Source organism: Pseudomonas sp. SDO5215_S409 (assembly GCF_054071325.1).
On the sequence record NZ_JBSVWN010000035.1, the window covers coordinates 1 to 56133 of the forward strand.

General features: G+C 63.0%; 52 protein-coding genes (1 of these 52 only partly in view). 31 read left to right on the forward strand and 21 right to left on the reverse strand.

What is annotated here, in order from left to right; translation table 11 throughout:
- Positions 1-114 precede the first annotated feature (114 nt).
- Together ACW9H9_RS17920 and ACW9H9_RS17925 are read right to left on the reverse strand one after the other, a co-directional pair.
- Positions 115-1590, reverse strand: coding sequence for an inorganic phosphate transporter (locus ACW9H9_RS17920; protein ID WP_457344577.1), 1476 nt, complete (start codon positions 1588-1590; stop codon positions 115-117).
- Between the two features lie 345 nt (positions 1591-1935).
- The gene (locus tag ACW9H9_RS17925; RefSeq protein WP_457344576.1) at positions 1936-2136 is read right to left on the reverse strand and encodes a hypothetical protein; all 201 of its coding nucleotides are present in this window, start codon (positions 2134-2136) and stop codon (positions 1936-1938) included.
- Between the two features lie 595 nt (positions 2137-2731).
- On the opposite strand from ACW9H9_RS17925, the gene pcaR reads away from it, so the two are divergent.
- The 11 genes from pcaR to pcaC all read left to right on the forward strand — a co-directional run bounded on the left by pcaR (position 2732) and on the right by pcaC (position 13407).
- The gene (gene pcaR, locus ACW9H9_RS17930; RefSeq protein WP_457344575.1) at positions 2732-3574 is read left to right on the forward strand and encodes a pca regulon transcriptional regulator PcaR; all 843 of its coding nucleotides are present in this window, start codon (positions 2732-2734) and stop codon (positions 3572-3574) included.
- A gap of 147 nt (positions 3575-3721) precedes the next feature.
- Positions 3722-5065 carry an aromatic acid/H+ symport family MFS transporter gene (locus tag ACW9H9_RS17935; protein WP_457344574.1) on the forward strand — a complete coding sequence of 448 codons (1344 nt, stop codon included), beginning with the start codon at positions 3722-3724 and terminating at the stop codon, positions 5063-5065.
- 204 nt (positions 5066-5269) lie between these two features.
- Complete coding sequence (locus tag ACW9H9_RS17940; protein WP_457344573.1) at positions 5270-6127, forward strand: CoA transferase subunit A; 858 nt, start codon at positions 5270-5272, stop codon at positions 6125-6127.
- Positions 6127-6906 (forward strand): CoA-transferase subunit beta, encoded by a 780-nt coding sequence (locus ACW9H9_RS17945; RefSeq protein WP_457344572.1) that lies wholly within the window; start codon positions 6127-6129, stop codon positions 6904-6906. Before ACW9H9_RS17940 ends, ACW9H9_RS17945 begins: the two co-directional genes overlap by 1 nt.
- Positions 6903-8105, forward strand: coding sequence for a 3-oxoadipyl-CoA thiolase (gene pcaF, locus ACW9H9_RS17950; protein WP_457344578.1), 1203 nt, complete (start codon positions 6903-6905; stop codon positions 8103-8105). The genes ACW9H9_RS17945 and pcaF overlap by 4 nt, the downstream gene beginning before the upstream one ends.
- A 21-nt stretch (positions 8106-8126) precedes the next feature.
- Positions 8127-8831: a protocatechuate 3,4-dioxygenase subunit beta gene (pcaH, locus tag ACW9H9_RS17955; protein WP_457344571.1), complete on the forward strand. Its 705-nt coding sequence runs from the start codon at positions 8127-8129 to the stop codon at positions 8829-8831.
- Position 8832: 1 nt separating this feature from the next.
- A complete protein-coding gene (gene pcaG, locus ACW9H9_RS17960; RefSeq protein WP_457344570.1) occupies positions 8833-9399 on the forward strand; it encodes a protocatechuate 3,4-dioxygenase subunit alpha in 567 nt (188 codons plus the stop codon).
- A gap of 115 nt (positions 9400-9514) precedes the next feature.
- Positions 9515-10813: an MFS family transporter gene (locus ACW9H9_RS17965; RefSeq protein WP_457344569.1), complete on the forward strand. Its 1299-nt coding sequence runs from the start codon at positions 9515-9517 to the stop codon at positions 10811-10813.
- 33 nt (positions 10814-10846) lie between these two features.
- Positions 10847-12199, forward strand: coding sequence for a 3-carboxy-cis,cis-muconate cycloisomerase (locus tag ACW9H9_RS17970; RefSeq protein ID WP_457344568.1), 1353 nt, complete (start codon positions 10847-10849; stop codon positions 12197-12199).
- A gap of 10 nt (positions 12200-12209) precedes the next feature.
- Positions 12210-13001 (forward strand): 3-oxoadipate enol-lactonase, encoded by a 792-nt coding sequence (pcaD, locus tag ACW9H9_RS17975; protein ID WP_457344567.1) that lies wholly within the window; start codon positions 12210-12212, stop codon positions 12999-13001.
- A gap of 10 nt (positions 13002-13011) precedes the next feature.
- Positions 13012-13407: a 4-carboxymuconolactone decarboxylase gene (gene pcaC / locus ACW9H9_RS17980; protein WP_457344566.1), complete on the forward strand. Its 396-nt coding sequence runs from the start codon at positions 13012-13014 to the stop codon at positions 13405-13407.
- A 61-nt stretch (positions 13408-13468) separates the two neighbouring features.
- Here the strand turns inward: pcaC and ACW9H9_RS17985 are convergent, their stop codons facing one another.
- The 5 genes from ACW9H9_RS17985 to emhA all read right to left on the reverse strand — a co-directional run bounded on the left by ACW9H9_RS17985 (position 13469) and on the right by emhA (position 22694).
- Positions 13469-14719 (reverse strand): OprD family porin, encoded by a 1251-nt coding sequence (locus tag ACW9H9_RS17985; RefSeq protein ID WP_457344565.1) that lies wholly within the window; start codon positions 14717-14719, stop codon positions 13469-13471.
- Positions 14720-15067: 348 nt separating this feature from the next.
- Positions 15068-16765, reverse strand: coding sequence for a molecular chaperone HscC (locus ACW9H9_RS17990; protein ID WP_457344564.1), 1698 nt, complete (start codon positions 16763-16765; stop codon positions 15068-15070).
- A gap of 146 nt (positions 16766-16911) precedes the next feature.
- On the reverse strand, positions 16912-18369 hold the full coding sequence (gene adeC / locus ACW9H9_RS17995) for an AdeC/AdeK/OprM family multidrug efflux complex outer membrane factor (protein WP_457344563.1): 1458 nt from the start codon (positions 18367-18369) through the stop codon (positions 16912-16914).
- A complete protein-coding gene (locus ACW9H9_RS18000; protein ID WP_457344562.1) occupies positions 18369-21533 on the reverse strand; it encodes an efflux RND transporter permease subunit in 3165 nt (1054 codons plus the stop codon). Before ACW9H9_RS18000 ends, adeC begins: the two co-directional genes overlap by 1 nt.
- Before the next feature lie 3 nt (positions 21534-21536).
- Positions 21537-22694 carry an efflux RND transporter periplasmic adaptor subunit EmhA gene (emhA, locus tag ACW9H9_RS18005; RefSeq protein ID WP_457344561.1) on the reverse strand — a complete coding sequence of 386 codons (1158 nt, stop codon included), beginning with the start codon at positions 22692-22694 and terminating at the stop codon, positions 21537-21539.
- Between the two features lie 265 nt (positions 22695-22959).
- Between emhA and ACW9H9_RS18010 the strand changes: the two genes are divergently transcribed.
- Both ACW9H9_RS18010 and ACW9H9_RS18015 read left to right on the forward strand, forming a co-directional pair.
- On the forward strand, positions 22960-23592 hold the full coding sequence (locus ACW9H9_RS18010) for a TetR family transcriptional regulator (RefSeq protein ID WP_457344560.1): 633 nt from the start codon (positions 22960-22962) through the stop codon (positions 23590-23592).
- Positions 23593-24404: 812 nt separating this feature from the next.
- Positions 24405-24587 (forward strand): hypothetical protein, encoded by a 183-nt coding sequence (locus ACW9H9_RS18015; RefSeq protein WP_457344559.1) that lies wholly within the window; start codon positions 24405-24407, stop codon positions 24585-24587.
- A gap of 74 nt (positions 24588-24661) precedes the next feature.
- On the opposite strand, the gene ACW9H9_RS18020 is transcribed toward ACW9H9_RS18015, so the two are convergent.
- From ACW9H9_RS18020 to ACW9H9_RS18030, 3 genes are read right to left on the reverse strand one after another with little or no spacing between them, the layout of a single operon-like run.
- Positions 24662-25717 (reverse strand): alkene reductase, encoded by a 1056-nt coding sequence (locus ACW9H9_RS18020; protein ID WP_457344558.1) that lies wholly within the window; start codon positions 25715-25717, stop codon positions 24662-24664.
- A 25-nt stretch (positions 25718-25742) separates the two neighbouring features.
- Positions 25743-26909 (reverse strand): MFS transporter, encoded by a 1167-nt coding sequence (locus tag ACW9H9_RS18025; RefSeq protein ID WP_457344557.1) that lies wholly within the window; start codon positions 26907-26909, stop codon positions 25743-25745.
- A gap of 14 nt (positions 26910-26923) precedes the next feature.
- Positions 26924-27238, reverse strand: coding sequence for an ArsR/SmtB family transcription factor (locus tag ACW9H9_RS18030; protein WP_457344556.1), 315 nt, complete (start codon positions 27236-27238; stop codon positions 26924-26926).
- Positions 27239-27394: 156 nt separating this feature from the next.
- Between ACW9H9_RS18030 and ACW9H9_RS18035 the strand changes: the two genes are divergently transcribed.
- Positions 27395-27979: an acyl carrier protein phosphodiesterase gene (locus ACW9H9_RS18035; protein ID WP_457344555.1), complete on the forward strand. Its 585-nt coding sequence runs from the start codon at positions 27395-27397 to the stop codon at positions 27977-27979.
- A 23-nt stretch (positions 27980-28002) separates the two neighbouring features.
- On the opposite strand, the gene ACW9H9_RS18040 is transcribed toward ACW9H9_RS18035, so the two are convergent.
- The gene (locus tag ACW9H9_RS18040; protein WP_457344554.1) at positions 28003-28794 is read right to left on the reverse strand and encodes a lysophospholipid acyltransferase family protein; all 792 of its coding nucleotides are present in this window, start codon (positions 28792-28794) and stop codon (positions 28003-28005) included.
- Positions 28794-29549 (reverse strand): L-ornithine N(alpha)-acyltransferase, encoded by a 756-nt coding sequence (olsB, locus tag ACW9H9_RS18045; protein WP_457344553.1) that lies wholly within the window; start codon positions 29547-29549, stop codon positions 28794-28796. Before olsB ends, ACW9H9_RS18040 begins: the two co-directional genes overlap by 1 nt.
- A 208-nt stretch (positions 29550-29757) precedes the next feature.
- Here olsB and ACW9H9_RS18050 point away from each other — a divergent pair, with 208 nt between their 5' ends.
- From ACW9H9_RS18050 to ACW9H9_RS18065, 4 genes are all read left to right on the forward strand, one after another.
- Positions 29758-30849 carry a serine hydrolase domain-containing protein gene (locus ACW9H9_RS18050; RefSeq protein WP_457344552.1) on the forward strand — a complete coding sequence of 364 codons (1092 nt, stop codon included), beginning with the start codon at positions 29758-29760 and terminating at the stop codon, positions 30847-30849.
- Positions 30846-31160, forward strand: a complete 315-nt coding sequence (locus tag ACW9H9_RS18055) for an amidase (protein WP_457344551.1) — start codon at positions 30846-30848, stop codon at positions 31158-31160. Before ACW9H9_RS18050 ends, ACW9H9_RS18055 begins: the two co-directional genes overlap by 4 nt.
- A 78-nt stretch (positions 31161-31238) precedes the next feature.
- A complete protein-coding gene (locus tag ACW9H9_RS18060) occupies positions 31239-31829 on the forward strand; it encodes a YceI family protein (RefSeq protein ID WP_457344550.1) in 591 nt (196 codons plus the stop codon).
- 1 nt (position 31830) lies between these two features.
- Positions 31831-32988: a phospholipase D-like domain-containing protein gene (locus tag ACW9H9_RS18065; protein ID WP_457344549.1), complete on the forward strand. Its 1158-nt coding sequence runs from the start codon at positions 31831-31833 to the stop codon at positions 32986-32988.
- A 51-nt stretch (positions 32989-33039) separates the two neighbouring features.
- On the opposite strand, the gene bglX is transcribed toward ACW9H9_RS18065, so the two are convergent.
- The gene (gene bglX, locus ACW9H9_RS18070) at positions 33040-35331 is read right to left on the reverse strand and encodes a beta-glucosidase BglX (protein WP_457344548.1); all 2292 of its coding nucleotides are present in this window, start codon (positions 35329-35331) and stop codon (positions 33040-33042) included.
- A 243-nt stretch (positions 35332-35574) separates the two neighbouring features.
- Between bglX and ACW9H9_RS18075 the strand changes: the two genes are divergently transcribed.
- The 5 genes from ACW9H9_RS18075 to ACW9H9_RS18095 all read left to right on the forward strand — a co-directional run bounded on the left by ACW9H9_RS18075 (position 35575) and on the right by ACW9H9_RS18095 (position 39633).
- Entirely contained in the window at positions 35575-36183 is a 609-nt protein-coding gene (locus ACW9H9_RS18075; RefSeq protein ID WP_457344547.1) for a LemA family protein, read from the forward strand.
- Positions 36183-36911, forward strand: coding sequence for a TPM domain-containing protein (locus ACW9H9_RS18080; RefSeq protein ID WP_457344546.1), 729 nt, complete (start codon positions 36183-36185; stop codon positions 36909-36911). Before ACW9H9_RS18075 ends, ACW9H9_RS18080 begins: the two co-directional genes overlap by 1 nt.
- 13 nt (positions 36912-36924) lie before the next feature.
- Positions 36925-37665 carry a TPM domain-containing protein gene (locus ACW9H9_RS18085; RefSeq protein ID WP_457344545.1) on the forward strand — a complete coding sequence of 247 codons (741 nt, stop codon included), beginning with the start codon at positions 36925-36927 and terminating at the stop codon, positions 37663-37665.
- Between the two features lie 28 nt (positions 37666-37693).
- On the forward strand, positions 37694-38311 hold the full coding sequence (locus ACW9H9_RS18090; protein ID WP_457344544.1) for a TPM domain-containing protein: 618 nt from the start codon (positions 37694-37696) through the stop codon (positions 38309-38311).
- A gap of 104 nt (positions 38312-38415) precedes the next feature.
- Positions 38416-39633, forward strand: a complete 1218-nt coding sequence (locus ACW9H9_RS18095; protein WP_457344543.1) for a class I SAM-dependent methyltransferase — start codon at positions 38416-38418, stop codon at positions 39631-39633.
- 43 nt (positions 39634-39676) lie between these two features.
- Here the strand turns inward: ACW9H9_RS18095 and ACW9H9_RS18100 are convergent, their stop codons facing one another.
- The 6 genes from ACW9H9_RS18100 to ACW9H9_RS18125 all read right to left on the reverse strand — a co-directional run bounded on the left by ACW9H9_RS18100 (position 39677) and on the right by ACW9H9_RS18125 (position 46713).
- The gene (locus tag ACW9H9_RS18100; protein WP_457344542.1) at positions 39677-40579 is read right to left on the reverse strand and encodes a DMT family transporter; all 903 of its coding nucleotides are present in this window, start codon (positions 40577-40579) and stop codon (positions 39677-39679) included.
- A gap of 118 nt (positions 40580-40697) precedes the next feature.
- Positions 40698-43259, reverse strand: coding sequence for a TonB-dependent hemoglobin/transferrin/lactoferrin family receptor (locus tag ACW9H9_RS18105; RefSeq protein WP_457344541.1), 2562 nt, complete (start codon positions 43257-43259; stop codon positions 40698-40700).
- Between the two features lie 130 nt (positions 43260-43389).
- A complete protein-coding gene (locus tag ACW9H9_RS18110; protein ID WP_457344540.1) occupies positions 43390-44340 on the reverse strand; it encodes a FecR family protein in 951 nt (316 codons plus the stop codon).
- Positions 44337-44876 (reverse strand): RNA polymerase sigma factor, encoded by a 540-nt coding sequence (locus ACW9H9_RS18115; RefSeq protein WP_457344539.1) that lies wholly within the window; start codon positions 44874-44876, stop codon positions 44337-44339. The genes ACW9H9_RS18110 and ACW9H9_RS18115 overlap by 4 nt, the downstream gene beginning before the upstream one ends.
- 142 nt (positions 44877-45018) lie before the next feature.
- A complete protein-coding gene (locus ACW9H9_RS18120) occupies positions 45019-45900 on the reverse strand; it encodes a dihydrodipicolinate synthase family protein (RefSeq protein WP_457344538.1) in 882 nt (293 codons plus the stop codon).
- A gap of 30 nt (positions 45901-45930) precedes the next feature.
- Positions 45931-46713 (reverse strand): aldolase, encoded by a 783-nt coding sequence (locus ACW9H9_RS18125; protein WP_457344537.1) that lies wholly within the window; start codon positions 46711-46713, stop codon positions 45931-45933.
- Positions 46714-46816: 103 nt separating this feature from the next.
- Between ACW9H9_RS18125 and ACW9H9_RS18130 the strand changes: the two genes are divergently transcribed.
- A complete protein-coding gene (locus tag ACW9H9_RS18130) occupies positions 46817-47344 on the forward strand; it encodes a helix-turn-helix domain-containing protein (RefSeq protein WP_457344536.1) in 528 nt (175 codons plus the stop codon).
- A 35-nt stretch (positions 47345-47379) separates the two neighbouring features.
- Here the strand turns inward: ACW9H9_RS18130 and ACW9H9_RS18135 are convergent, their stop codons facing one another.
- Positions 47380-48390, reverse strand: a complete 1011-nt coding sequence (locus ACW9H9_RS18135; protein WP_457344535.1) for a DUF4917 family protein — start codon at positions 48388-48390, stop codon at positions 47380-47382.
- A 123-nt stretch (positions 48391-48513) separates the two neighbouring features.
- On the opposite strand from ACW9H9_RS18135, the gene yiaY reads away from it, so the two are divergent.
- From yiaY to ACW9H9_RS18165, 6 genes are all read left to right on the forward strand, one after another.
- The gene (gene yiaY, locus ACW9H9_RS18140) at positions 48514-49662 is read left to right on the forward strand and encodes an L-threonine dehydrogenase (protein WP_457344534.1); all 1149 of its coding nucleotides are present in this window, start codon (positions 48514-48516) and stop codon (positions 49660-49662) included.
- Positions 49663-49792: 130 nt separating this feature from the next.
- Positions 49793-50467 (forward strand): NAD(P)H-binding protein, encoded by a 675-nt coding sequence (locus tag ACW9H9_RS18145; protein WP_457344533.1) that lies wholly within the window; start codon positions 49793-49795, stop codon positions 50465-50467.
- Positions 50468-51385, forward strand: coding sequence for a LysR family transcriptional regulator (locus ACW9H9_RS18150; protein ID WP_457344532.1), 918 nt, complete (start codon positions 50468-50470; stop codon positions 51383-51385).
- A 130-nt stretch (positions 51386-51515) separates the two neighbouring features.
- Complete coding sequence (locus ACW9H9_RS18155; protein WP_457344531.1) at positions 51516-52709, forward strand: CaiB/BaiF CoA transferase family protein; 1194 nt, start codon at positions 51516-51518, stop codon at positions 52707-52709.
- Positions 52706-53644 (forward strand): hydroxymethylglutaryl-CoA lyase, encoded by a 939-nt coding sequence (locus ACW9H9_RS18160; RefSeq protein ID WP_457344530.1) that lies wholly within the window; start codon positions 52706-52708, stop codon positions 53642-53644. The genes ACW9H9_RS18155 and ACW9H9_RS18160 overlap by 4 nt, the downstream gene beginning before the upstream one ends.
- Positions 53645-53704: 60 nt before the next feature.
- The gene (locus tag ACW9H9_RS18165) at positions 53705-55033 is read left to right on the forward strand and encodes an MFS transporter (protein WP_457344529.1); all 1329 of its coding nucleotides are present in this window, start codon (positions 53705-53707) and stop codon (positions 55031-55033) included.
- A gap of 7 nt (positions 55034-55040) precedes the next feature.
- Here ACW9H9_RS18165 and ACW9H9_RS18170 read toward each other — a convergent pair whose 3' ends face one another.
- The gene (locus ACW9H9_RS18170) at positions 55041-55526 is read right to left on the reverse strand and encodes a DMT family transporter (protein WP_457344528.1); all 486 of its coding nucleotides are present in this window, start codon (positions 55524-55526) and stop codon (positions 55041-55043) included.
- Between the two features lie 77 nt (positions 55527-55603).
- On the opposite strand from ACW9H9_RS18170, the gene ACW9H9_RS18175 reads away from it, so the two are divergent.
- A protein-coding gene (locus tag ACW9H9_RS18175; RefSeq protein WP_457344527.1) for a LysR family transcriptional regulator crosses the window boundary here: on the forward strand, positions 55604-56133 show its 5' portion. Its footprint extends 385 nt past the window's final position; only the first 530 of its 915 coding nucleotides appear in the window; it begins with the start codon at positions 55604-55606; its stop codon lies off the right edge, out of view.

The window sequence follows — 56133 nt, forward strand, 5'->3', positions numbered from 1 at the left end:
TCAAATCGGCGTTCTTGTTTCTGTCTTTCCCGGGATTCCGTGAAGAACCTTTTTTTTGGCCATAAAAAAGGTGCGACCCTTGCGGATCACACCTTCTTTACGCCAACCGGCTAATCAGCTGCCGATGGCCTTGGAGGCCAACCAGAACAGCCCGGCCGACAAGCCCACCGTTGCTGGCAAGGTCAGTACCCACGCCATCAGGATGGTCTTGACGGTGCCGCCTTGCAGGCCGCTCTTGTTGGCGACCATGGTCCCGGCCACACCCGAAGACAGTACGTGGGTGGTCGACACCGGCAGGCTGAAGATGTTGGCCAGGCCAATCATGCTTGCGGTGGTGATCTGCGCCGACATGCCTTGGGCATAGGTCATGCCCTGCTTGCCGATTTTCTCGCCAATGGTCAGGACCACGCGCTTCCAGCCCACCATGGTGCCCAGGCCCAGCGCCAGGGCGACGGCCAGGATCACCCAGAACGGGGCGTATTCGGTGGTGGCGGTCAGGTCTTTACGCAGTTTGTCCAGGTCGGATTTCTCGCGTGCGTCCAGGCCCGGCAGCTTGCCGACTTTTTTCGCGGTGTCATCCAGGCACAGCAAGTAGCGGCGCACTTCGATGCGGTGTTCTGCGGTCAGCGAGTGGTAGTCCGAAACGCCTTTTAGCGTGCCGAGCAGGGCGTTGATGGTCGGCTCGGTCTGCTGCGGGTTGCACTGGAACTTGCCCGGCAGGTCGTCCTTCACGCTTTTACCCAGGGCCAGGAACTCACCGAGGGTTTCGTGGTTGCGCTGGTAGAACTGGTTCAGGTGCAGGGTCGCGTCGCGCGTGCGTTCGATCTGGTAGGTGGTGCTGCCCAGGTCGAGTACGAACTGCGCCGGCACGATGCCGATCAGCACCAGCATGATCAGGCCAATGCCTTTCTGGCCGTCGTTGGAGCCGTGCACGAAGCTGACGGCCATGGCCGAAATCACCAGCACCAGGCGGTTCCAGAAGGGCGGGTGCTTTTTGTCGTCGAGCTTGCGGCGCTGGTCCGGTGTCTTGTGCATCTTGGACAGCGGGCGCCACCATTTCAGGCCGATCAGCACCAGGGCCGCGACCACAAAACCGGCAATCGGCGAGAACACCAGCGAGGCGCCGATATCCACGGCCTTCTGCCAGTTCACCCCGTCCGCCAGGGGGATGTCGTTGATCAAGGCGTTGGCCAGGCCGACACCCAGGATCGAGCCGATCAAGGTGTGGGAACTGGACGCCGGGATCCCGAAGTACCAGGTGCCCAGGTTCCAGGTGATCGCCGCTGCCAACAAGGAGAAGACCATGGCCAGACCGTGGCCGGTGTTCACGTTGATCAGCAATTCCACCGGCAGCAGGTGCACGATGGCATACGCGACCCCCACCCCGCCGAGCAACACGCCGAGGAAGTTGAACACCCCGGAGAAGAACACGGCCAGGTGCGGCGGCATGGCCTTGGTATAGATGACTGTCGCAACCGCGTTCGCGGTGTCATGAAAGCCGTTGATGAACTCGAAGGCGAGAACAAAGGCCAGGGCGAGCAGCAGGCTCACGAGAACCCAAGCATCCAGTCCGCTGAATAAATCGATCATGAAGGTTTTATGACCAGGTCGTAAGGGGGCGCGATTATGCCAGAAAACCTCGGTAATCGATGCACCCGCTGCTCATCGGTAACATTCTTCAATGAAAAAAATGGCAGGACAGGGGCGGGCGTCCGGTTTTTCCAGGGGGTTGCAGGTTGTTGATTTATAAGGTGAACGCTGGAGTTGAGGCGGGTGGGCAGCCGTGCGAATGGCTTGAAATAGCCGTATGAAATTTCGACAAGGCAGCCGAAATGACGGAAAAAAGTTTTGCGATCGCCCGCGTTAAAGGACGCCTCTCTACCAGAAGGGTACTGGCAGAGAGATGGCAATCCTGGACGGCTGGAGCCTGAACGCTTATGGCGATTCGGGCCGCAGGTCCTGTTCGATCTTGTGGATTTCTTCGGCAAAAGCCCGGTCGAGCAGACTGGCTCGTTTACGCCATGGTTTGCGTTCGGGTTCGGGCTGGGCGGCGTAGGTGGTAATTTCTCCGCCGTAAACATCCTTGTAACGTTGCTCCTGACGCTCAAGTTCTGCGCGCAGTTCGTCTTTCGTCACATTGTTACCTAATCGAGTTGAGTTAAGTTCCGGTCAACGCAATGCCCTGAGGTGATCAACCACTTCATTAATAGCAGGCGGCCACGGTCCCGGAGAAGAGCAGCTGTCGTAGCAACAGTTTGTTTTAAGCCGCCAGGGCGCGTCGGCTATTTGCGACAGTGCAGAGGCATGCGCCGTCTGCAGGATGCCCAGACTTGGATCCGTTGTTGAAGCGGTTCCGAGTTGGCATAGGGTGCATTATAGCGGCGCATTTGAATAACACTATCGACATCAAGTTAAAAAACGTCAACTTTATGTGAGCGTTTTGTTACGTACGTGTGTGAGTGATTGGTTGAACTTTTGACGTCATAAATCATGCAGTGTTTTACAGGCAACCAATAAACCGTAACTTCTTTCGTACATTAGCCCGTGCAAAAAATCCCGCGATCACGCGCAAGGGCAGGGGCGGGCGCTAGGTGGGCGACAAATTGCGATAATCGCATGACCGTCCGATAATCGCCCAATCTTGACCGGCTCGCCTTGTGCCTCCCGTACCCGGCGGCTGTAATAGCGGTCAGCCCTCCTGCCGCGGCACACAACAAGAAAAGGACGTGAGATGAACGATCAACTGCGCAACTCCTTCGCCTGCGTGGCGCCACCAATCGTTGCGTCTGCGGCCAAGCGGATTCAGGCGTTTACCGGTGATCCGGATTTCATGACCTCCCTGGCCCGTGGCCTGGCCGTGGTGCAGGCCTTTCAGGAGCGCAAGCGCCACCTGACCATCGCGCAGATCAGCCATCGCACCGAAATCCCCCGCGCCGCTGTGCGCCGTTGCCTGCATACCCTGATCAAACTCGGCTACGCCACCACCGACGGGCGTACCTACTCGTTATTGCCCAAGGTCCTGACCCTGGGCCACGCGTACTTGTCGTCCACCCCGCTGGCGGTGTCGGCCCAGCCTTACCTGGACCGCATCAGCGAGCAACTGCACGAAGCCTGCAACATGGCGACGCTTGAGGGGGACGACATCCTCTACATCGCCCGCTCGGCCACCACCCAGCGGCTGATCTCGGTGGACCTGTCCGTCGGCGGCCGCCTGCCGGCCTACTGCACCTCCATGGGCCGGATCCTGCTGGCGGCCCTCGACGATGCATCGCTAAAGGACTACCTCGACCACGCCGACCTGCAAACCAAGACCAGCCGCACCATCACCGAGCCACAGGCCTTGCTTCAGTGCTTGCAGGAGGTGCGCAGCCAGGGCTGGTGCATTGTCGATCAGGAGCTGGAACAGGGCCTGCGTTCGGTCGCCGTGCCGGTGTATGACGCGTCCGGCCAGGTGCTGGCCGCGCTGAACGTCAGCACCCACGCGGCGCGGGTCAGCCGCAGCGAGCTGGAGCAACGCTTTTTGCCGAACATGCTCGCCGCCAGCCGTGAGTTGAGCGCGCAGCTGTTTGCGTAAGCTGTTCGGTGACCGCACAGATCCCGGCGTGACGAATTGACGGTATTTCCCAAGGCTTATTAATGTGCGCCAGCGCAATCAGCGCCGCCCCAAATAATAATGACGGCCCCAGGTCGTCCGCCCGCCCCCGGTGTGGAAATAAAAATAATGAATCAGCCTTCGTCTGTTGGTACTTCGCTGGACGTGCAGTCCTTCATCAATGCCCAGCCGCTGTCGCGTTACCAGTGGCGCGTGGTCATCCTGTGTTTCCTGATCGTTTTTCTCGACGGCCTCGACACCGCCGCCATGGGCTTTATCGCCCCGGCCTTGTCCCAGGACTGGGGCATTGACCGCGCCAGCCTGGGGCCGGTGATGAGCGCCGCGTTGATCGGCATGGTCTTCGGCGCCCTAGGTTCAGGCCCGCTGGCCGACCGCTTTGGCCGCAAAGTGGTGTTGGTGGGCGCGGTGCTGCTGTTTGGCGCTTTCAGCCTGGCCTCAGCCTACAGCAGCAACGTCGACCAACTGCTGGTGCTGCGCTTTCTGACGGGCCTGGGCCTGGGCGCCGGTATGCCGAACGCGACCACGCTGTTGTCGGAATACACCCCTGAGCGCCACAAGTCGTTGCTGGTGACCAGCATGTTCTGCGGCTTCAACCTGGGCATGGCCGGTGGTGGGTTTATCTCCGCCAAACTCATCCCCACCTTTGGCTGGCACAGCCTGTTGCTGATCGGTGGTGTGCTGCCGTTGGTGCTCGCGGGAGTGCTGTTGGTGTGGTTGCCGGAGTCGGCGCGTTACCTGGTGGTGCGCAACCGTGGCACCGACAAGGTGCGCAAGACCCTGGCCCCCATCGACCCGGCCATTGTCGGCCAAGCCACCAGCTTCAGCGTGCCGGAACAAAAAACCGTCAAGGCGCGCAACGTGTTTGCGGTGATCTTCTCCGGCACCTACAGCGCGGGCACCTTGCTGTTGTGGCTGACCTACTTCATGGGCCTGGTGATCGTCTACCTGTTGACCAGTTGGCTGCCCACCCTCATGCGTGACAGCGGCGCGAGCCTGGAGCAGGCCGCGTTCATCGGCGCGCTGTTCCAGTTTGGCGGCGTGCTGAGTGCCGTGGGCGTGGGCTGGGCGATGGACCGGTTCAATCCGCACAAGGTCATCGGAACCTTCTACTTGCTGGCCGGGGTATTTGCCTACGCCGTAGGGCAGAGCCTGGGCAATATCACGATTCTGGCCACGCTGGTGCTGATTGCCGGGATGTGTGTCAACGGCGCGCAATCGGCCATGCCCTCGCTGGCCGCACGGTTTTACCCGACCCAGGGGCGGGCGACCGGCGTGTCGTGGATGCTCGGCATCGGCCGCTTTGGGGCGATCCTCGGTGCGTGGATGGGGGCGACCCTGTTGGGGCTGGGCTGGAACTTCGAGCAAGTGCTCACCGCCCTGGTGATCCCGGCCGCACTGGCCACGGCCGGCGTGATCATCAAAGGCATGGTCAGCCACGCCGACGCCACCTGAAACCGGCTGCACCCCCTCGCGGGGGCTGGCCGCAGCCCCCGACTTCGACCCTGTTCAAGCCAAAAGTTAGCAAGACAACAATCCGTTCGATAATCGAACGCTGAGTCGATTATCGGATTGTTTGGCTTATTTCCCGGGCTTACTCTTCAAACCACTTCGGCGCACTGGCGCGCCTTTTTCGATCGATACCGGGAGCCCAACCCCATGGCTGAAATTCTCACCCTGTCCGACGCGGTGAAGCAGTTCGTCAACGACGGCGACACCGTCGCGCTCGAAGGCTTCACTCACCTGATTCCTACGGCGGCAGGTCATGAAATCATTCGTCAGGGCAAGAAAGACCTGACCCTGGTGCGCATGACACCCGACCTGATCTACGACCAGTTGATCGGTGCCGGCTGTGCGCGCAAGTTGATTTTCTCGTGGGGGGGTAACCCGGGTGTGGGCTCCCTGCACCGCCTGCGTGACGCGGTGGAAAAACGCTGGCCGCAACCGCTGGAAATCGAAGAACACAGCCACGCCGACCTGGCCAATGCCTACGTCGCTGGCGCGTCGGGCCTACCGTTTGCGGCGCTGCGGGCCTACGCAGGTTCCGACCTGCCCAAGGTCAACCCGCTGATCAAGACCGTCACCTGCCCATTCACCGGCGAAGTGCTGGCGGCCGTGCCGTCGGTGCGCCCGGACGTCACCGTGATCCACGCGCAAAAGGCCGACCGCAAGGGCAATGTGCTGCTGTGGGGCATTTTGGGCGTGCAGAAAGAGGCGGCCCTGGCGGCGAAGCGTTGCATCGTGACCGTGGAAGAAATCGTCGATGACCTCAACGCGCCCATGAACGCATGTGTCTTGCCGACCTGGGCGCTGACCGCCGTGTGCCATGTGCCTGGCGGCGCGCATCCGTCCTACGCTCATGGCTACACCGAGCGTGATAACCGCTTCTACCAGGCGTGGGATCCGATCGCTCGCGACCGTGAGACGTTTACTGCCTGGATCAACGAATACATCCACGGCACTGCCAATTTCAGCGAATTCCAGGCCAAGCTGGCCACCGCGCAGGAGGCCCAGTAATGGCTTACTCGACCAACGAAATGATGACCGTCGCCGCTGCACGCCGCCTGAAAAACGGTTCTGTATGCTTTGTCGGCATCGGCCTGCCCTCCAAGGCCGCCAACCTTGCACGCCTGACCTCGTCGCCCGACGTGGTGCTGATCTACGAGTCCGGCCCCATTGGTGCCAAGCCGTCGGTGCTGCCGCTGTCGATTGGTGACGGCGAACTGGCGGAAACCGCCGACACCGTAGTGCCCACCGGCGAGATTTTCCGCTACTGGCTGCAAGGCGGGCGCATTGACGTGGGCTTTCTCGGCGCGGCACAGGTCGACCGTTTCGGCAACATCAACACCACCGTGGTCGGTGACTATCACCAGCCCAAAGTGCGCCTGCCGGGTGCCGGTGGTGCGCCGGAAATCGCCGGTTCCGCCAAGAGTGTGCTGATCATCCTCAAGCAGTCGGCCCGCTCGTTTGTCGAAAAACTCGACTTCATCACGTCGGTGGGCCACGGCGAAGGCGGCGACTCGCGCAAGCGTCTCGGCCTGCCGGGCGCTGGGCCGGTAGGCATCATTACCGACCTGTGCACCATGGAGCCGGAAGCCGGCAGCAACGAATTCGTGGTGACCGCCCTGCACCCCGGCGTTACCCGCGAGCAGGTGGTGGCCGCCACCGGCTGGGCGATCCGCTTCGCTGACCAGGTGGCCATCACGGCTGAACCGACCGACACCGAACTCACCGCCCTGCGCGACCTCGAAGCCCGCACCGCTGCCGCCCACGGCCAAGCCCCCGGAGAAGCCTGATGCGCGACGTCTTTATCTGTGACGCTATCCGCACCCCCATCGGCCGTTTTGGCGGGGGCCTGTCCAGCGTGCGTGCCGATGATTTGGCCGCCTTGCCGATCAAGGCGCTGATCGAGCGCAACCCGTCGGTGGACTGGCACGCGGTCGACGAAGTGTTTCTGGGCTGCGCCAACCAGGCCGGCGAAGACAACCGCAACGTGGCCCGTATGGCCCTGCTGCTGGCGGGCCTGCCAGAGAGCATTCCCGGCGTGACCTTGAACCGCCTGTGCGCCTCGGGCATGGACGCCATTGGCACCGCGTTTCGCGCCATTGCCAGCGGCGAGATGGAGCTGGCGATTGCCGGGGGAGTGGAGTCGATGTCCCGCGCGCCGTTCGTGATGGGCAAGGCGGACGCCGCGTTCTCGCGCAACATGACGCTGGAAGACACCACCATCGGCTGGCGTTTTATCAACCCGCTGATGAAGGCCCAATACGGCGTGGATGCGATGCCGCAGACCGCTGACAACGTGGCCGATGAGTACCAGGTTTCCCGCGCCGACCAGGACGCTTTCGCACTGCGCAGTCAGCAACGGACGGCGGCGGCGCAAGCAGCCGGGTTCTTTGCCGAAGAGATCGTGCCGGTGCGCGTCGCCCATAAAAAAGGCGAAACCGTGGTGGCGCAGGATGAACACCCACGGGACACCACCTTGGAGGCCCTGGCCAAGCTCAAGCCGGTCAACGGCCCCGACAAGACCGTGACCGCGGGTAATGCGTCGGGCGTGAACGACGGTGCGGCGGCGTTGATTCTGGCCAGCGCCGAGGCGGTAAAAAAGCACGGCCTGACCGCCCGCGCCCGTGTGTTGGGCATGGCCAGCGCCGGGGTGGCGCCACGGGTGATGGGCATCGGCCCGGTGCCTGCCGTGCGCAAACTGGTGGAGCGCCTGGGCCTGGCCGTCACTGATTTTGATGTGATTGAACTCAACGAAGCCTTTGCCAGCCAAGGCCTGGCGGTACTGCGCGAACTGGGCCTGGCCGACGACGCGCCGCAGGTCAACCCCAACGGCGGCGCCATCGCCCTTGGCCACCCGTTGGGCATGAGCGGCGCACGCCTGGTGCTGACGGCGCTGCACCAGCTGGAAAAAACCGGCGGCAGCAAAGGCCTGGCCACCATGTGTGTCGGGGTGGGCCAAGGCCTGGCCCTGGCTATCGAACGCGTCTGACCCGAACAAGAGGATTGCTCCATGAGTGACAAGCCCGGTTACCGGCGCCCGCACGCGGGAACCCAACCTGATTACCTGCACCCGGCGTACCAGTCGACGAACCTGCGTTCGCCGTCCCAACCGTTGGTGTTTTTGCCGCACTCCCTGTCGGAAATCACCGGCCCGACTATCGGCGCCGAGCACGTGAGCGAGAAGGACCGCGACCTGACCGCCCAGCATGACGGCGAGCCGCAAGGTGAACGCATCATCATTCATGGCCGTGTACTGGATGAAAACGGCCTGCCGGTGCCGGGCATTCTCGTGGAGATCTGGCAGGCCAACGCGGCCGGTCGCTATAACCATCAACGCGACCTGCACGACGCGCCGCTGGACCCGAACTTCACCGGCACTGGCCGCACGGTTACCGACGCAGACGGCTGGTATCAGTTCCAGACCATCAAGCCCGGCGCCTACCCGTGGGGCAACCACCACAACGCGTGGCGCCCGGCGCACATCCACTTCTCGCTGTTCGGCCCCAGTGTGCTCACGCGCCTGGTGACCCAGATGTATTTCCCTGGCGACCCGCTGCTCGAATACGACCCGATCTACAACTGCGTGCCGGACACCTCGGCCAAGGAGCGCCTGATCGCCCGTTTCGATCTGGAAAAAACCGTTCCCCACTACGCCCTCGGCTACCGCTGGGACATTGTCCTGCGCGGCCGTGATGCCACGCCGATGGAGAAATGAGATGAGCCTTTATGCGACGACCTCCCACACGGTCGGCCCCTACTACCACATCGGCCTGACCTGGCTGAACCGCGAAGACCTTACGGTTGCGCAGACCCTGGGCGAGCGCGTGGCCATCAGCGGCCAGGTGGTGGACGGCAACGGTGAGGTGGTCAACGACGCCATGCTGGAAGTCTGGCAGGCCAACGCGGCCGGCAAATACGACCACCCCGAAGACGAGCAGCACAAACCGCTCGACCCGCACTTCCAGGGCTTTGGCCGGGTGCCGGTAGATGGCGAAGGGCGGTTTCGTTTCACCACCATCAAGCCTGGCAGCGTGCCAGGCCTCAACGGCACCACCCAGGCGCCCCACCTGGTGGTGCTGGTGTTTGCCCGAGGGTTGGTAAAACACTTGCTCACGCGGATTTACTTCGACGGCGAGGCGCTGAACGGCGCTGACCCGCTGTTGGCGTGCGTACCCCAGGAGCGTCGCGACACCTTGATTGCCAAGGCGGATGCGGCAGGTGTGTATCAATGGAATGTAATTTTGCAGGGCACTGACAAGGAGACAGTGTTCTTCGATTACTGATTGACTGCTCGCTCCCCTGTAGAGCGGGGGAGCGATCATCCAAAAGTCTGCTTGCGGAACAGGTATGTTGCAAAGTATGTCTAGGCTATAACCGTTCCCACTGAGTAAAAAAACCATGACAACAACAACTACAAATCACTACACCGGAGAAGAACGCCGCAAACGGATTTTTGCGATTGTCGGTGCTTCCTCCGGCAACCTGGTCGAATGGTTCGACTTCTACGTCTATGCCTTTTGCGCCATTTACTTTGCCCCTGCGTTTTTCCCGTCGGACGACCCTACGGTGCAACTGCTCAACACCGCCGGTGTATTCGCCGCGGGCTTTTTGATGCGTCCTATCGGCGGCTGGCTGTTTGGCCGGGTGGCCGACAAGCACGGGCGCAAGAACTCGATGATGATCTCGGTACTGATGATGTGCGCAGGCTCGCTGGTCATCGCCTTTTTGCCGACGTACAAAGACATCGGCGCCTGGGCCCCGGCCCTGCTCCTGGTGGCCCGGTTGTTCCAGGGCCTCTCGGTGGGTGGCGAATACGGCACTACCGCCACCTACATGAGTGAGGTGGCACTCAAGGGCCAGCGCGGCTTCTTCGCCTCGTTCCAGTACGTGACCCTGATCGGCGGGCAACTGCTCGCGGTGTTGGTGGTGGTGATCCTGCAACAGCTGCTCAGCGAAGAAGAGCTGCGCGCCTGGGGCTGGCGCATCCCGTTCGTGATCGGCGCCATCGCGGCGGTGATCTCGCTGCTGCTGCGCCGTACCCTCAAAGAAACCACCAGCAAGGAAACCCGTGCCGACAAAGACGCGGGCAGCATGGCGGCGTTGTTTCGCAACCATAAAGCGGCGTTCATCACCGTGCTGGGCTACACCGCGGGCGGCTCGCTGATTTTCTACACCTTCACCACGTACATGCAGAAGTACCTGGTGAACACCGCTGGCATGCACGCCAAGACCGCCAGCTTCATCATGACCGGCGCGCTGTTTGTGTACATGTGCATGCAGCCGCTGTTCGGCATGATCTCCGACAAAATCGGCCGTCGTAACTCCATGCTCTGGTTCGGCGCGCTCGGCACCCTGTGTGTCGTACCGATCCTGCTGACCCTCAAAACCGTCACCAGCCCGTTCCTGGCGTTTGTGCTGATCTCGCTGGCCCTGGCCATTGTCAGCTTTTACACCTCCATCAGCGGCCTGGTGAAAGCCGAAATGTTCCCGCCCCACGTGCGCGCCCTCGGGGTCGGCCTGGCCTATGCAGTGGCCAACGCGATCTTTGGCGGTTCGGCGGAATACGTGGCTTTGGGTCTTAAGTCCATGGGCATGGAAAACACCTTTTACTGGTACGTCACCGCCATGATGGCGATCGCGTTCCTGTTCAGCTTGCGCTTGCCTAAACAGGCTGAGTACTTGCACCACGATCTATAAACGGTCGGCGGCTGCCGGCCTTTGGGATGAGTTATGAGCAACCAGTTGTTCGACGCTTACTTCACGGCAGGCAGCATGGCCGAGGTGTTCTGCGACCAGGGCCGCTTGCAGGGCATGCTGGATTTCGAGGCGGCGCTGGCCCGGGCCCAAGCCCGGGTGGGGTTGATCCCGCAGGCGGCGGTGGCGCCGATTGCCCAGGGGTGCCTGGCGTCGCTGTATGACGTCAATGCCTTGAGCGAGGCGATTGCCACGGCGGGCAATTCGGCGATTCCGCTGGTCAAGGCCCTGGGCAAATGGGTCGCCGCGCAAGAGGCGAGTGCCGAGCGTTACGTGCACTTGGGCGCCACCAGTCAGGACGTGATGGACACCGGCCTGGTGCTGCAACTGCGCAGCGCTACCGTGCTGATCGAACACGACCTGGCCCGCCTGGGCGATATTCTGGCGGCCCAGGCCCAGCGCTACATGGCCGTGCCGTTGGCCGGGCGCACCTGGTTGCAGCATGCGACGCCGGTCACGCTGGGTATGAAAATCGCGGGCTGGCTGGGCGCCGTCACCCGCAGTCGCCAACGCCTGGCCGAACTCAAGCCGCGCCTGTTGGTGCTGCAATTTGGCGGGGCCTCCGGCACCTTGGCCGCCCTGGGCGAACAGGCCATGCCGGTGGCCCAGGCGCTGGCGGCCGAGCTGCAACTGACGCTGCCGGAACAGCCCTGGCACACGCAACGGGACCGTCTGGTGGAGTTCGCGTCCGTGCTTGGCCTCATCGCCGGCAGCCTGGGCAAACTCGGCCGGGACATCAGCCTGTTGATGCAGACCGAAGCGGCGGAGGTGTTCGAGCCATCGGCGCCGGGCAAGGGCGGCTCCTCGACCATGCCGCACAAACGCAACCCGGTGGGGGCGGCCGTCTTGATCAGCACGGCCACCCGCGTGCCGGGCCTGGTGGGGACGATGTTCAGCGCCATGCCGCAAGAGCACGAGCGCAGCCTGGGCTTGTGGCATGCCGAATGGGAAACCCTGCCCGAGATTTGCCGCCTGGTGTCGGGTGCCTTGCACCAGGCGCTGCTGGTGAGCGAAGGGCTGGAAGTGGACCCCCAGCGCATGGCCCGCAACCTGGACCTGACCCAGGGCCTGGTGCTGGCCGAAGCCGTCAGCATCGTGCTGGCCCAGCGGCTGGGCCGCGACACCGCGCACCACTTGCTGGAGCAGTGTTGCAAACGTGCGGTGGCCGAGCAGCGTCACCTGCGGGCGGTATTGGCCGATGTGCCCCAAGTGACCGCCGAGCTGTCGGCGGCCGAACTGGACCACCTGCTGGACCCGGCGCATTACCTGGGCCAGGCCCACACTTGGGTCACCCGCGCGGTGGCCGATCATTTTGCGTTGACTGCCTGAGGAGGCTGCCGTGGCATTCGTACAACTCGCCGAGGGCGAACTGCATTACCGACTCGATGGCCCGCAGGAGGCGCCCGTATTGGTGCTGTCCAACTCGCTGGGCACCGACCTGCACATGTGGGACCCGCAGATCGCGGCCTTCACCCAGCACTTTCGCGTGCTGCGTTTTGACACCCGGGGCCATGGCCGCTCGCTGGTTACCCCGGGCCCCTACAGCATCGAGCAACTGGGCCGCGATGTGCTGGGGCTGCTCGATGCGCTGGGCATTCAACGCGCGCACTTTTGCGGGTTGTCCATGGGCGGCCTGATCGGCCAATGGCTGGGCATCCATGCGGGCGAGCGCCTGCATCGCCTGGTGGTGTGCAACACCGCGGCCAAGATCGGCACCCCCGAGGTCTGGAACCCGCGCATCGAGATGGTTCTGCGCGACGGCCCTGCGGCGATGGCGGCCTTGCGTGAGGCTTCGATTGCCCGCTGGTTCACCCCGGACTTTGCCGACGCGCACCCGGATCAAGCCAAGCGGATCACCGACATGCTCGCCGCCACAGACCCTCAGGGCTACGCGGCCAACTGCGAGGCAGTGCGCGACGCCGACCTGCGCGAGCAACTGGCCTCGATCAAGGTGCCGACCCTGGCCATTGCCGGCACGCAAGATGCGGTCACGCCGCCGTCGGGCAGCCATTTTATCCAACACCATGTGCCGGGCGCCGAATACGCCGAGTTCTATGCTGCGCACCTGTCCAACGTGCAAGCCGGGGCTGCGTTCAGCGACCGGGTCGTCAACTTTCTGCTGGGCCGCTGAGGAGTTTTACGTGGACGAGAAACAACGTTATGCCGAAGGCTTGCAGGTACGCCGCGAGGTATTGGGCGACGCGCATGTCGACCGCAGCCTGAATGCCCTGACCGAATTCAACAGCGAGTTCCAGGAAATGATCACCCGCCACGCCTGGGGTGACATCTGGACCCGCCCGGGCCTGCCACGCCACACCCGCAGCCTGATCACCATCGCCATGCTCATCGGCATGAACCGCAGCGAAGAACTCAAGCTGCACTTGCGCGCCGCGGCGAGCAACGGCGTGACCCGTGCCGAAATCAAAGAAGTGCTGATGCAAAGCGCGATCTACTGCGGCATTCCGGCGGCCAATGCCACCTTCCACCTGGCAGAGTCCGTGTGGGATGAACTGGGCGTCGAGTCCCGGGAAGCCTGAAGGCAGGCGACAGCGTGTGTGTCAGCCGCCGCACAACGCGGCTGATACGCACGTTTTGCGGTTACAGCAGGTTCAGCGGATAGCTGACGATCAAACGGTTTTCATCGAATTCGTTGTTGCCGAAGGTGCGCCGCAGGCTGGAATTGCGCCAGCGCAGGCTGAGGCTCTTGAAGGCGCCGCTCTGCACGGTGTAGCCCAGTTCACTTTCCCGTCCCCATTCCTTGCCGTCGGTGATCGCGCCGGTGTGCACGTTGCTGCCGCTGATGTAGCGGTTCATTAACGTAAGCCCCGGCAGGCCCAGCACGACGAAGTTGTAGTCGTGGCGCAACTGCCAGGATTGCTCCCGGGCATTCTCGTAGCTGGCGTTGTAGCTGTCGTTGGCCAGGGTGCCGCCACTGGCGCCGTTGACCCGCATCCAGGCGCTGTCGCCGGTGAGTTTTTGCAGGCCCACGTACAACGTGTGGCCACCGTAACGGGCCGAAAACAGCCCGGACCAGGTCTTGTTGCTGAGTTGCCCCGCACGGGCGCTGCCGTCGTCCTTGCCGTAGAAGAACCCGAGGTTGGCGCCCAGGGTCCAGTCGCCCAGCGGCTGGCTGTGGGTGAGGTTCAGGTACTGCTGGCGGTAGATGTCCTTGAGCTGGGCGTTCCACACGCCGACCTGGGTGTGCTTGTCGTTGAAGCTGTATTCACCGCCCTGGAAGTTGAAGCGGTCGGAGGTGAAGGCCGGTTTCCCGAACATCGACAGGTCAGTCATGCTGCTGTCGTCCCGAGGGCTGTTGGCGCGGAACTGGCCAGCGTAGAGCGTCAAGCCGTCGATCTCTTTAGAGGTGAGCTGGCCGCCGCGCAATGTCTGCGGCAGGGAGCGGCCGTCGTCCGAGCGCAGGATGGGCAGCGTTGGCATCCATTCGCCCACTTTCAGTTCGGTCCGCGAAATACGGGCCTTGAACGCCACCCCCAGGCGGCCGAAGCTGTCGGCGGGCCGCCCGTCATGGTCCAGCGGCAGCAACTGCGTACCGCCGGTGCCGCGTCCGCCGTCGAGCTTGAGCGAATACTTGCCCAGCACATCGATGCCCAACCCGACGGTGCCCTGGGTGAAACCGGACTTGGCGTCAAGAATGAAACTCTGGGTCCATTCCTGCGCGCCGCCCTGAGCCTTGGTGAGGTTAGTGAAATTGCGGTTCAGGAAAAAATTGCGCAGGTTGAGGTTGGCGCTGGCGTCTCCCAGAAACCCATGTTCTTCGGCCATGGCGGGCAGGGCCAGGCTGGCGACGGCGGTGGCCAACAATAGTTGGCGGGCGTGGGGCGTGCTCATTGTGTCGGTCTCTCTAATTGTTAGGGATGCAGCAGGACGCTGCCGCCACCTTGGGTGGCGGGCATAAAACGGGTAGGGCGAATCAAACGGCCGGGGTCAGCCGCAGGGGAGGGGGCGTGCAGTCATGGTGATGGACCTGTTGTTATTGGTTTTTGCAGGTGCGGGCCATGGTGCGGGGGAGCGGCGCGTGGTTTCAATCGGGCGGGGAGGGTTTCGGGCGGTGATCGAACGCAAGTTGGACGGGCCCGGCCCTGCGCCGGGGTTGGCGAGGGAGGGCCCGGGTGGCGCGGGCAAACGTTTGGTTGAGGGCCGGGTTTGCCCGCGTCCAACACAGCCTGTCGCGGCGTCTTAGCCCCAGTGACCGCCGTCGAGCTGCTCCAGTAGCCGGCTGATTTCACTGCGCGCCTCACGGATGCGGCGCTCGTCCTGAGTGTCGAGCACCTGCTGGAACTGGGCGGCCCAATGGCCCAGTTGTTCACGTACCTCGCCGAGGTTTTCCTGGTAAAGGCGTTCCAGCCGGGCGACCAGTACCGTGTTGTTCTGTTGGTCGCGAGGGTGCACCTTGAGTTGCGCGAGGGCTTGCAGGCGCTCCTGGATTTCGGTGGGGCTGAGTACGCCGGGGTTGTTTTCGATCACCAGTGAGTGCTGTTCGCCGGTCAGCGGGATACTCACCTGGGCTTCGAGCAGGCCGTTGTTGTCGTAGGTGAAGCGCACGTCCAGCGAGACTTCACCGGCCTTGCGCTTGGGCACGGGAATGTCCAGTTGGCCCAGCTGGATGTTGTCTTTCACCAGGCGACTTTCACCCTGGAAGATTTTCAACAGCACATGGTGCTGGTCGTCGTGCAGCGTGAACACGTTTTTCACCCGGCTCACCGGCACGCTGCTGTTGCGTTCGATCAGCGGCAGGTAGTGCCCGCCCTCGATGTGCTGGCCGTAGTGGTGCGCGGTTTCGATGCCCAGGGTGTAAGGGCAGACGTCCGTCAGCACTATTTCTTCCAGCGCCGCCGAGCGCGCCTTGAGGGCGGCCTGGATGGCGGCACCGTGGGCCACCACCTGGTCCGGGTCGAGGCTGATGGACGGAAACCGCCCGAACAAACCGGCGGCCAGTTTGCGCACCAGCGGCATGCGGGTGGTGCCGCCCACCAACAGGATTTCGTCCAGGTCGCTCACGCGGATGCGCGCATCCCGCAGCGCCCGCTCGATGGGTGTGCGCAGACGCTCCAGCAGCGGCGCGTAGAGCCTGGCCAAGTTGGGCTGGGTGACGGTCTGCGACCATTGTTGGCCATCCACGCGCAAGGTGAACTCGGCCGCCTCGTCCTGGCCCAGGGCTTTGCGCACCCGCTCGGCCTCGCGGCGCAGGGGTTGCAGCACGCTGGCGGTGGCCGGGAACCCGGCGTGGTTGCGCTGAGTCTCGACGAAATGCTCCAGCAGGACTTTGTCGAAGTCTTCACCGCCCAGGAAGTTGTCGCCAGCGCTGGCGCGTACTTCCATGACACCGTCGAACAGTTCGATGATCGACACGTCAAAGGTCCCGCCGCCCAGGTCGAAGACCAAAAACGAGGTTTCCTTGTCGCGCTGGTGCAGCCCGTAGGCCAGGGCGGCGGCGGTGGGTTCGTTGATCAGCTTGTCGACCTTCAGGCCGGCCAGTTCGCCAGCGATGCGGGTGGCCTTGCGTTGCCCGTCGCTGAAATAGGCCGGCACGCTGATCACGGCTTCCGTCACGGTGTGGCCGTAGGTGCGCTCGATGTCTTCTTTGAGGCTCTTGAGCACCAGCGCCGAGAGTTCTTCGGGGCGAAACGAGCGGTCGCCCAGGCGCACTTCAGTGGCACTGCCCATGAAGCGTTTGAACAGCGAGGTGGTCAGCGTCGGGTGGGTGTGCAACCGCTCACGGGCGGCCTGGCCTACCAGGATGCGGCCCTGGTCATCCAGCCCGACCACGCTTGGGGTCAGGAACTGACCGAGGGCGTTGGGCACCAGCTCGGTGGTGTCGCCGCGCCAAACGGCGGCCAGACTGTGGGTGGTCCCCAGGTCGATTCCTACGATCATTGCGACAAGCTCCCTCTACGTTTTGTAAGAATCTGTGACGTATTTTACCGTGACTTCTGCGACGAAACGCAAGGCGGGCGGGGGCGGGGCAGGCGAAAAAAAACCGCTTCCGGTCAAGGAAGCGGTTTTTGTGTGACGCGTTGAAATCAGAACAATTTCAGCGCCGGTGCGTCTTCTTTCAACGGCTGGTGCTGCGCGGTCTGCTCGCTCCAGCCGCCCCCCAGCGCCTTGTACAGGTTGACTTCGCTGGTGAGCTGCGCCAGGCGGTCGGTGATCAGCGATTGCTGGGCACTGAACAGTTGGCGCTGAGCGTCGAGGAAGGTCAGGTTGCTGTCGACACCGATGCGGTAGCGACGCTCGGCCAGGCGGTAGTAATCCTGGTTGGCCGCGACGAAGTCACGCTGGGCCTGCAACTGTTGGTTGTAGGTCTGGCGTGCTGCGAGGCCGTCGGACACTTCCTGGAAGCCGGTCTGAATGGCCTTCTCGTAGTTCGCGACGTTGATCTCTTTCTGGATCTTCGAGTAGTCCAGGCTCGCGCGCAGGCTACCGGCGTTGAAGATCGGGATGTTGATCTGCGGTACGAACGACCAACTGCCCGAACCGCCCTTGAACAGGCCGCCCAGCGTCGGGCTGGCGGTGCCGGCATTGGCCGTCAGGCTGATGCTGGGGAAGAACGCTGCCCGTGCGGCGCCGATGTTGGCGTTGGCGGCCTTGAGGTTGTACTCGGCTTGCAGGATGTCGGGGCGCCGTTGCAGCAAGTCGGACGGCAAGCCCGCCGGAACTTCGCTGAGCAGGTCGTCGGACAGCGGCTTGCTGACAAGGTTAGCTGGCAGGCTGGTGCCCAGCAGCAGGGTCAGGCTGTTTTCATCCTGGGCGACCTGGCGGGTGTAACGCGCCAGTTGCACGCGGGCGTTTTCCACCGAGGTGCGCGACTGGCTCAGGTCCAGTGCCGAGGCCACGCCCACTTCGTTGCTGCGCGAGGTGAGGCGGTAGCTTTCTTCAAACGCGCCCAGGGTGTCCTGGGTGAGCTTGAGCAGTTCCTTGTCGGCCTGCCAGGTCAGGTAGGCATTGGCCACGCTGGCCACCAGGCTGATCTGGGTGCTGCGGCGCGCTTCTTCGGTGGCGAAGTACTTTTGCAGGGCTTCTTCACTGAGGCTGCGCACGCGGCCGAACAGGTCCAGCTCATACGCGCTGATCCCGAGGGTGGCCGAATATTGGCTGCTGATGTTGGCCTTGCCGGTCTGCGACAGGCGAGCCGGGGTGCGCTGGCGGCTGCCGTCGCCATTGGCCGACACGGCCGGGAACAGGTCGGCGCGCTGGATCTGGTACTGCGCGGCGTAGGCGTCGATGTTCAGGGCCGCCACACGTAGGTCGCGGTTGTTCACTAGGGCGGTCTGGATCAGCTGTTGCAGCGCAGGGTCATGGAAAAACTGCTTCCAGCCTTGCTCCACGCCAGCCTGGCTCGGCGCCTGGGCCGACGAATACGCCGGCCCCTGCGGGAACTGTGCAGCCACCGGCGCTTCGGGGCGCTGATAGTCAGGTATCAGCGAGCAGCCACTGAGCACGAATGCCGTAACGGCCAGGGAAAGTAACGACTTGCTCATCAGCCAGCCTCGTTGTGTGGAGTGGCGGTGACGTCCGACTTGTCCGCATTTTTCCTGCGGCCCAGGGACGATACCGTGACAAAAAACAGCGGCACCCAGAAGATTGCCAGGATGGTGGCGGTGATCATACCGCCAATCACCACTGTACCAATGGCGTGCTGGCTACCTGAACCTGCGCCGGTGGAAATCGCCAGTGGCACCACGCCCAGGATGAACGCCAGGGACGTCATGATGATCGGGCGCAGACGCATACGGCAGGCTTCGATGGCCGCGTCTTTGAGGCTCTTGCCCTGTTCGTGCAGGTCCTTGGCGAACTCGACGATCAGAATGGCGTTTTTCGCCGCCAGACCGATGGTGGTCAACAGGCCCACCAGGAAGTACACGTCGTTGGACAGCCCGCGCAAGCTGGTGGCCAGCAACGCACCGATGATCCCCAAAGGCACCACCAGCACGACCGCGATCGGAATCGACCAGCTTTCGTACAGCGCCGCCAGGCACAGGAACACCATCAGTACGGAGAGGGCGAACAACGCCGGGGCCTGGGAGCCTGCGAGGCGTTCCTCGTAAGACAAACCGGTCCAGGAAATGCCCACGCCTTTAGGCAGTTTGGCCGCGATGGCCTCGACTTCCGCCATGGCCTGGCCAGTACTGTAGCCCGGCGCTGGCGCCCCGAGGATTTCCATCGCTTCCACGCCGTTGTAGCGCGCAAGCTTGGGCGAACCGTACACCCACTCACCCTTGGCGAAGGCCGAGAACGGCACCATGGTCCCGGCGCTGTTGCGCACGTACCACTTCTTCAGGTCTTCGGGGCTCATGCGCGCGGTGGCTTTGCCTTGCAGGAACACCTTTTTCACCCGACCGCGGTCGATGAAGTCGTTGACATAGCTACTGCCCAACGCAATCGACAGGGTGTCGTTGATGTTGCTCAGGGTCACGCCCAGGGCGCTGGCCTTCTCGTCGTCGATTTCCAGCTGGTATTGCGGCTCATCGTTCAGGCCGTTAGGACGCACCTGGGTGAGGATCTTGCTTTGCGCCGCCATGCCCAGGAACTGGTTACGTGCTTCCATCAGTTTTTCGTGACCGATACCGGCACGGTCTTGCAGGAACACGTCGAAACCGGTGGCGTTACCCAGCTCCAGTACCGCCGGTGGTGCAAAGGCGAACACCATCGCATCGCGGAAGCTGAAGAAGTGCATCTGCGCACGCTGTGCCAGCTTGAACACGGTGTTGTCAGCGTTCCGCTCGTCCCATGGCTTGAGCATGATGAACGCCATGCCCGAGCTCTGGCCACGGCCGGCAAAGTTGAAGCCGGTCACGGTAAATACCGAGTTCACCGCATCGCCTTCACCGCCATCCTTGGTGGGGCGCAACAGGAATTCACGCATTTCGTCGACGACCACCTGGGTGCGCTCGGCGCTCGAACCGGCCGGTGTCTGCACCTGGGCGAACAGCACGCCCTGGTCTTCTTCGGGCAGGAAGGAGGACGGGATGCGCAGGAACATCCAGATCATGCCCGCCACGATGATCACGTAGATCAGCAGGTACGGCGCCTTGCGACGCAGGATGTTGCCCACGCCACGCTCGTAGCTGCGCACGCTGGCATCGAAGCTGCGGTTGAACCAGCCAAAGAAGCCTTTTTTGGGCGTGCCGTGCTCGCCGTGCGGGATGGCCTTGAGCATGGTGGCGCACAGCGCCGGGGTGAAAATAAGCGCGACCAGTACGGACAGCGCCATGGCCGACACGATGGTGATCGAGAACTGCTTGTAGATCACGCCGGTGGAGCCGCCGAAGAACGCCATTGGCAGCAATACCGCCGACAGCACCAGGGCGATACCCACCAGGGCCCCCTGGATCTGCCCCATCGACTTGATAGTGGCGTCCTTGGGTGACAGGCCTTCTTCGCTCATCACCCGCTCGACGTTTTCCACCACCACGATGGCGTCGTCCACCAGCAAGCCGATTGCCAGCACCATGGCGAACATGGTCAGGGTGTTGATGCTGAAACCAAACGCGGCGAGGATCCCGAACGTCCCCAGCAATACCACCGGCACGGTCATGGTGGTGATCACCGTGGCGCGGAAGTTCTGCAGGAACAGGAACATCACCAGGAACACCAGCACGATCGCTTCGACCAGGGTTTCAACCACGCCCTTGATCGACTCGGTCACCACCGGGGTGGTGTCGTACGGGAACACCACTTTCATCCCGGCGGGGAAGAAGGGCTCCAGGTCGCTGATGGTCTTGCGCAGGGCCTTGGCAGTGTCCAGGGCGTTCGCGCCGTTGGCCAGTTTGACCGCCAGGCCGGACGCCGGGCTGCCGTTGAACTGGGCGCTGATGGCGTAGTTTTCACCGCCCAGGCCCACGTCGGCGACGTCGCCGATGCGTACCTGCGAGCCGTCGGCGTTGACCTTGAGCAAGATCGCCTTGAACTGCTCGGCGGTTTGCAGGCGGGTCTTGCCGATGATCGTGGCGTTCAACTGGGTGCCAGGCGCTGCGGGCAAGCCGCCCAGTTGCCCGGAGGACACCTGTACGTTCTGCGCGGCAATGGCGTTTTTCACGTCCACGGGGGTCAGGCTGAAGTTGTTCAGCTTGGCCGGGTCCAGCCAGATACGCATGGCGTACTGGGCACCGAACACCTGGAAGTCACCCACACCTGCGGTGCGCGAGATCGGGTCCTGCATGTTGGACACGATGTAGTTGGACAGGTCGTCCTTGGTCATGCTGCCGTCGGTGGACACCACGCCAATCACCATCAGGAAGTTCTTCACCGCCTTGGTCACGCGGATCCCCTGTTGCTGCACTTCTTGTGGCAGCAACGGGGTGGCCAGGTTCAGCTTGTTCTGGACCTGGACCTGAGCGGTGTCCGAGTTGGTGCCTTGCTCGAAGGTGGCGGTGATGGTCATGCTGCCATCGGAGTTACTTTCCGAGGACACGTACCGCAGGTTGTCGATACCGTTGAGCTGCTGCTCGATGACCTGCACCACGGTGTCCTGCACGGTTTGCGCAGAAGCGCCCGGGTAGGTCACGGAGATGGCGATGGAAGGCGGCGCGATGCTGGGGTACTGGTTGATCGGCAGTTTGAGGATCGACAGCGCACCGACCAGCATGATCACCAGGGCAATCACCCAGGCGAAAATCGGACGGTTGATGAAAAAGTTAGACATGGTTTATTCCCCTTTGCCGCCAGCAGCTTTGTCAGTTGCCGGGGCGGGGGCTGCATTGGCGGCCTTCACGTTGGTGGCCGGGGTGGCCTTGACTTCAACGCCCGGACGCACAAATTGCAGGCCTTCGGTGATCAGGCGGTCGCCGGCTTTCAGGCCGTCTTCCACCAGCCACTGGCTGCCCACGGTACGGCTGGCCTTGAGCTGACGCAGTTGCACTTTGTTGTCGTCACCCACCACCAGCGCGGTCGGCGTGCCTTTAAGGTCACGGGTCACGCCTTGTTGCGGGGCCAGGATGGCCGCCGCGTTCACGCCGGTCTGCAACTGGGCGTGCACGAACATGCCCGGCAGCAAGGTGTGATCAGGGTTGGGGAACACGGCGCGCAGGGTCACGGAGCCGGTGGTTTCGTCGACCGACACTTCGGAGAACTCCAGCTTGCCGTCCTGGCCGTATTGGCTGCCGTCTTCCAGGGTCAGCTTGACCTTGGCCGCGTTATCGCCGGCTTTTTGCAGGCGGCCGCTTTCCAGTTCACGGCGCAGTTCCAAAAGCTCGACCGACGACTGGGTCACGTCGACGTAGATCGGGTCCAGTTGCTGGATAGTGGCCATGGCGTTGGCCTGGCCACTGCTGACCAGCGCGCCTTCGGTGACCGAAGAGCGACCGATGCGGCCGGAGATCGGCGCGAACACCTTGGTGTAGCGCACGTTGATCTGCGCGCTTTGCAGGTTGGCTTCCGAGGTCAGGCGGTTGGCGACGGCGGTGTCGTATTCCTGGCGGCTCACGGCCTGCTCGTTGACCAATTGCTTGTAGCGATCGGAAATCGACTTGGTCGACTGCAGGCTTGCTTCAGCGCTTTTCAGGGTGGCCTCGTACACCGACGGGTCGATCTGATAAAGCTGCTGGCCTTCTTTCACATCGCCGCCTTCTTTGAACAGGCGCTTGAGAATGATGCCGTTGACCTGCGGGCGAACTTCGGCGATGCGATAGGCGGTGGTGCGGCCAGGCAACTCCGAGGTCAGGGTGAAGGCTTGAGCTTGAAGGGTGACGACGCCGACCTGAGGGGTTTGAGCGGGCGGTGCCGCTTCTTCCTTTTTACATCCGCTGAGCAGCGATGCCAGGGCGACGGCAGTAACCAGGGCGGTAACAGCTGGCTTGAGTTGCATGGAGATCCTCGGGTCAGGCGCGCCGGGTGCGCACAAGAAGGGTGGAAAGGTAAAAAACAGGCTCTGAGTAGATAAGTAGCTTGCTACGCAATATACTTACGTTCACGGTTGTTTGTAAACTCTTGACAGGCGCCGCGCATTGTTGACAAAGCACCGCGCAAAGCCTCGATTCTAGTACGTTCGGCGCCCATGACGGTGTCGTCCCACAATTGTTCAGAAGGTCGTTACCGACGGCCTCAAGTACCCCGATTGAGGTTTTACTGCCATGGTTCGTCGTACCAAAGAGGAAGCTCAGGAAACGCGCAAGCAAATACTTGAAGCCGCCGAGCGAGCCTTTTACGAACGCGGCGTTGCGCGCACGACGCTGGCGGACATCGCCGCGCTGGCCGGTGTGACACGCGGTGCCATCTACTGGCATTTCAGCAATAAGGCCGACCTGCTGCAGGCCATGCTGGACACCTTGCACGAGCCGCTGGACGACCTGGCCAGGGCCAGTGAAAGCGAGCACGAAGTTGATCCGCTGGGCTGCATGCGCAAATTGCTGATTCGTCTGTTCCATCAAGTGGCCCTGGATCCGAAAACCCGACGCATCAATGAGATTTTGTTTCATAAGTGCGAATTCACCGATGAAATGTGTGATCTTCGCCGTCAGCGCCAGACTGCCAGCCTTGAGTGCAACCTGCGCATCGGGCTGACCCTGCGTAACGCGGTCCATCGCGGCCAGCTCCCGGAAAACCTCGACACCGTACGTGCAGCCGTGTGCATGCACGCTTATATCAACGGGTTGGTGGGCCAGTGGCTGCTGGTCCCCGACAACTTTCAATTGCACCAGGACGCAGAGCGTTGGGTCGATGTCGGGTTGGACATGCTGCGCTTGAGCCCTGGCTTGCGCAATTGAGACAAAATGCGCAATTGCGTCAACGTGTGTCAACAGTAAAGACCACGAAGCGTCAATCGTCCTTTTCCCAAAATTTTGTGGGAAGACGTTATATACGGGCTGGCGCTCGGTTGATAGATAGTTTGCTAAGTATTTTGTAGCGATATTGTTGCAAAGTGGTGAAGGAATGTTACCTGGCCTTCCAGCCCCAGCCCCGGTGCTTACGAATCGGGGCTTTTTTTGTGGGGCAGGGCCCGTGAGCGCTGCGGGTTCTCTTAACCTGGCTTGAAGGAAAATTCTGATTCGTAAGGGCGACAGTGCCTGGGGGCCGTTTGGCGTTGAGGTTGCAAAACCCTTCGCGCACCCTCCGGGCTGATGACCTATCGCCCATCGGACGGAACGCCCCTGTTGCATGCAATGAAACGTCGCGGTTTCGTTTTTGCATTGGCTCTCCTCGCCGTCTGTGAACAAAAAGGTGGCGACTATCGAGTTGGCGCTTCAATCGCCTATTCAGGAAATTGTAGGTGGCCGTGACGCTCAGTTTTCCCGGGAACGCATGAGCCAATTGGATTTGTGTTGGTATAAAATAAATAATTCTGCGAACAGTAAAAAGCTTCCCCGTGTGACGATTAAAGGTGCACTCGGGACTCTTGAGCTAAACTAGGTGATAAATGTCACGCTTCCTATTGATGAGCGAGTGGGCCAACGTGTCGAAAATATTGATATCACGCTGAGGGGGCTTCCCGACAATAGTTCGTAACTCCCAGAAAACCCCAGCATTAACCGGCACCTATCTGATAACAATGGCGTTCAAAACAGAGCGGGAGCGCTGGGTGTCGGAGTTCAGTAAGGATGAAGACAGGGCCCGCTGGAAAGAATTACTGCCAGCGCGGTTGAAGGACTATCGAGAAAAACGCCATTTAATCGAAGAACAGGCCCGTGCCCGGGGCATCGACATCGACGAAGCGTATCAAGACCCGCCGATACACGCACTTACCCCCGTTGTTCATCCATAAAAAATGCCCATGTCCTGCGACACGGGCATTGCTTCCAGCAGGTCACCCCGCTGGCCACGTTTACTTCGACAAACTCAGACCGCCAGTGTCGGGTAGTCGATGTAACCCACCGGGCCTTTGCCGTAGAACGTTTCTGGATGTGGATCGTTCAGCGGTGCGTCGGCTTTCAAGCGCGCAGGCAGGTCGGGGTTGGCGATGAACGGCACGCCGAACGCTACTGCATCGGCCTTGCCGGAGGCCAGCCACGCATTGGCGCTGTCTTTGGTGAAGCGCTCGTTGATGATGTACGGGCCGCCGAAGGCTTCTTTCAATTGTGGGCCGAGGCTGTCGCCTGCTTCCTTTTCACGGGAGCAGATGAACGCGATGCCACGTTTACCCAGTTCGCGGGCGACGTAGGTAAAGGTTTCGGCCAGGTTGGCGTCGCCCATGTCGTGGGAATCGGCGCGGGGTGCCAAGTGCACGCCCACACGGCCAGCGCCCCAGACTTCGATGGCAGCGTCGGTCACTTCCAGCAACAGGCGGGCACGGTTTTCCAGGGAGCCGCCGTAGTGGTCGGTGCGCTGGTTGGTGCTGCTTTGCAGGAACTGGTCGAGCAGGTAGCCGTTGGCGCCGTGGATTTCCACGCCGTCGAAGCCGGCGGCCTTGGCGTTTTCGGCGCCGGTGCGGTAGGCGTCGACGATGTCGGCGATTTCAGCGGTTTCCAGCGCGCGCGGGGTCGGGTAGTCGGCGAGCGGGCGTACCAGGCTGACGTGGCCTTTAGGCTGCAGGGCACTTGGCGCCACCGGCGCTTCGCCGTTCAGGTAGGACGGGTGGGACACACGGCCCACGTGCCACAGTTGCAGGACAATCTTGCCGCCAGCGCCGTGCACGGCCTTGGTCACGTTGGCCCAGCCGCGCACCTGGTCGTTGGACCAGATGCCCGGGGTGTCCGGGTAGCCCACGCCCATGGCGGTCACGGAGGTCGCTTCACTGATGATCAGCCCGGCGGAGGCGCGCTGTACGTAGTACTCGGCCATCAATGCGTTGGGAACACGGCCCTCGTCAGCACGGCAGCGGGTCAGCGGCGCCATGATGATGCGGTTCGACAGTTCCAGGTCGCCCAGTTTGATCGGATCGAAAATAGTGGTCATGAAAATACCTTCGCTAATGGAGTGATCAGTTGGTCGCAGGGGCCAGGTCGGCGTCGCCGCCCTGACGGAAAGTAATCAAGGTCACCAGCAGTGCGAGCACCGCCAGCGCAGCGGCTGCCAGCGGTACGCTGGTGAGGCCAAAACCACCGGCAATCACGGTGCCGCCCACCCAGGCACCCAGCGCGTTGCCGACGTTGAAGGCACCGATGTTCAAGGTGGACACCAGGTTGGGCGCCGCCTTGCCAAAGGTGACGACGTTGATTTGCAGTGCAGGCACCGCGGCAAAGGCGGCGGTGGCCCACAGGAACAGGGTGATTTCAGTCGGGATGACGGCAGCGCTGGTCCAGGTCAGCGCGGTGGACACCACCGCCATGCTGATGAACACCCCGATCAGGGTGGCCGACACACGCTTGTCCGCCAGCTTGCCGCCGATGACGTTGCCCACGGTCAGGCCCAGGCCGATCAGCAGCAGGGTCCAGGTCACGCCCTTGGGCGACACGCCGGTGACATCGCCCAGCAGCGGCGCGACGTACGTAAAGAGGGTGAACATCGAAGCGGAGAACAACGCGGTCATGGTCAGCGACAACCAGATGCCGGCGCCCTTGAGCGCGGCCAGTTCGGCGCGCATGTCGAGTTTTTCTTCGTCACGCTTGGCCGGCAGGAAGCGGATCAGGCCGATGAACGCAACCACACCAATCACCGTCACCGCCCAGAACGTGGACCGCCAGCCCGCTTCCTGGCCCAGCGCGGTGCCCAGGGGAACGCCCAGCACATTGGCCAAGGTCAGGCCGGTGAACATCAGGGCCACGGCCGACGCGCGTTTGTTGGGGGCCACCAGGTTGGCGGCCACCACCGAGCCAATCCCGAAGAAGGCGCCGTGACACAACGCGGTCACCACCCGTGCCAGCATCAGCACGTTGTAGTCGCTGGCCAGTGCACACAGCAGGTTGCCAATGATGAAAATGCCCATCAACGCCACCAGGGCGGCCTTGCGTGGCAGCTTGGCGGTGGCCAGTGCCATGAAGGGCGCGCCGATGGCGACGCCCAGCGCATAGCCGGTCACCAGCCAGCCCGCGCCGGGAATCGAAACGCCGAGGTCGGCCGCCACGTCGGGCAGCAGGCCCATGATGACGAACTCGGTGGTGCCGATGGCGAAGGCGCTTAAGGCCAGTATGAGTAGCGAGAGAGGCATTGTCGGATCCTTGGTTACTGCGTTGCGTTGAGTTCTTGGGTGAACGCGGTGATGAACGCCTGGATGGTGTCTTCATTGCGTTTGAAAAAGTGCCATTGGCCGGCTTTTTGGCTGACGATCAGCCCGGCGCGTTGCAGCGTGGCCAAGTGGGCCGAGACGGTGGACTGCGACAAGCCGCAGCGCTGGTCGATCTGCCCGGCACAAATGCCGTATTCGTGGTTATGCAGTTGTTCGGGGAATTGCACTTGCGGGTGCTTGAGCCAGCTGAGGATGTCTCGCCGTACTGGGTGTGCCAGGGCTTTTATTATTTCGTCGAGGTCGATGGACATGGCAGGGTGCTCGGTGTCGATAAAACGTTATATCGCGATGAGGCGAACTTTAAATCGGTATATCCCGATATACAAATATGATTTTGATCTTGCGCGAGAACAAATCGGTATATCGGGTTATAACGATGCGTTGAGCGCAGTGCTAGACTGCGCGGCATGAATTATCTCGCACATCTGCACCTGGGCGGCGAACTTCCTGCGCAACTGCTGGGCAGCCTCTATGGCGATTTCGTCAAAGGCCCCCTGCAAGGCCGGTTCAGCCCGCAAATCGAGGCGGCCATCCAGCTGCATCGCGCCATCGACCGTTTTACCGACAGCCACCCGTTGATCGGGGCGGCGCTGTCGCGTTTCACCCTGACCCGGCGGCGGTATGCGGGGATTGTGCTGGACGTGTTTTTCGACCACTGCCTGGCGCGTGATTGGGCCTTGTATGCCGATCAACCGCTGGCGTCCTTCACTTCGCGGGTGTACCGGGTACTCGCCCAGGAGCCCGCATTGCCGGGCAGGCTGGCGCAAATCGCACCGTATATGGCGGCAGATGACTGGCTGGGCTCGTACCGCGAGTTTGCGGTGATGGAGCAGGTGCTGCGCGGCATCGCCCGGCGGTTGAGCCAACCAGAGGCGCTGGACCAGGCGATGCAAGAATTGCGGGTGTTGTACGAACCGTTAAGCGATGACTTCCGGCTGTTCTACCCGCAACTCCAGACCTTCTCCAATAGCCAATTGGCACGCCCTTACTAACGAGGGGAGCAAGCGCTCACCGTTCAGGCGGCATAGGCTGGGCGTGCGGGCGCTGGCGCGGTGTCGGGCACCGGCCCGAACAACGCCTTTTGCACCGCCTGCTGCGCCTGGTACGCCAGCGCCGCGCGTTCCTGCCCGGCACAGGCGATGGGCTTGAGCAGATGAATCTCGACATCGCCCTGGTCATTGGCAAACAAGCGCATCAGGTGCGAGAGCAAATCATCATCGCCAATGAACGGCGCCAGCGCATCGATGTGCCCGTCTCGCAGGTAACGGATCGCCACCGGCTGCAACGCCACCTGGGCGTCAATCGCACTGGCCAGCAAGCGCCCGTGGAACGTGCGCAGGGCACGCCCGTCGGTGGTGGTGCCTTCCGGAAACATCAGCAGCGGGTGCTGTTGTTCCAGGTGACGGGTCATTTGTTTGCGGATCAATTGGCTGTCGCCCGACCCGCGACGGATAAACAAACTGCCGGCCTTTGCCGCCAGCCAACCGGCCACCGGCCAGGTGCGCACCTCGGCCTTGGACAGAAACGACATCGGCGTGACCATGCCCAGCAGCGGGATGTCGGTCCACGACACATGGTTGCTCACCCACAGCATGGGCTGTTGCGGCACGTCCCCGTGCACGGTCACGCGAAAGGGCAGGGCGTTGGTCAGTCGCGCCATGAAAAACCGCGACCAGCGCTGGCGGCGCACCATCGAATTGGCGATGCCCAAACGCTCAAACGCACCAAACACGCTGGCCATGCTCAGGCCCAGCCCCACCACCAACAGCACCCGGGCGATGCGCCCGTAGACCCGCAGGCGCTGCATCACATGGCCGCCTTGAAGTGGCGGGCATAACGCGGGCACAGCTCGTCGCGCTTGAGCAGGATGAACACGTCGGCCACCTGGAAATCCTCGTCCCAGCACGGCTCGCCGCAGATCTTCGCGCCCAGGCGCATGTAGGCCTTGAGCAGCGGCGGCATTTCGGCGATGACGTTGGACGGCAAGTCCAGGGTCGGCAGCGGTTTTTTCGGCACCGCACGCAGGTGTTCATTGCACAGGTAGCGTTCGCGCAGGCGCTGCATGATCGCGTGGGCCTGGATGCCGCCGTCGTGCATCGGGATGCTCGCGCAGCCCATCAGGTAGCTATAGCCGCCCTGGTTGAGCACTTCGGCCAACTCGCCCCACAACACCGCAATGGTGCCGCCGTTGCGGTAGGCCGGGTCGACGCAGGTGCGGCCGATTTCCAGGATTGGCCCCTGCAAGTGCAACAGGCCGTGGAGGCTGAATTCTTCTTCGCTGTAGAACCGGCCCAAGGTGCTGGCGGCCTGGTGGTCCAGCAGGCGGGTGGTGGCCACCAGTCGACCGCTGTTCAAGTCCCGCACGCCGATGTGGCTGCAGTGAACATCATAGTCATCCATGTCCAGGCCGTGTTCAGCGCCCTTGAGCTTGGCGTTGAATTCGCCGCTGAACACGTTGAAACGCAGGGCCTGGGCTTCCTGCAAAGCCTGGGCGCCGACCAGGCGTTCGGCTTGCAGGCGGCGTTCATTGCCGGTGTCGCTGATGCGGGCGATCTGAGTCATGGCGAGTCTCCGAGTGCCGGCCAGGGTTGCGGCCGGTCGACTTGTTTGTCTCAGTCAGGCTAGGTACGCCCGGTGTCATCTCCATGAAGTTACAGTGACGCTTAGATGACAGGGCACGGCCCGCGTGGCGTGGCGCGAGCTGTCACAAAACTGCCATGGGACTGAGATAAATTCCCGGGCCCGAATACCGCGCTTTGAGTTGTCGTCCATGGTCAGAGGCCTGTTGTGCGCCGCCTTGTTGTTCACCGTTACCGCCCATGCTGAAACCTGGCCCGTACCGGACTGGTCCCAAGGCCCGGCACTGACCGGCGCGGCCGTCCAGGCCCTGGATGACTACGCCTTCGCCCCCCGCGACGACGCCACCCGCCAGGGCGTGCGCACCGACGCCCTGCTGGTGATCCGCGACGGCCAGATCATTTATGAGCGCTACGCTGCCCCCACCACCGCGAGCACGCCGCACCTGACCTGGTCGGTCAGCAAAAGCCTGATGGCCACCGTGCTGGGCGTGGCGTTCGGCGAAAACCGCTTCAAGCTCACCGACCCCGCTGCGCGGTTCTTGCCGTCGATGAAACAACACCCCAATGTGACCATGGCCGACCTGCTGCACTGGGCCTCGGGCCTGGACTGGCAGGAAGACTACGAATACGCCCCGCTCAACTCCTCGGTCGTGGCGATGCTCTACACCCGCGGGCGCAGCGACATGGCCGGGTTCACCGCCGACACCCCCACCGCCGTGCCGCCGGGCCAGGCCTTTCGCTATTCCAGCGGCGACAGCAACCTGCTGTCGGCTGCGCTCAAGGGCATGCTCGGCCACAAGGCGTATATGGATTACCCCTGGGACGCGCTCTTCACCCCGCTGGGTATCCGCAGCGCCACTTGGGAAACCGACGCCTACGAAACGTTCGTCGGCTCGTCCTACGCCTACCTCACCGCCCGCGACCTGGCGCGCGTAGGGCTGCTGATGGCGCGCGACGGGCGTTGGGGCGAGCGCCAGTTGGTGCCCAAGGCGTGGGTCGACTTCAACCTGCAACCCTTCGACCGCTACCAGGCCGGCCAGGACGAAGCCGTCCCCGGCGGGCACTGGTGGCTCAACCGTGCCGTGCAGGGCGCCGCCCGCCCGTGGCCAGACGCCCCCGCCGACACGTTTGCCGCCCTCGGTCATTGGGGCCAGGCGCTGTACGTGATGCCCGACGAACACCTGATCGTGGTGCGCTACGGCGATGACCGGGACAGCAGCTACCGCCACAACGAATTGCTCAAGCGCGTGCTCGCCGCCGTGAACCCACAGGTGCAACCATGATCCGCCGTCACCCGCTGCTCAGCCTGTTGGCCCTGTTGCTTGTCGCGCTGCTGGGGTGGGTCTGGCATGCGCGCGTCAACCTGCAAGCCTTCCCCGACATCATTGCCGCCTACACCGCCAAGGAGTACTGCTCCTGCCGCTACGTCGAGGGCAACCCTGAAGCGTATTGCCAGGGTTATGTGAAGCAATACGTGCCCACCAGCGCCTTTGCCGACGACCCGCAAAAACGCCTGGTCACCGCCAGCGGCCTGGGCCGCACCCACAGCGCGCAGTGGCTGGGGGAGCGCCAGGGCTGTCGCTTGCTGCCGTAAACGGGCGCGCATTTGGGTTTGCACCCGTCATGACCGGGCGGTTAAGGTTCGTGCAGGTTTATCGCCCCACGAGTCTCTATGTTCAACGCGTCCCTGTTCAAATCCCTGGCCTGCGGGCTGTTGGCCTACGCGGCCCTGCCTGCCCAGGCCGCCTGGTACTTGGATAACGAATCCTCGCGCCTTTCGTTTGTCACCACCAAAAACGCCGATATCGCCGAGGTGCAGCGCTTTCTGGTGCTGCACGGCAAGGTCGACAGCGCAGGCGCCGCACAGTTGGAAGTGGAGCTGGAGTCGGTCAACAGCGGCGTGCCCCTGCGCGATGAGCGCATGCGCAACGACCTGTTCCAGATCAAGACGTTTCCCGATGCGCTGATCAACGCGCAGCTCAACCTGCAGCCGATCAACGACCTCGCCGCCGGTGCCCAGGTGGAGTTGCGCCTGCCGCTGTCGGTGACGCTGCACGGCAAGACCCAGACCTACACGGCCGAGTTGCTGGCCACGCGTCTGGATGACCGGCGTTTCCAGGTGGTCACCCTGGAGCCGTTGGTGGTGCACGCCGAAGACTTCGACCTGCTGCCGGGGATCACCACCTTGCGCAAGGCCGCTGGCCTGTCGCAAATCAGCCTGTCGGTGCCGGTGGGTGCGGTGCTGATCTTCACGGCACGCTGACATGAGCGGCGCAGTGTTCCCGTGGCGCAGCGCCAATCGTTTTGAATTGCTCATCGACGGCCCGCAGTTTTTCCCGCAGATGCTGGTGGGCATCGCCCGCGCCGAGCGCCAGGTGGACCTGGAGTTGTACCTGGTGGAGGCGGGCGCCTGCGCCGAGGCGATGGTGCAGGCGCTGGTGCAAGCCGCCGAACGGGGTGTGCAGGTGCGCTGCCTGTTCGATGACTACGGCAGCCTGGCCTTCACCCTCGGCCTGCGTCGGCGCCTGACCGACGCGGGGGTGCACCTGCGCTTCTACAATCGGCTGAACTGGCGCCGCGGGATGCGCAACCTGTACCGCGACCACCGCAAATTGCTGCTCATCGACGGGCACGTCGCCGTGGTCGGTGGCACCGGCGTGACGGATGAGTTCTGGACACCCGGCAAAGACACCGGCGACTGGCACGAAGTCATGGTGCACATCACCGGCCCCCTGGTGCAGGACTGGCAAGTGCTGTTCGACCGGCAATGGCTGGCCAACGCCGCCCGCAAGGCCTGGAAACCGCCGATGCATTTTGGCCTGCCGCGCCTGCCCAAAGTGCCGGCCAGCGGCCCGGGGCTGGGCCGCGTGGCCTACGCCGATGCCCGCCAGCACCGCGACATCCTGCAATCGTTGATCCGCGCCCTGAACAACAGCCACCAGCGCATCTGGCTGGCCACGCCGTATTTTTTGCCGACCTTTGGCGTCCGCCGCGCCTTGCGCCGGGCGGCGGGGCGCGGGGTGGACGTGCGCTTGCTGCTCACCGGCCCGCGTACCGATCACCCTTCCGTGCGCTACGCTGGCCACCGCTATTACCCGCGCCTGCTCAAGTCCGGGGTGCAGATTTTCGAATACCAGCCGTGTTTTTTGCACCTGAAAATGGTGCTGGTGGACGACTGGGTGAGCATCGGGTCCTGCAACTTCGACCACTGGAATTTGCGCTTCAACCTGGAGGCGAACCTGGAAGCGCTGGACCCTGAACTGACGGTGGCCGTGGCGGGCAGTTTCGAGCGCGATTTTGCGCAGAGCCAGGCCGTGAGCCTGCAAATGTGGAAGTCGCGGCCGTTGTGGCGACGGGTCAAGCAACGCGTGTGGGGCTGGATCGACAGGCTGGTGGTCAACCTGCTCGATCGCAGGGGGTAGGAGAGGAAAGCGGCAAGCCAATCGCTTGCCGCTAGACACTTCCCCACGTTCCTACAGCAGATTGAAGCTCTGCTGTTTCACGTCCTGGGAGTCGAGCCCGATCTGGACGTTGAACTCGCCCGGCTCGGCAGCGTATTTGAGCTGGGTGTTGTAGAACTTCAAGTCGTCCTCGGCGATCGTGAAGTGCACCACGCGCTCTTCGCCGGCCTTGAGCAGGATTTTCTGGAAGTTTTTCAGCTCTTTCACTGGGCGGATCATCGAGCCGGCCACGTCCTGGATGTACAGCTGCACCACGGTTTCGCCGTCGAGCTTGCCGGTGTTTTTCACCGTGACAGTGGCTTCAAGTGTGCCGGTCTTGTTCAGGGTGGTGGACGACAACGCCATGTCCGACAGGCTGAACTGCGTGTAGCTCAAGCCATACCCGAACGGAAACAGCGGCCCGGTCACGTCGTCGAAATACTGCGAGGTGTAGTTGCCCGGCTTGCCCGGCGTGAACGGCCGACCAATGTTCAGGTGGTTGTAGTAGGTCGGAATCTGCCCCACCGAACGTGGGAAGGTGATCGGCAGCTTGCCCGACGGGTTGTAGTCGCCAAACAGCACGTCGGCGATGGCGTTGCCGCCTTCGGTGCCCGCGAACCAGGTTTCCAGGATGGCATCGGCCTGTTGGTTCTCGTCGAGGATCGACAGCGGACGGCCGTTCATCAACACCAGCACCAGCGGTTTGCCGGTGGCTTTCAAGGCCTTGATCAAATCGCGCTGGCTCTGCGGGATGTTCAGGTCGGTGCGGCTGGACGACTCGTGGGACATGCCACGGGACTCGCCCACGGCGGCCACCACCACGTCGGCGTTTTGAGCGGCCTTCACGGCTTCATCGATCATCGCCTGTGGCGTGCGCGTGTCGTCCACCACTTCGGGGGTGTCGAAGTTGAGGAAGTTGAGGTAGTCGACGACTTTTTTGTCATTGGTGATGTTGGCGCCACGGGCGTAGACCAGCTTGCCTTTGCCCGCCAGCGCGTCGGTCATGCCTTTAAGCAGCGTGACCGATTGCGCAGGGCGGCCGGCGGCGGCCCAACTGCCCATGATGTCGATGGGGGCGTCGGCCAGCGGGCCCACCAGGGCCACGGTGGCGGATTTTTTCAGCGGCAGGGCGTCGTTCTGGTTTTTCAGCAGCACCAGGCTGCGGCGCGCGATGTCACGGGCGTCGGCGCGGTGCAGGCGGTCTTCGGAGTAGGTGTCGGCCGGATCGTTTTCGGCCTTGCCGATGCGCAGGTACGGGTCGGCGAACAGGCCCATGTCGTACTTGGCGCCGAGCACTTCGCGCACCGCGTTGTCGATGTCGCTTTGCTCGATCTCGCCGGACTTGAGCAAGCCGGGCAATTCCTTGCCGTAGAGCGAGTCGTTCATGCTCATGTCGATGCCGGCCTTGATCGCAAGCTTGGCCGCTTCACGCCCGTCCTTGGCCACGCCGTGCTTGATCAGTTCGAAGATCGCGCCGTGGTCGCTCACCGCCAGGCCCTTGAAGCCCCACTCCTTGCGCAAAAGGTCGTTCATCAGCCAGGTGTTGGCGGTGGCGGGCACGCCGTTGATCGAGTTGAGCGCCACCATCACACCGCCGGAACCGGCCTTGATCGCCGCGTGGTAGGGCGGCAGGTAGTCCTGGTACATCTTGACCGGGCTCATGTCGACCACGTTGTAGTCACGCCCGCCTTCCACCGCGCCGTAGAGCGCGAAGTGCTTCACGCTGGCCATGATGCTGTCGGCATTGGCGGGGCTGGCGCCCTGGAACGCCTTGACCATCACCTGGGCAATGCGCGACACCAGGTAGGTGTCTTCGCCAAACCCTTCGGAGGTACGGCCCCAGCGCGGGTCGCGGGAGATATCGACCATTGGCGCAAAGGTGATGTCGAGGCTGTCGGCTGCGGCTTCCTGGGCAGCGATGCGCCCGGAGCGGCCGATGGCGTCCATGTCCCAGCTGGAGGCCAGGGCCAGGCTGATCGGGAAGATCGTGCGGTGGCCGTGGATCACGTCATAGGCGAAGAACATCGGGATCTTCAGGCGGCTGCGCATGGCCGCGTCCTGCATCGGACGGTTTTCCGGGCGGGTGATGGAGTTGAACGTGCCCCCGATGCGGCCGGCGGCGATTTCCTTGCGGATCAGCTCGCGGGGCATTTCGGGGCCGATGCTGATCAGGCGCAACTGGCCTATCTTTTCATCCAGCGTCATCTGCTTGAGCAGGTCGTTGACGAAGGCGTCCTTGTCTTTGAGGGCCGCGGGCTTGGTTTCGGCCCAGACGGGATGGCAGGCCAAGGTGGCCACAAGGCCGAGCAAACACAGCTTCTTCATGAATATCCTTTCGTGGCGTACTGCGCAGCGACAACGTCAACGCTGCTCGGCCAAAAATGTTGGGAACATCTATTGTTGTTCGAGTGTTATGTCAGACGCATGCACCACACATCTGAACTCTTGTTCGCGCAGGGCATCTTTTAGCTGATTGGCCGGATGCATGCCAGTGGTGGGGGGCGATTATGCCCCAGGCGCGGGATTTACAGGGTCATCTAATTTCACGGGACGTTCGCGGAGAAACATATGTCAGTCATTCAAGGGTATCGCTGGGGCTTCAAGGCTGCGGCGCTGGTGTTGATCAGCACCGTGCTGGGCGGGTGCGGCATCAACCGGTTGCCGACACTGGACGAACAGGCCAAGGCGGCCTGGGCCCAGGTGCAAAACCAGTATCAACGGCGCGCCGACCTGATCCCCAACCTGGTGGAAGTGGTGAAAGGCTACGCCACCCATGAACAGGACACCCTCACCGCCGTCGTCGAGGCGCGGGCCAAGGCCACTTCGATCCAGGTGGACGCCAGCACCCTGGACAACCCCGAGAAACTCAAGCAGTTCCAGCAAGCCCAGGACGGCCTGAGCGGTGCACTCAACCGCCTGATGGTGGTGTCCGAGCAATATCCGGACCTCAAGGCCAACCAGAATTTCCTGGCCCTGCAATCGCAACTCGAAGGCACCGAAAACCGCATCAGCGTGGCCCGGCGCGACTTTATCCAGGCCGTGCAGGCCTACAACACCGAGATCCGCACCTTCCCGGGCCGCCTGTGGCACAGCGTGATGTACAGCGACTTGCAGATCCGTCCTAACTTCGAAGCCACCACGGCCGGTGCCGATAAAGCGCCGCAAGTGAAGTTTTGATGGGCGCGCGTGCGTGGTGGTTGGCCGCCTGCCTGCTGTGCGGGCAGGCGTTGGCGGCGGACGCGAACGTGTCGGTAACGGCGCTGATCGCCGATCAGTTCGCCCACCTGGACGATCGCATCGTCGACCGTGCCGGTGTGCTCGACAGCGCCAGCGCGGCGGCGCTCCAGCACACGCTGGACGAGCACGAGCGCCAGACCGGCGAGCAGATCGTGGTCGTGACCGTCGACAGCCTGAAGGGCAACACGATCGAAGACTTCGGCTACCAACTGGGCCGGGCCTGGGGCGTGGGTGAAAAAGGCAAGAACAGCGGCGCGCTGCTGATCGTCGTGCCAGCGGCGCACCAGGTCAGGATCGAGGTGGGCTATGGCCTGGAAGACCGCCTGACCGATGCCCAGTGTTCGGTGATCATCCACCAGTCGATCACGCCCAAATTCAAACAAAACCAGATGGCCGCCGGAATCACAGCAGGGGTCAAGGCGATGATCCAGGTGCTGGGCGGGCATGCCGTGCAACACAAGGCGCAGAGTTCGACGCTGCTGTGGGTGATCTTCGGGTTGGCGGGTGTGTTTGTGCTGGTCATCGGTTTTGTGGTGATCAAGTACGGGCGCCCGACCACCCCCAGCGATGACGATGACACCCCCCGCCCGATCGACACCGACAAACGCCCGGAGGGCGGCGGCGGTGGTGGCAGTTTTGGCGGCGGCGGGGCGACGGGTAACTGGTAGCCGGGAGGGCGCAATGGCAATGATACGAACGGGCCTGGCGCTGCTGCTGTTGCTGAGCGCCATGGCCGTGCAGGCGCTGACCTTCCCGGCCCTCACCGGCCGGGTGGTGGACAGCGCCCAGATGATCGACCCGTCCGTGCGCGAGCAACTGAGCGGGCAATTGCAGGCCCTGGAGCAGCGCACGGGCGATCAGATCGTGGTGGTCACGGTGCCTGACCTGCAAGGCGTGCCCATTGAAGACTTCGGTTATCAACTGGGGCGCCAGTGGGGCATCGGCCAGAAGGGCCAGGACAACGGCGCGCTGCTGATCGTCGCCCGGGACGAGCGCAGATTGCGCATCGAGGTCGGCTATGGCCTGGAAGGCGTGCTCACCGATGCGCAGTCCTGGGTGATCATCAACCAGGTGATCGCCCCGGCGTTCAAGGCCGGCAACTACAGCAAAGGCATCAGCGACGGTGTGGCGGCCATGCTGCAAGTGGTGGGCGGCGACCCGCTGGCCGTGCCGGCGCACCTGGCAGACGGCAATCTCGTCGAGCAACACCCGGCGCTGTCCCTTGGCCTGTTTCTGCTGCTGATCGCTGTGCTGTGGCTGTGCAATCGCATGGGTTTGCCGGTGGGGTATATTCTGGCCGCGATTCTGAGCAGCAGCGGACGTGGCGGCGGTGGAGGCGGTGGCGGCGGTGGCGGCGGTGGCGGCGGCTTTCGGGGCGGCGGTGGCGGTTTTGGCGGAGGCGGCGCCTCAGGTGGCTGGTAATGACAATAACGAGAGAGCATCAACAACCATGGCCTTACTGACAGAACACGAGCAACGCCAGGTCGCTGAAGCGATCGCCCGCGTCGAACAGCAAACCGACGCGGAACTGGTGACCGTACTGGCCGCCCGCGCTGACGACTACGCCTACATCCCGCTGTTGTGGGCCAGCCTGTTGGCGCTGGTGGTGCCGGGCGTGATTCATTTCGCCTCGGGCCTGTTGAGCATGTACACCCTGTTGCTGGCGCAGTGGAGCACGTTTGTGGTGCTGTGCCTGGTGTTCCGCCTGCCCAAGGTCACCACACGGCTCATCCCCCGTTCGGTGCGGCACTGGCGTGCATCGAACCTGGCGCGGCGCCAGTTTCTGGAGCAGCACTTGCACCACACCCTGGGCAGCACCGGGGTGCTGATTTTTGTCAGCGAAGCGGAGCGGTATGTCGAAATCCTGGTGGACAAGGGCATTTCCACGCGCCTGGGTGACGACGCCTGGGATGCCATCGTCCAGGCCTTCACCGGCCAGGTGAAACAGGGCCAGACGTTGGCGGGGTTCATCACGTGCATCGAGGCCTGCGGCGAATTGCTCAAGGCGCATGTGCCGTTGACCCACACCCGCAACGAACTGCCCAACCGCCTGGTGGTGCTCCAATAGGGCGTGTGGCGGGGCATCGCAGACCGTTGGGTAAATAACTCCGTGCCCTGTTGCCCCATCCCCCCTAAAATGCCCGGCATTCCCAGCCCGAGGCGTTTTTGTTCATGTCTGTCACCGCTAAACCTGCCAGCCCTGCGCCGGACCATCACGCCCAGTTCATCGCGCTGCTGAGCGAAAGCCTTGAGCAAAACGCCTTTATCAAGCTGGTACTGGCCAAGTACGTGGGCGACGAAACCGACTTGCAGCGCCTGATCATCAAGCAACTGACGGTCAAGGAGCAGCCTTGCCTGTCGTTTGTGTACCGCTACAAGACCCGCGACATCACCAAGAACTACTCGGTGGCCAGCGGCGTGGCAGCGATTGCCGAGCTGTTGCCGGCCCACTTCAAGAACGCGCACCTGTTGTCGCTCACCGACGAAGCCCAGCTGGAATACAGCAAGAAAAACAAAAGCTCGCTGTTCAAAAGCAAGCCACAGCAACTGCGCGAAGCCCCGTCTGCGGAGCATAACCGCGAGAAAAATCGCTTCCTCGACCTGACGCGCCCGTTCCTCGCCGACCTGGGCGTGACAGATGCCCGGCACGCGTTGATCCCGGCGATGTCGCGCAAATGGAAGCAGATCAACAAGTTCATCGAAGTGTTCAGCCATGCACTGACCTCGTCCCCGCTCAAGCTCGACCAGCCGGTGCGCGTGGCCGACTTCGGCTCGGGCAAGGGCTACCTGACATTCGCCATCCACGATTACCTGCGCAACACCCTCAAGGCCGAGGGCGAAGTGACGGGGGTGGAACTGCGCGAAGACATGGTGACCCTGTGCAACGCCGCCGCCGCCCGCCTGGAGCACCCGGGGCTGGTGTTCAAATGCGGGGATGTGCGCAGCGTGGCGCCGAGCGAACTCGACGTGATGATCGCGCTGCACGCCTGCGACATTGCCACCGACTATGCGATCCACACCGGTATCCGTTCCGGGGCGTCGATCATCATGTGCTCGCCGTGCTGCCATAAACAGATTCGCCTGCAAATCCAGAGCCCGGTGTTGCTCAAGCCGATGCTGCAATACGGCCTGCACCTGGGGCAGCAGGCCGAAATGGTCACCGACAGCTTGCGCGCGCTGTTTCTGGAGGCGTGTGGCTACGAAACCAAGGTGTTTGAGTTCATTTCCCTGGAACACACCAACAAGAACAAGATGATCCTCGCGGTGAAGCGGGCCGAACCGTTGGACAACGCGCAGTTGCTGGTGAAGATCCAAGAACTGAAGGCGTTCTACCACATCACCGAGCACTGCCTGGAAACCCTGCTGCGCGCCGACCATTTGCTGGGATGAGAATGGGCCGGTCTGAGCCCCATTCTCGGCAGGGGTACGGTCCTTATCCGGTCGTGGTGGCGTTGGGGGCGGGGGCGGGTTGTACGGCTGTCTTGCGTCCCAGCATCACCGTGATGATGACCCCGCAGGCGAATACCCAGGTAATCGGCTCGATGTGCTCACCAAAAAACAGCGCCGAAAAGGCGATGGTGAAGAAGATCTGCAACAGCTGAATCTGGCTGACCCGCGCGATGCCGCCCATGGCCAGCCCGGCGTACCAGGCAAAAAAGCCGAGGAACTGGGAAAACAGCGACACATAGCCGAACGCCCACCAGGTGCGTGCCGAAATAGCCCCCTGGTGCTGCGCCGCCAAGTACCACACCGGCCCGATCAGCACCGGTGTCGACAGCACCAGCGCCCAGCAGATCACCTGCCAGCCGCCCATCTCCTTGGCCAACCGGCCACCTTCGGCGTAGCCCAGGCCGCCCACGGCAATGGCGCCCAGCATCAGCAAATCGCCCGGCTGGATACTGCCCGCGCCGGTGATCAGGGCATAACCCAGCACCAGCGCACTGCCCAAGGCCGCGCAGGCCCAGAAGGCTTTTGACGGCCGCTCATGGGACAACCACGCCGCGTACAGCGCCACGCACAACGGCTGCAAGCCGTTGACCAGCGCGCCATGGGACGCGGGCAGGGTTTGCATGGCCCATGCCGACAGCACCGGAAACCCCAGGATCACCCCGGCAATCACCAGCGTCAGCCCGCGCACCTGGCGCCAGGTGGGCCAGCGTTCGCGCCGGTACAGCAACAGCGCTGCCGCCGGAATCGCCGCGAACAGGGCGCGCCCCAGGCCGTTGAGCAGCGGGTGGATTTCCAGCACCACGATGCGGGTGAAGGGCAGGGTCAGGCTGAAGATGATGACGCCCAGCAGGCCGAGGGCCATGCCGGTGTTTTCGCGGGTACGCATGGGGGCAACCAGAATCGAAGGGGCCGGAAGTGGACGCCCATCTAGCCACAGGCCCCCGTATTCGGGGGCCTACAGCTGGGTGCAGATTTATCCGTACAGTTTGCGCCCGGTGCTGGCGTCAGAAGAATCGCGTCACGCTGATCTTGGCGTTGCGGCCTTCACTGTAGGCGTTGTCGCCGCTGAGGGCAGGCAAATAGCTGCGGTTGAACAGGTTGTCGACGGTGAAGTTGACTTCGGTGCCCTTCAGGTAAGCCTGCTGCGGCTTCCAGTTGGCGAACAGGCCCTGGGTGTTGTAGCTGGCGTTTTCGGTCTGGTCATAAAACGAGTCGCCAAAGTTGGAGCCGATGCCGCTGGGGTATTTGTCGCTCGGCAGGCGGTCGGTCTTGCGCACGAACTGCCCTTGCCAACCCACTTGCGCGTCCCAGCTCGGGATTTTGGTGCCCAGCACCGCCACCCATTTGGCCGGCGGAATGTCGCGCGCCCAGACGTGGTGGCCCCACGGGTTGGTGTAGGGGTTGTCGCGTTTGCCGGTGGTCCAGGAGTAGGTCAGCGAACCGAACAGGTAGCTGGAGTCGTAGTAGCTTTCGACCTCGAAACCCTTGATGGTCATGCCGCCAATGTTGCGGTAGTTGGCCATGGGCGGCAGGCCTTTGCAGCTGTCGGCAATACTGCCGCCGACCACGGTCTGGTTTTCGCAGCCCACCCCGGTGGCCCGGAAAATTTCATCTTCGATGCGGTTATGAAACAGCGAGGTGCGCAGTTGCAGGTTGTCGCCCTGGCTCATCACGTTGGCAAAGTTGGTGATGTTGCCCACGGTGATCGCCGTAATGCGCTCCGGGTTCAGGTCCAGGCTGGTGGCCGGACGGCTGCCCACGCCTTGCACTTCGTACTGTTCGTCGATGACCGGGGCACGCCAGGTCTTGCTCCAGTTGGCGAACATCGCCACGTCCGGGGTGAGTTTCCAGAAGGCCGCCAGGCGCGGCGACCAGCCGGTGTAAGTGCGGTCGCTGTAGTCGTGGCCAAAGGCCGGGTCGGGGTTGTCGTAATACGGCGCATCGTTGCCCTCGCCGCGGTTGCGCACGTGGTCGTAGCGCAGGGACGGGGTGAGGGTAAAGTCGCCCAGGGTCACGGCGTCCTGAAGGTAGAAACTGTTGGTGTCGACCTTGCCCGACGGCATGAACGAAGGCTGGAAGTGCCCGTAGTTGTATTTGGGCGTGTTGTAGATCGCGCCGGGCATCCACATGTCGGTGTCGCGGATGTGCTTGCGGATCTGCACGCCGGTGGTGATCGCATGTTCCAGCGGCCCGGTGGTGAGCAGGCTGATGTTGCGGACCTCGAGGATCTTGTCGTCGTAGGACGTGTCCATCTGACGCCCGCCGGTGGAGATCTGGAAGAACGCGTCGGCGTTACGCCGGTCGGTCTGGTCGGTGTTGGACTGCGAATAGCTGATCTTCAGGTCCACCAGCGGGTTGTCCAACGGTTTGTATTCGTACTTGCCCGACCAGGTGGTATCGACGGTTTCGCGGTGAGCCAGCAGGCGTTTGAGGGCGCCTTCATAGCCATATTTGTCGATGCTGAACTGGTTGGGCGGCATGGGGTAGCTGGCGGCCGAAAAGGGCGTCCAGCGCGCGCTGTTGGAACGTGAGTAGGACAGGCCCACGCTCTGTTCATCGGTGAGGTACATGTTCACCTTGAACAGTTTGCCGTCCACATCCTGGGCGCTGTTGGGCAGGCGCTTGGGGTTGATCGGGTAGTCGTTGCCCGGGTCGGGAATGTGCCCGGCCAGCTTCATGTCGCCGCCGTCGCGCTGGGTCAGGTAGGCCAGGGCGTCGAAACGGCCATCGTCGGTGCGGCCATAGACGGCGCCGCTGTAGACCTGCTCGTGGTCATTGCTGGAGTAGCCGTATTTGAGCATGGCGCCGGTGTTGCGGCCGTCCTTGAGCAGGTCCGGGGCGTCCTTGGTGGTCATGTTGACCGTGCCGCCAAAGCCGCCATTGCCGTTGAAGGCCGAGTGCGGGCCTTTCTCCACTTCGATGCTTTTGATCAACTCGGGCTCGATGAAAATCGTGCCTTGCTGGTAGCGCTCGAAACCGGTCTTGGTGGCGCCGTCGACGGTCAAGGGCACGTCTTCGGCGTCGCCCAGGCCGCGAATGTTGATGGTCTGCCCGCCGGGCTTGGGCGAGCCGCCCATGGTGATCCCGGGCAGCGTCTGCAACAGGCTGGGGATGTTATTGGGTTGATAACGGTCGATGTCGGCCTGGCTCAGGGTGGAGCGGCCCACGGTGCTGGAGTCGACATCGTTACCGCTGCCGATCACGCTCAAGGCGTCCAGCTGGATGGCGCCGCTGTGGGTGGTCTTGGCCTCTTCGGGGCGCACCACGTAGGTGCTGCCGACTTTGATCAGGGTGAAGTTGCCGTTTTTCAACAGCGTGCGGATCGCCACTTCGGGGGTGAAGTCGCCATTGATGGCTGGCGCCTGCACATTTTTCAGCAAGGTTTCATCGAACAGCAGCTGGATTTTTGCCTGCTGCGCCACCTGGCTCAGCGACGCGGCCAGGTCCTGGGACGGCAGCTTCAGGGTAAGTGAGTCGGCATGGGCGACGAGGCTGAACGTGAGGCACGTGGCAATCAGTGCCGGTCGAAGAAACACAGGCGAAACGTGGCAAGGCGCGCGAAACATGAAATCCCCCGGGGTGGCCAACAGGCCGCAAAGGTGTGCGTATCAAACGCAGACCGTAGGAAGACGGGGCAGGTAAAAAAATCCACACATGCGAATGCAAAATATTCTCAGGTGTGGATCTTGCGGGGGTTTACCTGCGTGCTTCGATGCGGATATTGCCGTCGGCCTGGGCCACGGTTTTCACCGGCAACAGTGCTGGCAGTGCATTGAGCAGGGCGTCGGGGTCATTCACGTCGAGGTTGCCGGACACCTTCAACTGCGCCACCGCGTTGTCTACCAACAGCGGGGCCTGGGGCCGGTACAGGCTCAGTTCGTCGATCAGGCTGGCGAGGTCGCGGTTACGAAACGACAGGTGCCCGCTGCGCCAGTCCGCCACTTCATGGGTGGCCAGGGTCTGTTGTTGCAGCGTCCCGCGGGCGTAGTTCCAACGGGCCTGTTGCCGGGCGCCGAGCAGGGTGGCCGGGGCGGTGGGCGCAGGGTCGAACGCCACTTGGCCGTGGGCCACGCTGACCACCAGTTGCTGCTTGCTGCGCCGCACGTCAAAGCCGGTGCCCACCACGCGCACGCTGGCTTCACCGGCCTGCACGAACAGCGGCCGCTCTTTGTCGGCGGCCACTTCGATGTAGAGCTGGCCCTGCTCCAGGTGAACGAGGCGTTGATGGGCGTTGAAGTCGATCCGCAGGCGGGTATTGGCGTTCACGTACAAGGTGCTGCCGTCTGGCAAATGCAGGGTGCGCATGCCCTTGGCGTGGGCGGCCACCTGGCTGTGATACAACGCGCGCGGTACGTCGATGGTGCGGGTGAGCAAGGCGCACACCAGTGCCGCTGCCACGGCCAGCGCCGGGCGCCAGCGCGACGGTGTGCGTTGGGGCAGTGGCACGGGCTTGTTCAGTTGCTGCAACTGGCCAAGGTCGGCCCACAATTGTTCGAATTGTGCATAGGCACGGGCGTGCGCAGGCACCGACTGCCAGGCGGCAAAGGCCTTGCGGTCAAAGCGTTCGGCGTGATTGCGATTGCGCGCAAACCAGCGGGCGGCCTGGGCGTCGATGGAGTCGGTGTCGATCTCGCTCAGGGGGTTCATTGTGCGCGCTCCTTGCCTTGTTCTTGTTGAAGTCGCTGCTTGCAATGCAACAAGGCAAAGGCGATGTGCTTTTCCACCATGCTGACCGAAACTCCCATGCGTTCGGCGATCTGGGCCTGGCTCAGGCCTTCGAAGCGGTGCAGCATAAGGGCTTCTCGTCGCCTGGGCGAGAGCTCGGCGAGCACTTCTTTCAACTGCTCCAGGCGTTGCAGCCGCTGGGCGGCGGCCATGGGATCGTCCTGTGCGTCGGTGGCGGGTTCGTCGTCGGTGTCGGGCTGATCCTGATGCGCCGCGTGGCGCACCTTTTGTTTGCGCCAGTGATCACGCAGCAGATTGCGCGCCATCTGGAACAGAAAGGCCCGTGGTTGCTCGACCTTGGCGCGGTCGCGGTAGTCCAGCCATTGGGTGAAGACGTCCTGTGTCATGTCCGCCGCGTCACTGGCGTTGTCCGTTCGTTTGCGCAGGAAATGCAGAATGTCTGCATAAAACCCGCGACAGGCGTCAACGGACGACGGGTCTGGCTTGGGACGAGACATGGATACCCTTCTTTCGAAGCACGCTGTAAAAAAGTGCGCGAATGATATCGAGAATTATTGCTATTTGTCTCTATGGATGTGCAAGCGGCCGTTCATCGCACTGGGGGAGCGAGCCGACTCGCCCCCGCAGGCAAAACCGCGCTTACGCCTTGAGCAATTGACGCAGTTGCTCCAGCGGCGCTTCTTCCAGGGGAAACACCGGCAACCGGGGGGCGCCCACGTCCAGCCCGGTCAGGCGCAGCCCGGCCTTGATCGTGGCTGGCAAGCCGCCCTTGAGGATGAAGTCCAACACCGGCAACTGGCGATAAAACAGCGCTTTCGCCTTGGCCAGATCATTGGCCAGCACGGCTTCATACAGCTCAAGGTTCAGCTCGGGAATCAGGTTGGGCGCCGCCGTGCACCAGCCCTTGGCGCCCGCCGCAAAGGCTTCCAGCGCCAACGGGTTGCAGCCGTTGTAGAACGGCACCTGCCCGTCGCTGCGCTGGTGCAACTGGTGCATGCGCTGAATATCGCCGGTGCTTTCCTTGACCATGGTCACGTTGTCCACGCTGGCAACGATGCGCAGGATCAAGTCCACCGACATGTCCGTGCCGCTGGTGGCCGGGTTGTTGTACAGCATGATCGGCACGCCCACGCTCTCACCGATGGCGGCGTAATGCGCGAGGATCTGCGCTTCGCTGAGTTTCCAGTAGGCCGTGGGCAAGACCATCAGCACATCGGCGCCGTGTGCTTCGGCAAACCGCGCCCGGCGCACGGCCTTGGCGGTGGTCAGGTCAGACACGCTGACCACCGTGGGCACGCGCCCTGCGACTTTTTCGAGGCTGTAGGCGGCCACTTCATCCCATTCGGCATCGCTCAGGTACGCGCCTTCGCCTGCGCTGCCCAGGGGCGCCAGGGCGTGCACGCCGCCGTCGATCAGGCGGTCGATGGCGCGCCCCAGGGCGTCTGTGTCAATGCGTTGCCCGTCGGCGCTGAACGGGGTGACGGTGTAGCCGATGATGCCGTGAAGCAAAGTGCTGGACATGGGGGAGTCTCCGCGTGAAAAAGAGGGGGGTCAGTTCAGGCTGTCGGCGTGTTGACGCAGATTTTGCCGGGCGTAGTAGTTGAACGCGGCGCCGTGGCGCTTGGGTTTGGAGATCCAGTCATGGGCCTCGCGCCCAAGCTCGGGCAGGATCGGCTGGACGGTGCCGGCGGCCATCGCCAGCAACTGCAACTTGGCGGCGCGTTCGATCAGCAGCGCGATCACGCAGGCTTCTTCAATGCTGGCGCCGGTGGACAGCTGACCGTGGTGCGACAGCAGGATGGCGCGCTTGTCGCCCAGGGCCGTGGTGATGATCTCGCCTTCTTCGTTGCCCACCGGCACGCCCGGCCAGGTCTGCAAAAAGGCGCAGTCTTCGTACAACGGGCAGAGGTCCATGTGGGACACCTGCAACGGCACTTCCAGCATCGACAGCGCCGCGATGTGCGTGGGGTGGGTGTGGATGATGCAGTTCACATCTGGCCGACCACGGTACACCCAGCTGTGAAAGCGGTTGGCCGGGTTGGGCATGCCATGGCCTTCCAGCACCTCCAGGTCTTCGTTGACCAGCAACAGGTTGCCTGCGGTGATTTCGTCAAACCCCAGGCCCAGCTGTTGGGTGTAGTACGTGCCGGGCGTGGGCCCACGGGCGGTGATCTGCCCGGCCAGGCCCGAGTCGTGGCCGTTCTCGAACAGGATGCGGCAGGTCAGCGCCAGCTTTTGCCGGTCGGTCCACGTATTATCCGCCAGGGTGTTTTGCATCTGGGTCAGCGCTTGCTTGACCAGTTGGTCTTTGGGGAGTGCTAATGTCTTGGCCATGTTTGTGTCCTGGGATTTCTCAAATGACACTAAAGATCCTATATGACACTTTGTGTCATTGGCAAGCGCTCCCCATCACGTCTTCATGGATTAACCGCTACGCATGTCTATCCGTTTGAAATTATTGAGAAAAAAACTTGGCGTGACGCTGGAGGCCCTGGCCGAAAAATCCGGCATGACCAAAAGTTACCTGTCCAAAGTCGAGCGCGGCCTGAACACGCCCTCGATCGCGGCAGCGCTGAAGCTGGCCAAGGCGCTGAACGTGAAGGTGGAAGAGCTGTTCAGCGAAGACACCGCCAGCGTCGACAGCTACAGCCTGGTGCGCAGCCATGAGCGGCCTGACACCGCGCCCGGCTATGCGGTGCTGGCCCATCAGGTGAGTGAGCGCAGCCTGTTGCCGTTCATCATCTACCCGCCTGCCGAGTTCACCGACAAGACCTTCAAGGAGCACCTGGGGGAAGAGTTTTTGTTTGTGCACGAAGGCCAGGTGGAAGTGGACTTTATGAGCGAGCGTGTGGTGCTCGATCGCGGCGATGCGCTGCATTTCAATGCCCAGAAACCCCACCGGATCCGGTCGGTGGGGGCGGTGCAGGCGCAGTTGCTGGTGGTGGTGCACAGCGCCGAAGAGTGAGCCTCAACCGGGCAGCGAAGGCCGCCCCCGGGTGATCAGCGCTCGACCGGCACGGCCAGCGCCGGGTTGCCCAACGGGTGCGTGCGCGAGGCAAAAAAGCGCAGCGTCATGCCCTCGAACAACCCCGCATACCGGCGCTTCTGCTGCTGGATAAACCCTTCGCTGCGGCCCGACACGCCAATTGCCAGTGTCGTCACCTGGGCCTCGCGAATCCCGTCCACCAGGTGGCTATCCTGGGTGCCCAGGTCATGCCCGAAGACGCACAACGCGCCTTGATGCCCCAGCAATTGCTCGTAGCAGAACGACAGGTAATCGGAACTGCGGATGGTCTTGAGTTTCTCCTCGACCTTGCCCTCGTTCACAAACAGCGGCACATCGTCCAGGGTCTTGATCGTGTTGTTGATTGCAAAACTGCTGAGCAAGGTGCTGTCGGTCGAGGCCAGCTTGCGTGCGGTGCCGTCCAGGTTGCGCACCAGGTGCAGGCCGCCGTGCAGGTACAGGATGCGCGTTGCTGCGCTACGGGTGTGGCGCAGGTCAAAGCAGCCATCGGCGCCGCCGAACAGGTCGTCGATGCCGGGTGCATGCAGGGTGGCCCAGTAGTTGAGCAGGTCGTAGTTGCTGGTGAACACCGTGGGGTAACTCGCCAGTTCCTGATGCAACGCGGTCAACGTGGCGGGCTGCACCAGGCGCCATGGGATATGCACACCGTGGATGGTGTTGATCAAGGCTTCCTTGATGGCGTAATAGCGGTTGCGCGGCGCGGCGGAACTGACCGCCAGGGCCTTGTTGACCCGACTGGTGGTTTTCAAGGCGCCCAGCACCTGCTCGAAACTGCGGGTTTGCAGGGCGTCGAACACGCTCAGTTCTGACGGACTCAGCGGTTTTTCTTCCACCGTGCGTGCGTTTTCAAACAGCGAGTCGTAGGCAAAGTCTTCCCACACCGCGCGACTGGCGCCGTTGCCAATCAGAATCCCGCTAAAGACCGTGCTGGCGCGCAGGCTGCTCCAGTCTTCAAGGTGGGCGTCACTATCGTGGGTATTTGTCATTACGGCGGGTCACTTGAAATCGGCTGGGTGGCGACTTTATCACGAGCCGGTGTTGATCCTGGTCAAGATGGCGCGGCGCAGAGGGGGGATGCTGTGCGCATAAACGCCTGATGAGGATTGGCCATGAGCAGCACCTTTTTCATTCCCGCCGTGAACATCATGGGCAGCGATTGCCTGGACGAAGCCATGGTTGCCATCCGCAACTACGGGTTTCGCAAGGCGCTGATCGTCACCGACGAAGGCCTGCACCAGGCGGGAATGGCCGGCATGATCGCCGAGAAACTGGCGATGCAGGCGGTCGACTCGGTGATCTACGACGGCGCCCGGCCCAACCCCACCGTAGGCAACGTGGAAAAAGGCCTGGCGCTGTTGCAGCACAGCGGCTGCGATTTTGTGGTGTCGCTGGGCGGCGGCTCGCCCCATGACTGCGCCAAGGGCATCGCGCTGTGCGCCACCAACGGCGGGCACATTGGCGATTACGAAGGGGTCGATCAGTCTGCCAAGCCCCAGCTGCCGCTGGTGGCGATCAACACCACGGCGGGCACGGCCAGCGAAATGACGCGTTTTTGCATCATCACCGACGAAACCCGCCACGTGAAAATGGCCATCGTCGACCGCAACGTGACGCCGCTGCTGTCGGTCAACGACCCGGCGCTGATGCTGGGCATGCCCAAGGGCCTCACCGCCGCCACCGGCATGGACGCACTGACCCACGCCATCGAGGCCTACGTGTCCACCGCCGCCACGCCGATCACCGATGCGTGCGCGATCAAGGCCATCGAACTCATCAGCGCCAACCTGCGCCAGGCCGTGCGCGACGGCAGTGACCGGGCCGCGCGGGAAAACATGGCGTACGCGCAGTTTCTGGCGGGCATGGCCTTCAACAACGCGTCTCTGGGATTCGTGCACGCCATGGCCCACCAGTTGGGCGGCTTGTATGACCTGCCCCACGGCGTGTGCAACGCGGTGTTGTTGCCCCATGTGCAGAGCTTCAACGCCAGCGTCAGTGCCCGACGCCTCTGCGACGTGGGCCGCGCCTTGGGGGTAGAGCCCCCACATGCCTGCGCAGAAGAGGGCGCCCAGGCCGCCATCGCCGCCATTCGCAGCTTGTCCCAGGACGTTGAAATCCCTGCGGGCCTGCGGGCACTGGGCGTCAAAGTGCAGGACATTCCCCTGCTGGCGAGCAATGCGCTCAAAGACGCGTGTGGCCTGACCAACCCACGGCGGGCGGATCAGCGTCAGATCGAGGAGATTTTTCGCAGCGCGTTTTGACCGGCGCGTTCGCGACGGGTTTGGGCTACAGGCTTCAGGCGACAAGCTGCTAAGGTATCAAGCTTAAACAACGTTTAACTTGAGGCTTGAAGCTCAACGCTTGCAGCTCAACAGCCGAGGTCCCGCCCCTATGAGAGTTCTGTTATTCGGCGCCACCGGCATGGTCGGCCAAGGCGTTTTGCGCGAGTGCCTGCGTGCCGCTGATGTGCAGGAAGTGGTGGCCGTCGGCCGTACGCCGCTGCCGCAGGAGCACGGCAAGCTGCACCAGGTGTTGCATGCCGACATGTTTGATTTTCAGCCCCTGGAGCACCTGCTCCAGGGGTTTGACGCCTGCCTGTTTTGCCTGGGCGTTTCGTCGGCGGGCATGAACGAGGCCACGTATACGCACCTCACTTACGACCTCACGCTGGTGGCCGCCAGCACCCTGGCGCGGCTCAATCCACAGATGACGTTTGTGTATGTGTCTGGCGCGGGCACGGACAGCTCCGAGCAGGGCAAGATCATGTGGGGGCGGGTCAAGGGCAAGACCGAAAATGCGCTGCTGCGCCTGCCGTTCAAGGCGGTGTACCTGTTCCGCCCCAGCGTCATTCAGCCGTTGCACGGTGCGCGGTCGAAAACCCCGTTGTATCAGGCGTTCTATAACGTGCTCGGGCCGCTGTTGTCGCTGCTGCGTCGGGTGCGGCCGACCTGGGTGGTGAGCACCGAAACCCTGGGCCTGGCGATGTTGACGGCTGCCCGTCACGGCGCACCCCAGCCTGTGGTGGAACAGGCCGACATCAATCGCCTGGCCACCGAGCGCGCCTAGATGCTGCAAAAAAGCCTGGTGCGCCGCCTCGATCTGATCAGCTTGCAACTGTTCGTCGCGGTGTTTGAAGAGGGCACCCTGACCCGCGCTGCCGCGCGTGAAGCCATTGCCGTGTCGGCGGCCAGCAAGCGCCTGATGGAGCTGGAGCAGATGCTCGGCGTAAGCCTGTTCGTGCGCCAGGCCAAGGGCATGAGCCTGACGGCTGCCGGTGAAACCCTGCTGCACCATGCGCGGCAGATGCTGTTCAACGTCGAGAAAATGGGCCTGGAGCTGGGCGAGCACAGCCACGGCGTGCGCGGTTACGTGCGCATGCTGGCCAACCTCTCGGCGATCATTCAGTTTTTACCCGAAGACCTGCGGGACTTTTCCCAATTGCACCCCCACGTCAAGGCCGACCTTGAAGAACGGCCCAGCACCGGCGTGGTCCAGGGTGTGCTCGATGGCGTGGCCGACCTGGGCATCTGCTCCTGCGACACCAACACCAAAGGCCTGCCCAGCGTAACGTACCGGCACGACAAACTGGTGGTGCTGATGCCCGCGGACCACCCGCTGGCGGCCCGTGAGCAGCTGGCGTTTGCCGACACGTTGGGCAGTGACCACGTAGGCCTGCACTCCGCCAGCTCGATCAACATGCGCACCCACGCCGCCGCGCGCGAGGCCGGTAAAATGTTGCGCCTGCGCATCCATGTGCCGGGGTTCGACGCCATGTGCCGCATGGTCCAGGCCAACATGGGCGTGGGCATCCTGCCGCAAAACGCCTACGAACTGTTTGGCCGGGCCCTGGGCCTGCACGCCGTGCCGCTGACCGATGACTGGTCCGAGCGGCGCCTGATCCTGGTGGTGCGCAACGAAGACCTGTTGTCGCCGGTCAGCCAGTTATTGTTTGAACATTTGCGTAGCGCCCACGCCCGGGCCTGACAGAAAAGCCCTTCAGCCCATTCGCGTTTCGTTCGCGTTTCGCGAACGCTCGTTGCCAACTGACGATTGGATTTCCCCGCCCTGCCTCCTCTAGCCTTGGCCCACATTCCAAGAACAAGAGGTACACCCCATGACCGCTCCCCTTAGCGGCATCAAGGTCATCGAGATCGGCACGCTGATTGCGGCGCCGTTCGCTGCACGGTTGATGGCCGAGTTCGGTGCCGAGGTGATCAAGATCGAATCCATGGGGCAGGGCGATCCACTTCGCAAATGGCGAAAGCTGCATGAAGGCACCTCGCTGTGGTGGTACTTGCAATCGCGCAACAAAAAATCCCTGGCACTGGACCTCAAGTCCCCCGAAGGCCTGGCGCTGGTCAAGCAGTTACTGGCCGACGCCGACGTGCTCATCGAAAACCTGCGCCCGGGCGGCCTGGAAAAACTCGGCCTGGGGTGGGACGTGTTGCAGGCCCTCAACCCCAAGCTGACCCTGGTGCGCATCTCGGGCTACGGCCAGACCGGCCCCTACCGCGACCGCCCCGGGTTTGGCGCGATCGGCGAGGCCATGGGCGGCATCCGCTACACCACCGGCAACCCTGATTCGCCGCCTGCACGGGTGGGCGTAAGTCTTGGGGATTCGCTGGCGTCGCTGCACGGCGTGATCGGTGCGTTGATGTCGTTGTTGCGGGTCAAGACCGGCCAGGGCAATGGCCAAGTGGTGGATGTGTCACTGGCCGAAAGCGTGTTTAACCTCATGGAAAGCCTGGTGCCCGAATACGACGCCCAGGGCCATGTGCGCGAGCGCAGCGGCGGCGCCTTGCCTGGCATCGCGCCGTCCAACACGTACCTGACCGCCGATGGCGCCTACGTGGTGATCGCCGGCAACAGCGACCCGATCTACAAGCGCCTGATGGCCGCTATCGGTCGGCCTGACCTGGCCGACGCCCCCGAGTTTGCCCACAACGATGGCCGCGCCGCGCAAAGCGGCCGGCTGGACGCGGCCATCACCCATTGGACCAGCAGCTTGCCCATCGACCAGGTGCTGCATGCCCTGGAAGCCGCCGAAGTGCCCGCCGGGCGCATCTATTCGGTGGCCGACATCGTTGCCGACCCGCATTATCAGGCGCGCGACATGCTGCTGCGCGCCGAACTGCCCGGTGGCCTGAGCGTGAAAATGCCCGGCATCGTGCCCAAGCTGTCCGACACCCCCGGCGCCGTGAACTGGCCGGGCCCAAGCCTGGGCCAGCACACCGATTCGGTGCTGCAGGACCTGGGCCTTGCGCCGGCCGATATCCAACGTTTGAGAACCTCGGGAGTGGTGCAATGAAGTCTTACGCAGACCGGTTGATCGTCCAGGAAGTGTCGCCCCGGGACGGCCTGCAAATCGAGCCGACGTGGGTTGAAACGTCGGACAAGATCGCCTTGATCAATGGCCTGTCCGAGGCCGGGTTTTCCCGCATCGAGGCCGGCTCGTTCGTGTCGCCCAAGGCCATTCCGGCCCTGCGTGACGGCGAGCAGGTGTTTCGGGGCATTACGCGCCGCGCCGGGGTGATTTATGTGGCGCTGATCCCCAACCTCAAAGGCGCACAGCGCGCTATCGAGTCGCGGGCCGACGAGTTGAACCTGGTAATGTCTGCCAGCCAGACCCACAACCTGGCCAACCTGCGCATGCGCTGCGAGCAGTCGCTGGCGGCGTTCGCCGACATTGTAAGTTTTGCCGCCGACCACCCGGTTAGCCTCAACGGTAGCCTCGCCACCACCTTTGGCTGCCCGTTTGAAGGGCGGATCGATGAAGACCGCGTGGTGCAGTGGGTCGACGCTTATCAAGCGCTGGGCATCCGAGGCATCAGCCTGGCTGACACCACTGGCATGGCCAACCCGCGCCAGGTGGAGCGCTTGGTCAAACGCGTGCTGGAGCGGGTGTCGGCCAGCGACCTGACCCTGCATTTTCACAACACCCGTGGCCTGGGGTTGTGCAACGTGCTGGCGGCCTACGAGGCCGGTGCCCGGCGCTTTGACGCGGCGCTCGGCGGCCTGGGCGGCTGCCCGTTTGCGCCGGGGGCGTCGGGCAATATCTGCACCGAAGACCTAGTCAACCTGTGCGACGAAGTCGGTATCCCCACCGGCATCGATCTGGCGCACCTGCTCAAGCTGTCACGGCAACTGCCGGCCCTGCTGGGCCATGAACTGCCCGGCCAGGTGGCCAAGGCCGGGCGCAATTGCGATTTGCATCCGCCACCGGCCTACATCGCAACGCTGTAAGCCCCCACCAGACAACAAAAACAATCGGGCGCCTGCGGGCAGTCCTTCTGGAGAAAACACATGAGCCTCAATACGTTGGAGGCCGGCGCTCGCCCGGCCGATGCCGTCGATCCGATCAAAGCCGTGGTCAACAAAGTGGCGTGGCGCCTGATGCCACTGATCATGGTGTGCTACCTGTTCGCCTTTTTTGACCGCATCAATATCAGCTTCGCCAAGTTCCAGTTGCAGGCCGACCTGGGCTTGAGCAACACCGCCTACGGGTTGGGAGCGGGGCTGTTTGTGGTCGGGTACGTGATCTTTGAAGTGCCGAGCAACATGATGCTGTACAAGGTCGGCGCGCGGCGCTGGATCGCGCGGATCATGTTGTCCTGGGGGCTGGCCACGGCCGCCATGGTGTTTGTCACGGCCGAATGGCAGTTCTACGTGCTGCGCTTTCTGATCGGCGCGATGGAGGCCGGGTTTGCGCCGGGGGTGCTGTTTTACCTGACCTTGTGGTTCCCGCAGGATTTCCGTGGGCGGATCACGTCCATGCTGTTTCTGGCGTCGGCCTTTGCGGGCCTGGTGGGGGCACCGTTTTCGGGGCTGGTGCTGGAGCATCTGGACGGCGTGCTGCAGATGCGCGGCTGGCACTGGTTGTTCCTGCTCGGCGGCCTGCCGTGCGTGGTGTTGGCGTGGGCGGTGCTGACGCGGTTCAAGGACCGTATCGAGGACGCCGACTGGCTGTCGGCCGAGGAGAAAACCCTGCTGGCCAGCCGCATCGCGGTGCATGAGGTGCACAAGAAGGGCTCGTTGCTTCAGGCGCTGCGCATTCCCGGTTTCCTGATGCTGGGGTTGATCTACTTCTTGATTCAGGTGGCGTCCTACGGCCTGAATTTCTGGGCGCCACAATTGATTCGCAGCACGGGCATTCAAAGCCCGGTGACGATCGGGTTGCTGACGGCTGTGCCTTACATTTGCGGGGCGATCACCATGGTGGTGATCGGTCGCTGGTCGGATGCGACCGGCGAGCGTCGCAAGTTTGTCTGTGGCCTGGTGACCTTGGGCGCGGTCGGGTTTTTCTGCGCGGGCCTGTTTGATGACCACACCACGTTCCTGATCGTGGCCCTGGGCCTGTTGGGCGCTGGCATCATCGCCGCGATCCCGACCTTCTGGACGCTGCCCCCCAAACTGCTGGCCGGTGCGGGCGCAGGCGCGGCGGGCGGGATCGCGCTGATCAACACCTTGGGGCAACTGGGCGGCATCGTCAGCCCGGTGATGGTCGGCCGCATCAAGGACCTGACCGGCAGCACCACCCCGGCGCTGTATGCAATTGGTGTCTTTGCGCTGATTGCCGCCGCATTGCTGCTGTGGGGCTTACCGCAAAAGCTGCGCACGTCCGACAAGCGCTGACGCTTATTCACGCGGCGGCCAGGGCTTTGGCCGGGGCCGCGCTGAACTGAATCAAGGCTACCCCGGCGATCAACATCAGCGCCCCGAGCACCCGGGGCGCGTTCAATTCCTTCTGGGCCAGACCGAGCAGGCCGAAGTGGTCGAACACCAACGACACCAGGATCTGCCCGGCCAAGGCCAGCGCCACAAAGCCGGACGCGCCCAACTTGGGCAACAGAATCAACGCCAGCGACACAAAACACACCCCGAATATGCCGCCTGCCCACATCCACAGGGGGGCCTGTCTGATAAACGCCAGGTCCGGCAGCGGCAGGCGCATCGCCAGCATCAGCGGCAACAACACGATCAGGCTCACCAGCAACGACGCCAACGTGGCCCATAACGGATGGCCCAGGCCCCGGCCCAAATGCGCATTGATCGCCCCCTGAAACGGCACCGCTGCACCGGCCAGCGCCGCCAACAAGCCCAAACCACTCCACTGCCACATCGTCATCAGGTGTCTCCCGAAAATTTTTGTGGACTGTAGGGTATTCGTCGAGCAAATTTAAATTCCAAGTTCTTATAGTCGATATGCACCTGATGAATGATCTTCGCCGGATTGATCTGAACCTGTTGGTCATTCTCGACGCCTTGCTCAGCGAGCAGCACGTAACGCGCGCGGCCGAGCGCCTGCACCTGAGCCAACCGGCGGTGAGCCACGCGCTGGCGCGTTTGCGCGACGTGCTCGGCGACCCGCTGCTGGTCCGCCAGGGCGGCGGCCTGGTGCCCACGCCCCGGGCGCTGGAACTGGCCACCCCGCTGGCCGATGCCCTGGCGCAAGTGCAGGCACTGCTGGCGCCTAACCGGTTTGAGCCACTGCTTGCCCAGCGCACGTTTCGCCTGGCGATGTCAGACTACGGCGCGGCCCTTTTGCTGCCCCCGCTGATGCGCACCTTGCGCCGCGAGGCACCGGGCATCCGGTTACAGATGATCCACACCAGCCGCGAGGGCATGCTGGAGGGCCTGCTCAATGGTGAAATCGACGTGTCTGCCGGGGTCTTTCCCGACATGCCCGCGGAACTGCGCAGCACGCCGCTGTTCAACGAGCACTACGCCTGCCT

Bases quoted from the DNA above. Each gene is read 5' to 3' on its own strand.
- ACW9H9_RS17920 (WP_457344577.1), bottom strand. From the start codon at position 1,590: ATGATCGATTTATTCAGCGGACTGGATGCTTGGGTTCTCGTGAGCCTG.
- pcaR (WP_457344575.1), top strand. From the start codon at position 2,732: ATGAACGATCAACTGCGCAACTCCTTCGCCTGCGTGGCGCCACCAATC.
- ACW9H9_RS17935 (WP_457344574.1), top strand. From the start codon at position 3,722: ATGAATCAGCCTTCGTCTGTTGGTACTTCGCTGGACGTGCAGTCCTTC.
- ACW9H9_RS17940 (WP_457344573.1), top strand. From the start codon at position 5,270: ATGGCTGAAATTCTCACCCTGTCCGACGCGGTGAAGCAGTTCGTCAAC.
- ACW9H9_RS17945 (WP_457344572.1), top strand. From the start codon at position 6,127: ATGGCTTACTCGACCAACGAAATGATGACCGTCGCCGCTGCACGCCGC.
- pcaH (WP_457344571.1), top strand. From the start codon at position 8,127: ATGAGTGACAAGCCCGGTTACCGGCGCCCGCACGCGGGAACCCAACCT.
- pcaG (WP_457344570.1), top strand. From the start codon at position 8,833: ATGAGCCTTTATGCGACGACCTCCCACACGGTCGGCCCCTACTACCAC.
- ACW9H9_RS17965 (WP_457344569.1), top strand. From the start codon at position 9,515: ATGACAACAACAACTACAAATCACTACACCGGAGAAGAACGCCGCAAA.
- ACW9H9_RS17970 (WP_457344568.1), top strand. From the start codon at position 10,847: ATGAGCAACCAGTTGTTCGACGCTTACTTCACGGCAGGCAGCATGGCC.
- ACW9H9_RS17985 (WP_457344565.1), bottom strand. From the start codon at position 14,719: ATGAGCACGCCCCACGCCCGCCAACTATTGTTGGCCACCGCCGTCGCC.
- ACW9H9_RS17990 (WP_457344564.1), bottom strand. From the start codon at position 16,765: ATGATCGTAGGAATCGACCTGGGGACCACCCACAGTCTGGCCGCCGTT.
- adeC (WP_457344563.1), bottom strand. From the start codon at position 18,369: ATGAGCAAGTCGTTACTTTCCCTGGCCGTTACGGCATTCGTGCTCAGT.
- ACW9H9_RS18000 (WP_457344562.1), bottom strand. From the start codon at position 21,533: ATGTCTAACTTTTTCATCAACCGTCCGATTTTCGCCTGGGTGATTGCC.
- emhA (WP_457344561.1), bottom strand. From the start codon at position 22,694: ATGCAACTCAAGCCAGCTGTTACCGCCCTGGTTACTGCCGTCGCCCTG.
- ACW9H9_RS18010 (WP_457344560.1), top strand. From the start codon at position 22,960: ATGGTTCGTCGTACCAAAGAGGAAGCTCAGGAAACGCGCAAGCAAATA.
- ACW9H9_RS18020 (WP_457344558.1), bottom strand. From the start codon at position 25,717: ATGACCACTATTTTCGATCCGATCAAACTGGGCGACCTGGAACTGTCG.
- ACW9H9_RS18025 (WP_457344557.1), bottom strand. From the start codon at position 26,909: ATGCCTCTCTCGCTACTCATACTGGCCTTAAGCGCCTTCGCCATCGGC.
- ACW9H9_RS18030 (WP_457344556.1), bottom strand. From the start codon at position 27,238: ATGTCCATCGACCTCGACGAAATAATAAAAGCCCTGGCACACCCAGTA.
- ACW9H9_RS18035 (WP_457344555.1), top strand. From the start codon at position 27,395: ATGAATTATCTCGCACATCTGCACCTGGGCGGCGAACTTCCTGCGCAA.
- ACW9H9_RS18040 (WP_457344554.1), bottom strand. From the start codon at position 28,794: ATGCAGCGCCTGCGGGTCTACGGGCGCATCGCCCGGGTGCTGTTGGTG.
- olsB (WP_457344553.1), bottom strand. From the start codon at position 29,549: ATGACTCAGATCGCCCGCATCAGCGACACCGGCAATGAACGCCGCCTG.
- ACW9H9_RS18050 (WP_457344552.1), top strand. From the start codon at position 29,758: ATGGTCAGAGGCCTGTTGTGCGCCGCCTTGTTGTTCACCGTTACCGCC.
- ACW9H9_RS18055 (WP_457344551.1), top strand. From the start codon at position 30,846: ATGATCCGCCGTCACCCGCTGCTCAGCCTGTTGGCCCTGTTGCTTGTC.
- ACW9H9_RS18060 (WP_457344550.1), top strand. From the start codon at position 31,239: ATGTTCAACGCGTCCCTGTTCAAATCCCTGGCCTGCGGGCTGTTGGCC.
- ACW9H9_RS18065 (WP_457344549.1), top strand. From the start codon at position 31,831: ATGAGCGGCGCAGTGTTCCCGTGGCGCAGCGCCAATCGTTTTGAATTG.
- bglX (WP_457344548.1), bottom strand. From the start codon at position 35,331: ATGAAGAAGCTGTGTTTGCTCGGCCTTGTGGCCACCTTGGCCTGCCAT.
- ACW9H9_RS18075 (WP_457344547.1), top strand. From the start codon at position 35,575: ATGTCAGTCATTCAAGGGTATCGCTGGGGCTTCAAGGCTGCGGCGCTG.
- ACW9H9_RS18080 (WP_457344546.1), top strand. From the start codon at position 36,183: ATGGGCGCGCGTGCGTGGTGGTTGGCCGCCTGCCTGCTGTGCGGGCAG.
- ACW9H9_RS18085 (WP_457344545.1), top strand. From the start codon at position 36,925: ATGGCAATGATACGAACGGGCCTGGCGCTGCTGCTGTTGCTGAGCGCC.
- ACW9H9_RS18090 (WP_457344544.1), top strand. From the start codon at position 37,694: ATGGCCTTACTGACAGAACACGAGCAACGCCAGGTCGCTGAAGCGATC.
- ACW9H9_RS18095 (WP_457344543.1), top strand. From the start codon at position 38,416: ATGTCTGTCACCGCTAAACCTGCCAGCCCTGCGCCGGACCATCACGCC.
- ACW9H9_RS18100 (WP_457344542.1), bottom strand. From the start codon at position 40,579: ATGCGTACCCGCGAAAACACCGGCATGGCCCTCGGCCTGCTGGGCGTC.
- ACW9H9_RS18105 (WP_457344541.1), bottom strand. From the start codon at position 43,259: ATGTTTCGCGCGCCTTGCCACGTTTCGCCTGTGTTTCTTCGACCGGCA.
- ACW9H9_RS18110 (WP_457344540.1), bottom strand. From the start codon at position 44,340: ATGAACCCCCTGAGCGAGATCGACACCGACTCCATCGACGCCCAGGCC.
- ACW9H9_RS18115 (WP_457344539.1), bottom strand. From the start codon at position 44,876: ATGTCTCGTCCCAAGCCAGACCCGTCGTCCGTTGACGCCTGTCGCGGG.
- ACW9H9_RS18120 (WP_457344538.1), bottom strand. From the start codon at position 45,900: ATGTCCAGCACTTTGCTTCACGGCATCATCGGCTACACCGTCACCCCG.
- ACW9H9_RS18125 (WP_457344537.1), bottom strand. From the start codon at position 46,713: ATGGCCAAGACATTAGCACTCCCCAAAGACCAACTGGTCAAGCAAGCG.
- ACW9H9_RS18130 (WP_457344536.1), top strand. From the start codon at position 46,817: ATGTCTATCCGTTTGAAATTATTGAGAAAAAAACTTGGCGTGACGCTG.
- ACW9H9_RS18135 (WP_457344535.1), bottom strand. From the start codon at position 48,390: ATGACAAATACCCACGATAGTGACGCCCACCTTGAAGACTGGAGCAGC.
- yiaY (WP_457344534.1), top strand. From the start codon at position 48,514: ATGAGCAGCACCTTTTTCATTCCCGCCGTGAACATCATGGGCAGCGAT.
- ACW9H9_RS18145 (WP_457344533.1), top strand. From the start codon at position 49,793: ATGAGAGTTCTGTTATTCGGCGCCACCGGCATGGTCGGCCAAGGCGTT.
- ACW9H9_RS18150 (WP_457344532.1), top strand. From the start codon at position 50,468: ATGCTGCAAAAAAGCCTGGTGCGCCGCCTCGATCTGATCAGCTTGCAA.
- ACW9H9_RS18155 (WP_457344531.1), top strand. From the start codon at position 51,516: ATGACCGCTCCCCTTAGCGGCATCAAGGTCATCGAGATCGGCACGCTG.
- ACW9H9_RS18160 (WP_457344530.1), top strand. From the start codon at position 52,706: ATGAAGTCTTACGCAGACCGGTTGATCGTCCAGGAAGTGTCGCCCCGG.
- ACW9H9_RS18165 (WP_457344529.1), top strand. From the start codon at position 53,705: ATGAGCCTCAATACGTTGGAGGCCGGCGCTCGCCCGGCCGATGCCGTC.
- ACW9H9_RS18170 (WP_457344528.1), bottom strand. From the start codon at position 55,526: ATGACGATGTGGCAGTGGAGTGGTTTGGGCTTGTTGGCGGCGCTGGCC.